General features: G+C 67.1%; 50 protein-coding genes and 1 tRNA gene (2 of these 51 cut by a window edge). 19 read left to right on the plus strand and 32 right to left on the minus strand.

Going from position 1 to position 57671, the window contains the following annotated elements:
- From AC07YZ_RS04265 to AC07YZ_RS04285, 5 genes are all read right to left on the minus strand, one after another.
- On the minus strand, positions 1–843 hold the beginning of the coding sequence (locus tag AC07YZ_RS04265) for a SurA N-terminal domain-containing protein (RefSeq protein WP_494793827.1). Its footprint begins 1077 nt before the window's first position; only the first 843 of its 1920 coding nucleotides appear in the window; it begins with the start codon at positions 841–843; its stop codon lies off the left edge, out of view.
- Between the two features lie 92 nt (positions 844–935).
- A tRNA-Val gene (locus AC07YZ_RS04270) sits at positions 936–1011 on the minus strand.
- Positions 1012–1032: 21 nt separating this feature from the next.
- The gene (locus tag AC07YZ_RS04275) at positions 1033–1305 is read right to left on the minus strand and encodes an HU family DNA-binding protein (RefSeq protein ID WP_066158910.1); all 273 of its coding nucleotides are present in this window, start codon (positions 1303–1305) and stop codon (positions 1033–1035) included.
- 292 nt (positions 1306–1597) lie between these two features.
- Entirely contained in the window at positions 1598–2689 is a 1092-nt protein-coding gene (locus tag AC07YZ_RS04280; protein ID WP_494793828.1) for a tartrate dehydrogenase, read from the minus strand.
- Positions 2686–3582 (minus strand): alpha/beta fold hydrolase, encoded by an 897-nt coding sequence (locus AC07YZ_RS04285; protein WP_494793829.1) that lies wholly within the window; start codon positions 3580–3582, stop codon positions 2686–2688. The genes AC07YZ_RS04280 and AC07YZ_RS04285 overlap by 4 nt, the downstream gene beginning before the upstream one ends.
- Before the next feature lie 65 nt (positions 3583–3647).
- Between AC07YZ_RS04285 and AC07YZ_RS04290 the strand changes: the two genes are divergently transcribed.
- A complete protein-coding gene (locus AC07YZ_RS04290) occupies positions 3648–4619 on the plus strand; it encodes a LysR family transcriptional regulator (RefSeq protein WP_494793830.1) in 972 nt (323 codons plus the stop codon).
- On the opposite strand, the gene AC07YZ_RS04295 is transcribed toward AC07YZ_RS04290, so the two are convergent.
- From AC07YZ_RS04295 to uvrC, 3 genes are all read right to left on the minus strand, one after another.
- Positions 4570–5475, minus strand: a complete 906-nt coding sequence (locus AC07YZ_RS04295) for a DMT family transporter (protein ID WP_494793831.1) — start codon at positions 5473–5475, stop codon at positions 4570–4572. The two genes, AC07YZ_RS04290 and AC07YZ_RS04295, sit on opposite strands and share 50 nt — an antisense overlap.
- A 23-nt stretch (positions 5476–5498) precedes the next feature.
- Positions 5499–6068: a CDP-diacylglycerol--glycerol-3-phosphate 3-phosphatidyltransferase gene (pgsA, locus tag AC07YZ_RS04300; protein ID WP_226492628.1), complete on the minus strand. Its 570-nt coding sequence runs from the start codon at positions 6066–6068 to the stop codon at positions 5499–5501.
- 80 nt (positions 6069–6148) lie between these two features.
- Positions 6149–8269 (minus strand): excinuclease ABC subunit UvrC, encoded by a 2121-nt coding sequence (uvrC, locus tag AC07YZ_RS04305; protein ID WP_494793832.1) that lies wholly within the window; start codon positions 8267–8269, stop codon positions 6149–6151.
- Positions 8270–8331: 62 nt separating this feature from the next.
- Between uvrC and earP the strand changes: the two genes are divergently transcribed.
- From earP to AC07YZ_RS04325, 4 genes are all read left to right on the plus strand, one after another.
- Complete coding sequence (earP, locus tag AC07YZ_RS04310; RefSeq protein WP_494793833.1) at positions 8332–9471, plus strand: elongation factor P maturation arginine rhamnosyltransferase EarP; 1140 nt, start codon at positions 8332–8334, stop codon at positions 9469–9471.
- A 149-nt stretch (positions 9472–9620) separates the two neighbouring features.
- On the plus strand, positions 9621–10175 hold the full coding sequence (efp, locus tag AC07YZ_RS04315; RefSeq protein ID WP_226492625.1) for an elongation factor P: 555 nt from the start codon (positions 9621–9623) through the stop codon (positions 10173–10175).
- A gap of 113 nt (positions 10176–10288) precedes the next feature.
- A complete protein-coding gene (locus AC07YZ_RS04320) occupies positions 10289–11167 on the plus strand; it encodes an AEC family transporter (RefSeq protein WP_494793834.1) in 879 nt (292 codons plus the stop codon).
- A 60-nt stretch (positions 11168–11227) separates the two neighbouring features.
- Positions 11228–12100, plus strand: coding sequence for an LOG family protein (locus AC07YZ_RS04325; RefSeq protein ID WP_494793835.1), 873 nt, complete (start codon positions 11228–11230; stop codon positions 12098–12100).
- 108 nt (positions 12101–12208) lie between these two features.
- Here AC07YZ_RS04325 and AC07YZ_RS04330 read toward each other — a convergent pair whose 3' ends face one another.
- From AC07YZ_RS04330 to AC07YZ_RS04340, 3 genes are all read right to left on the minus strand, one after another.
- On the minus strand, positions 12209–13603 hold the full coding sequence (locus AC07YZ_RS04330) for an efflux transporter outer membrane subunit (protein WP_494793836.1): 1395 nt from the start codon (positions 13601–13603) through the stop codon (positions 12209–12211).
- 144 nt (positions 13604–13747) lie between these two features.
- Positions 13748–16894, minus strand: coding sequence for an efflux RND transporter permease subunit (locus AC07YZ_RS04335; RefSeq protein ID WP_494793837.1), 3147 nt, complete (start codon positions 16892–16894; stop codon positions 13748–13750).
- Between the two features lie 11 nt (positions 16895–16905).
- Positions 16906–18183, minus strand: a complete 1278-nt coding sequence (locus tag AC07YZ_RS04340) for an efflux RND transporter periplasmic adaptor subunit (RefSeq protein ID WP_494793838.1) — start codon at positions 18181–18183, stop codon at positions 16906–16908.
- A gap of 178 nt (positions 18184–18361) precedes the next feature.
- Here AC07YZ_RS04340 and AC07YZ_RS04345 point away from each other — a divergent pair, with 178 nt between their 5' ends.
- The gene (locus AC07YZ_RS04345; RefSeq protein ID WP_494793839.1) at positions 18362–19063 is read left to right on the plus strand and encodes a TetR family transcriptional regulator; all 702 of its coding nucleotides are present in this window, start codon (positions 18362–18364) and stop codon (positions 19061–19063) included.
- Positions 19064–19076: 13 nt separating this feature from the next.
- Here the strand turns inward: AC07YZ_RS04345 and nhaA are convergent, their stop codons facing one another.
- The 4 genes from nhaA to AC07YZ_RS04365 all read right to left on the minus strand — a co-directional run bounded on the left by nhaA (position 19077) and on the right by AC07YZ_RS04365 (position 24423).
- Entirely contained in the window at positions 19077–20222 is a 1146-nt protein-coding gene (nhaA, locus tag AC07YZ_RS04350) for a Na+/H+ antiporter NhaA (RefSeq protein ID WP_494793840.1), read from the minus strand.
- Between the two features lie 85 nt (positions 20223–20307).
- Positions 20308–21480: an MFS transporter gene (locus AC07YZ_RS04355; protein ID WP_494793841.1), complete on the minus strand. Its 1173-nt coding sequence runs from the start codon at positions 21478–21480 to the stop codon at positions 20308–20310.
- 30 nt (positions 21481–21510) lie between these two features.
- Positions 21511–22797 carry a sodium:proton antiporter NhaD gene (gene nhaD / locus AC07YZ_RS04360; protein ID WP_494793842.1) on the minus strand — a complete coding sequence of 429 codons (1287 nt, stop codon included), beginning with the start codon at positions 22795–22797 and terminating at the stop codon, positions 21511–21513.
- 99 nt (positions 22798–22896) lie between these two features.
- On the minus strand, positions 22897–24423 hold the full coding sequence (locus AC07YZ_RS04365) for a DNA recombination protein RmuC (protein WP_494793843.1): 1527 nt from the start codon (positions 24421–24423) through the stop codon (positions 22897–22899).
- 80 nt (positions 24424–24503) lie between these two features.
- Between AC07YZ_RS04365 and AC07YZ_RS04370 the strand changes: the two genes are divergently transcribed.
- Both AC07YZ_RS04370 and AC07YZ_RS04375 read left to right on the plus strand, forming a co-directional pair.
- A complete protein-coding gene (locus AC07YZ_RS04370; RefSeq protein ID WP_494793844.1) occupies positions 24504–24974 on the plus strand; it encodes a RidA family protein in 471 nt (156 codons plus the stop codon).
- Between the two features lie 130 nt (positions 24975–25104).
- Positions 25105–25689, plus strand: coding sequence for a hypothetical protein (locus AC07YZ_RS04375; RefSeq protein WP_494793845.1), 585 nt, complete (start codon positions 25105–25107; stop codon positions 25687–25689).
- A 183-nt stretch (positions 25690–25872) separates the two neighbouring features.
- Here AC07YZ_RS04375 and AC07YZ_RS04380 read toward each other — a convergent pair whose 3' ends face one another.
- From AC07YZ_RS04380 to AC07YZ_RS04405, 6 genes are all read right to left on the minus strand, one after another.
- Positions 25873–27153, minus strand: a complete 1281-nt coding sequence (locus AC07YZ_RS04380) for an amino acid deaminase (protein WP_494793846.1) — start codon at positions 27151–27153, stop codon at positions 25873–25875.
- Between the two features lie 67 nt (positions 27154–27220).
- Positions 27221–28372: an MBL fold metallo-hydrolase gene (locus tag AC07YZ_RS04385; protein WP_494793847.1), complete on the minus strand. Its 1152-nt coding sequence runs from the start codon at positions 28370–28372 to the stop codon at positions 27221–27223.
- 152 nt (positions 28373–28524) lie between these two features.
- A complete protein-coding gene (locus AC07YZ_RS04390) occupies positions 28525–28698 on the minus strand; it encodes a hypothetical protein (RefSeq protein ID WP_226492610.1) in 174 nt (57 codons plus the stop codon).
- A gap of 5 nt (positions 28699–28703) precedes the next feature.
- Entirely contained in the window at positions 28704–31043 is a 2340-nt protein-coding gene (parC, locus tag AC07YZ_RS04395; protein WP_226492609.1) for a DNA topoisomerase IV subunit A, read from the minus strand.
- Between the two features lie 23 nt (positions 31044–31066).
- Positions 31067–31828, minus strand: a complete 762-nt coding sequence (locus tag AC07YZ_RS04400) for a lytic transglycosylase domain-containing protein (protein WP_226492608.1) — start codon at positions 31826–31828, stop codon at positions 31067–31069.
- Positions 31825–33795: a DNA topoisomerase IV subunit B gene (locus AC07YZ_RS04405; protein ID WP_226492607.1), complete on the minus strand. Its 1971-nt coding sequence runs from the start codon at positions 33793–33795 to the stop codon at positions 31825–31827. Before AC07YZ_RS04405 ends, AC07YZ_RS04400 begins: the two co-directional genes overlap by 4 nt.
- 167 nt (positions 33796–33962) lie before the next feature.
- Between AC07YZ_RS04405 and AC07YZ_RS04410 the strand changes: the two genes are divergently transcribed.
- The 5 genes from AC07YZ_RS04410 to bamC all read left to right on the plus strand — a co-directional run bounded on the left by AC07YZ_RS04410 (position 33963) and on the right by bamC (position 38025).
- Positions 33963–35207, plus strand: a complete 1245-nt coding sequence (locus AC07YZ_RS04410; protein WP_494793848.1) for an MFS transporter — start codon at positions 33963–33965, stop codon at positions 35205–35207.
- Positions 35204–35332: a hypothetical protein gene (locus AC07YZ_RS04415; protein WP_494793849.1), complete on the plus strand. Its 129-nt coding sequence runs from the start codon at positions 35204–35206 to the stop codon at positions 35330–35332. The genes AC07YZ_RS04410 and AC07YZ_RS04415 overlap by 4 nt, the downstream gene beginning before the upstream one ends.
- Complete coding sequence (locus AC07YZ_RS04420; protein ID WP_494793850.1) at positions 35333–35887, plus strand: class I SAM-dependent methyltransferase; 555 nt, start codon at positions 35333–35335, stop codon at positions 35885–35887.
- 79 nt (positions 35888–35966) lie between these two features.
- Positions 35967–36854 (plus strand): 4-hydroxy-tetrahydrodipicolinate synthase, encoded by an 888-nt coding sequence (gene dapA, locus AC07YZ_RS04425; RefSeq protein WP_494793851.1) that lies wholly within the window; start codon positions 35967–35969, stop codon positions 36852–36854.
- A 73-nt stretch (positions 36855–36927) separates the two neighbouring features.
- On the plus strand, positions 36928–38025 hold the full coding sequence (bamC, locus tag AC07YZ_RS04430) for an NlpB/DapX family lipoprotein (RefSeq protein WP_494793852.1): 1098 nt from the start codon (positions 36928–36930) through the stop codon (positions 38023–38025).
- A gap of 104 nt (positions 38026–38129) precedes the next feature.
- Here the strand turns inward: bamC and AC07YZ_RS04435 are convergent, their stop codons facing one another.
- From AC07YZ_RS04435 to AC07YZ_RS04445, 3 genes are read right to left on the minus strand one after another with little or no spacing between them, the layout of a single operon-like run.
- Positions 38130–38624, minus strand: a complete 495-nt coding sequence (locus AC07YZ_RS04435; RefSeq protein ID WP_494793853.1) for a hypothetical protein — start codon at positions 38622–38624, stop codon at positions 38130–38132.
- Positions 38625–38651: 27 nt separating this feature from the next.
- Positions 38652–39170, minus strand: coding sequence for a hypothetical protein (locus AC07YZ_RS04440; RefSeq protein WP_494793854.1), 519 nt, complete (start codon positions 39168–39170; stop codon positions 38652–38654).
- 27 nt (positions 39171–39197) lie between these two features.
- Positions 39198–40349 (minus strand): cupin domain-containing protein, encoded by a 1152-nt coding sequence (locus AC07YZ_RS04445; protein WP_226492601.1) that lies wholly within the window; start codon positions 40347–40349, stop codon positions 39198–39200.
- Positions 40350–40363: 14 nt separating this feature from the next.
- Between AC07YZ_RS04445 and AC07YZ_RS04450 the strand changes: the two genes are divergently transcribed.
- The gene (locus AC07YZ_RS04450) at positions 40364–40918 is read left to right on the plus strand and encodes an FKBP-type peptidyl-prolyl cis-trans isomerase (protein WP_494793855.1); all 555 of its coding nucleotides are present in this window, start codon (positions 40364–40366) and stop codon (positions 40916–40918) included.
- Positions 40919–40997: 79 nt separating this feature from the next.
- On the opposite strand, the gene dut is transcribed toward AC07YZ_RS04450, so the two are convergent.
- The 7 genes from dut to xseB all read right to left on the minus strand — a co-directional run bounded on the left by dut (position 40998) and on the right by xseB (position 48514).
- Positions 40998–41447, minus strand: a complete 450-nt coding sequence (gene dut, locus AC07YZ_RS04455) for a dUTP diphosphatase (RefSeq protein ID WP_226492599.1) — start codon at positions 41445–41447, stop codon at positions 40998–41000.
- Between the two features lie 25 nt (positions 41448–41472).
- Entirely contained in the window at positions 41473–43281 is a 1809-nt protein-coding gene (locus AC07YZ_RS04460) for a TRAP transporter large permease (RefSeq protein ID WP_494793856.1), read from the minus strand.
- A 2-nt stretch (positions 43282–43283) separates the two neighbouring features.
- Positions 43284–43904: a TRAP transporter small permease subunit gene (locus AC07YZ_RS04465; protein WP_494793857.1), complete on the minus strand. Its 621-nt coding sequence runs from the start codon at positions 43902–43904 to the stop codon at positions 43284–43286.
- Positions 43905–44080: 176 nt separating this feature from the next.
- Complete coding sequence (locus AC07YZ_RS04470; RefSeq protein WP_494793858.1) at positions 44081–45160, minus strand: TRAP transporter substrate-binding protein; 1080 nt, start codon at positions 45158–45160, stop codon at positions 44081–44083.
- Between the two features lie 249 nt (positions 45161–45409).
- The gene (gene dxs / locus AC07YZ_RS04475; RefSeq protein WP_226492595.1) at positions 45410–47305 is read right to left on the minus strand and encodes a 1-deoxy-D-xylulose-5-phosphate synthase; all 1896 of its coding nucleotides are present in this window, start codon (positions 47303–47305) and stop codon (positions 45410–45412) included.
- 37 nt (positions 47306–47342) lie between these two features.
- Positions 47343–48239 carry a polyprenyl synthetase family protein gene (locus AC07YZ_RS04480; protein ID WP_494794032.1) on the minus strand — a complete coding sequence of 299 codons (897 nt, stop codon included), beginning with the start codon at positions 48237–48239 and terminating at the stop codon, positions 47343–47345.
- A 5-nt stretch (positions 48240–48244) separates the two neighbouring features.
- Positions 48245–48514: an exodeoxyribonuclease VII small subunit gene (gene xseB / locus AC07YZ_RS04485; protein ID WP_494793859.1), complete on the minus strand. Its 270-nt coding sequence runs from the start codon at positions 48512–48514 to the stop codon at positions 48245–48247.
- A 324-nt stretch (positions 48515–48838) separates the two neighbouring features.
- On the opposite strand from xseB, the gene AC07YZ_RS04490 reads away from it, so the two are divergent.
- The 5 genes from AC07YZ_RS04490 (at position 48839) to AC07YZ_RS04510 (ending at position 57198) form a co-directional block, all read left to right on the plus strand.
- On the plus strand, positions 48839–49978 hold the full coding sequence (locus tag AC07YZ_RS04490) for an aromatic ring-hydroxylating oxygenase subunit alpha (protein ID WP_494793860.1): 1140 nt from the start codon (positions 48839–48841) through the stop codon (positions 49976–49978).
- Positions 49979–50087: 109 nt separating this feature from the next.
- Positions 50088–50978 carry a DMT family transporter gene (locus AC07YZ_RS04495; protein ID WP_494793861.1) on the plus strand — a complete coding sequence of 297 codons (891 nt, stop codon included), beginning with the start codon at positions 50088–50090 and terminating at the stop codon, positions 50976–50978.
- Positions 50979–51062: 84 nt separating this feature from the next.
- Positions 51063–51938, plus strand: coding sequence for a sulfurtransferase (locus tag AC07YZ_RS04500; RefSeq protein ID WP_494794033.1), 876 nt, complete (start codon positions 51063–51065; stop codon positions 51936–51938).
- Between the two features lie 84 nt (positions 51939–52022).
- Entirely contained in the window at positions 52023–54611 is a 2589-nt protein-coding gene (locus tag AC07YZ_RS04505; protein ID WP_494793862.1) for a PAS domain S-box protein, read from the plus strand.
- Positions 54612–54624: 13 nt separating this feature from the next.
- A complete protein-coding gene (locus AC07YZ_RS04510) occupies positions 54625–57198 on the plus strand; it encodes a PAS domain-containing sensor histidine kinase (RefSeq protein WP_494793863.1) in 2574 nt (857 codons plus the stop codon).
- Between the two features lie 13 nt (positions 57199–57211).
- On the opposite strand, the gene AC07YZ_RS04515 is transcribed toward AC07YZ_RS04510, so the two are convergent.
- Positions 57212–57671: the 3' portion of a ZIP family metal transporter gene (locus AC07YZ_RS04515; protein ID WP_226492589.1), read on the minus strand. 416 nt of this gene lie beyond the right edge of the window; 460 of the gene's 876 nt are visible here — the last part of the coding sequence; its start codon lies off the right edge, out of view — the gene reads right to left on this strand; it ends in the stop codon at positions 57212–57214.

Raw genomic sequence — 57671 nt, forward strand, 5'->3', positions numbered from 1 at the left:
CGGCACGCTCAGCAGGATGTGGCTGGCGCGGCGCTCTTCGTCACCCGAGAGGCGGCTGGCGTTCTGGTCGTAATAGGCGCGCACGTCGGCCTCGGCCAACACGATCGATTGCTGCAATGTCGAGGCGTCAAGCACCAGGTACTCCACATCGGCCTGCTCGGGGGCCTGGAACAACGCCGGGTTCGCGTTGTAGAAGGTTTCGATCTCGGCGTCGCTGGGCGAAACGCGGGCCGCGAAGTCGCTGGCGGCGAAACGCGCCACGCGCACTTCCCGGCGCTCGAAGAATGCGTTGAGCGACACCTCGGCCAGCGCGCCGGGCGCGAAACCCGAGCCCTGAATGCCTTGCACGACCTGTTGCTGCGAGAGGTCGGTGCGCACCCGGGCTTCGAACATCTCGGGCGTCATGCCCTGGCGCCCCACGAGTTGGCGATAGGCTTCCACGTCGAGCGTGCCGTCGGGCTTGCGCAACGTGGCGATCATCTGATTGCCCTGCAGTTCGTTGGCCAGCCGTTGATCGCTGGTGTACAGGTTGAACTTCTGCGCCGCCGTCGCCAGCACGCGTTCGCGCACCATGCGCTCCAGCGTGGCGTAGCGCGCCTGATCGCTGTCCAGCAGCTTGGCATCGATCGTGGGCATGGCCTCGCGCAGGCGCTGCGACTCGGCCTGGTGCGCCTGGTCCCATTCGGTCTTGGTGATGTCCTGCCCATCCACCGAGGCCACCGGTTCACCCCGCGCATTGAAGTCGGTGAAGCCCTGGATGCCGAACAGCACAAAGGAAGGGATGATCAAAATCATCAAGAAACCCATCAGGTACTTCTTGTGATTGCGGATGGAATCGAACATGCCTTGAAACCCTGAAACAGGAAGTCGGCTCCGGCGGACAAGTGCCTGAGCCGACAACAAAAAAGGCGAACCCGGGTTCGCCTTTTCGATGGTGGTGGGTGCTGACGGGGTCGAACCGCCGACCTACGCCTTGTAAGGGCGCCGCTCTACCGACTGAGCTAAGCACCCCACCGGAAAACCGGAGGCGCTTCAGTTCAGCGCATCCTTCAGTGCCTTGCCCGGACGGAACTTCGGCACCTTGGCGGCCTTGATTTTAATCTCAGCGCCGGTGCGGGGGTTGCGTCCCTTGCGGGCGGGACGTTTGGTCACAGCAAAAGAACCAAAACCCACCAAGGAAACCGTGCCACCCTTTTTCAGCGTGGTGCGGATCGCGGTGATGGTGGAGTCCAGCGCACGGGTTGCGGCCGCCTTGGAAATATCGGCATGCTTTGCAATGTGCTCGACGAGTTCTGTTTTGTTCACAAATAGCCCCTCATGAAGTGATTGGAAGAATCTGTATGGACAAGTTGCTTGCCAGAAACGGTGCAGCGTCCGCGGGCAAAAAACCTTGATCGCTCTAGATCGTATTTGTCAGGCGGCGGGACCGGAAGCAATGCCAGGTGATTAGACCCACGGGGCTGGCCCGCTGTCAATACGCACTGGCACCGCGGCACGGGCCGCCTGAACGGAACGCGAGATTCTAGACGCTTTGATCACCTGCGAAACCGGTGGCGTGAAATATGGCACATCCGGGTCGCAGCACACATGATCTTCGTCAGGCACCGAGCGCCTGCGCTATGGCAAGGCCCACATCGGCGGTGCCCGCCGTGCCCCCCAGATCGGGCGTGCGCGGCGCACCACTGCCCGGCTGCAGCACCGACTCGATGGCGCGCATCACCGCGTCGTGCGCGTCGCGATGGCCCAGGTGGTCGAGCATCATGGCGCCGCACCAGATCTGGCCGATCGGGTTGGCGATCCCTTTGCCAGCGATGTCGGGCGCCGAGCCGTGCACCGGTTCGAACAGCGAAGGGTGCTGGCGCGTCGGGTTGAGGTTGGCGCTGGGCGCGATGCCGATGGTGCCGGTGCAGGCGGGGCCGAGGTCGGACAGGATGTCGCCAAACAGGTTGCTGCCCACGACCACATCGAAGAAGTCGGGGCGCTGCACGAAGTGCGCGGTGAGGATGTCGATGTGGAACTTGTCCACGGTCACGTCCGGGTACTGTTTTGCCATCTCGGCCACGCGCTCGTCCCAGTAAGGCATGGTGATCGCGATGCCGTTGCTCTTGGTGGCGCTGGTCAGGTGCTTCTTGGGCCGTGAGCGCGCCACTTCAAAGGCGTAGCGCAGCACACGGTCCACGCCGATGCGCGACATCACCGTTTCCTGCACCACGATCTCGCGCTCGGTCCCGGCGTACATGCGCCCACCGATGCTGCTGTATTCGCCTTCGGTGTTCTCGCGCACGATGACCATGTCGATCTCGCCCGGCTGGCGCGGGCTGCCATCGCGGCGCACCACCGGCGCGGTCACGCCCGGCATGAGCCGGGCGGGACGCACGTTGACGTATTGGTCGAACTCGCGGCGAAACAACAACAGCGAGCCCCAGAGCGAGACGTGATCAGGCACCCTGTCGGGCCAGCCCACGGCGCCAAAGTAGATCGCGTCGTGGCCGCCGATCTGCGCCTTCCAGTCGTCGGGCAGCATCTTCCCGTGTTTTTCGAAATAGTCGCAGCTCGAAAAGTCGAAGTGGTCGAACTGCAGCGGGATCTTGAACTTGGAGGCCGCGGCCTCCAGCACACGAATGCCTTCGGGCATGACTTCCTGGCCGATGCCGTCGCCGGCGATGACCGCGATGCGGTGTTTGCTCATGGGTTCTCCTGGGTATCCACTGAAAAGAATGAAAAGGCTTCGGCGGTCAGAAGCGCTGGGGCCTCTTCCGCCAGGTAGTGGCCACAGGGCAGGCTGCGGCCCGATACCTCGATGGCGCGCTCGCGCCACAGCGCCAGCACATCGAAACAGCGCGCCACCGTGCCGTGCTCGCCCCACAACACGCGCAGAGGCTGCGTGAGCCGATGGCCGGCCGCGACGTCGGCGCGGTCGTGTTCGAGATCGATGCTGGCGCTGGCGCGGTAGTCCTCGCAGATCGAAGTTGCCGTGCCGGGCAGCGCGGCGCAGCGTTCGTACTCGGCCAGTGCCGCAGCGTCGAACGGGGCAAGTCCCGCGTACCGGCTGCCCATCACGTTGCGCACGTAACGCGCGGGGTCGGACGCGATCAGCGCCTCCGGCAGGGTTGGCGGCTGGATCAGGAAGAACCAGTGCCAGTACGCCCGCGCGAACGCCTCGGAGGTCTGCGCATACATGGCCAAGGTGGGCGCGATGTCGAGCAGCATCAGCCGGCGCACCGCCTGCGGCTGGTCGGCCGCGAGCCGGTGGGCCACGCGGGCGCCGCGGTCGTGCGCCAGCACATCGAAGCGCCGAAAGCCGTGGTGCGCCATCACCGCCAGCGCATCGCGCGCCATCTCGCGTTTGCTGTGGGCCTGGTGCGCATCGTCGGGCGCGGGGCGGGCGGAATCACCGTAGCCGCGCAGGTCCATCAGCACCACGGTGAAGCGTTCGGTCAGCGCGGGCGCCACGCGGTGCCACATGGCCATGGTCTGCGGATGGCCGTGCAACAACAACAGCGGAGGCCCCTCGCCGGCCACGCGCGTGTGCAGCTGCACGCCATCGCGGTCCACGGTGTGGGGCAGAAAACCGTTCAACATGGGCGCAAGCATAGCCCCCGTTGCAGCAATAATTTAGCAATCAATTCATTCTCCTAAGGAAACAATTGGACCGCTCCGATCTTGAACTCGTGCTCGCCGTGCGCCAGCACGGCAGCCTGGTGATGGCGGCCAAGGCGCTGCAGCTGGCGCCCTCGGCGGTCACCAAACGCCTGGCCGCGCTGGAGGCCCGCCTGGGCCTGCGCCTGTTCCAGCGCACCACCCGGCGCGTGAGCCCCACGGCCGAGGGCGACACCCTGTGCGAACGCGCCGTCCACCTGCTGCGGGCCTTTGACGAGGTCGAGTCCGAACTGCGGGAACGTCAGGCCGAGCCGGCCGGCCCCATCCGCCTGGCGGCCACCTTCGGTTTCGGCCGGCTCTGGGTAGGGCCCGCCCTCGCGGACTTCCAGGCCCGCCACCCAGGCACCCAGGTCCAGCTGCAGCTCACCGAACAACTGCCCGATCTGGCGGTGGACGGTTTTGACGGCGCCATCTGGCTCTGGAACGCGCCCGGCGAGCGGGCCACCGAATGGGTCTCGCGCCGGCTCGCGGGCAACCAGCGTGTGCTGGTGGCCGCGCCGCGCTACCTCCAGCAGCACGGCACACCCCGCCAGTTGCAGGACCTCGCCGACCACGCCTGCCTCGTGGTGCGGGAAAACGGGGGCGGGCCGGGCCAGCGCTTTGACCACTGGCGCCTGCAACGCGAAGGGGAATCGACGGTGCGGCACACGCCGGTGCGTGGGCCGTTGTCCAGCAACTCGGGTGAGATGGTGCGCGACTGGTGTCTGGCGGGGCACGGCATCATGCTGCGCAGCCTGTGGGACATCGCGCCGCAACTGGCCAGCGGCGAACTGGTGCGCGTATTGCCAGCCTACGCCATGCCCGATGCACACATTCATTGGCTGGCGCCCTACCGGCCCCAGGTGCCGCGGCGCATCCGGCTGCTGGTCGACTTTCTGGCGCAGCGCTTTGCCGACGAACCCTGGAGGTTCAGACCGGCTTGGGTGGCCGCACCACCAGGCTCACCCCGAAAGCGGTGAGCGCGATGCCGGCCACGGTCACCACCGTGATCGGCTCACCGAACAGGCCCCAGGCGATCAGCGCCGTACAGGGCGGCACCAGGTACATCAGACTGGTGACCGAGGCCGCCGCGCCACGCTGGATCAGCATGTAGAGCAGCGAACTGCCGCCCAGTGTGAGCCCCAGCACCGACCAGGCCATGGCGCCGGCCAGCTCGGCGTTCCAGCGCATGGCCTCGGTCTCCAGCAACGCCAGCGGCAGCGTCACCACCAGCGCCGCGATCAGCTGTACGGTGTTGGCGCTGCGCACGTCGCAGGGCTGCACGAAACGCTTCTGGTACAGCGTGCCGGTGGTGATGGCGAACAGCGCCATCACGGCAAAACAGAGGTTGAGCCAATTGGCCTGGTCGCCCGGCCCGCCCGCGCCGAACTTGCGCAAGACCACCAGCACCAGGCCGGCAAAGCCCAGCAGCAGACCGACCCACTGGCGGCGCGACACGTGGGAACCGGGGCCTCCCATGGAACTGAGCCAGACCGCGGTGAGCACCGGCTGGATGCCGACGATCAACGCAGACAGACCCGAACCCATGCCGGCCTTGACCGCGGCCCAGACACCACCGAGGTAGCCCGCGTGCATCAGCACCCCGGTGACCAACAGGTGCAGCCACTGGGCGCGGCTCTTCGGCCACCGGACCCCGGCGAACCAGATCCAGGGCAGGAAGCACAGGATGGAGAGTGCATAACGCACCGCCAGGAACTTCATGGGCGGCGCGTGTGGCATGCCGTAGCGCGCCACGATGAAGCCGGTGCTCCAGATCAGCACGAACACCCAGGGCATGGCGCGCAGCCACGCGTTGTCTTGCACGGGAGATGTCATGGGGGAGAAGCGCGCGGGCGCGCTCAGTGCGAACGGGCGCGGATTTCCGGCAGGGCTTTTTGCAGGTAATACACCATGGACCAGACGGTCAGCACCGCCGAGATCCAGATCAGCCAGGTGCCCCACAGATGTGTGTCGATCACCCCGAACAGCTTGCCGTTGAACAGCAGGAAGGGGATCGCTGTCATCTGCACCGTGGTCTTGAGCTTGCCGATCATGTGCACCGCCACGCTCTTGGTCGCGCCGATGATGGCCATCCACTCGCGCAGGGAAGAAATGGCGATTTCGCGGCCGATGATGATGAGCGCCACGAACACGTCGGCCCGCTCCAGATGCACCAGCACCAGCAGGCTGGCACAGACCAGGAACTTGTCGGCCACGGGGTCCAGGAAAGCGCCGAAGGCCGAGGTCTGGTTGAGCTTGCGCGCCAGAAAGCCGTCGGCCCAGTCGGTGGCAGCGAACACCACAAACATCACCGTGGCGATCAGGTTCTGCCGTGCCGGGTTCATGCCTTCCAGATAGAACACCCCGATGATCAGCGGGATGGCGACGATGCGCGCCCAGGTCAGCAGGGTGGGAAGGTTGAAGAACATGCCGCGATTATGGCGGAGCGCCACCCGCGCGAATCGTCACGGGGGTTTTGCCGCCTGGCAGGCCATCTCCGAAACCCGGTTCAGTGCAGCGCCCGGTAGATGGCATCGGCCAGTTCGGTGGAGATGCCTTCCACCGTGCAGAGGTCGTCCACGCTGGCGGAGGCCACGCCGCGCACGCCACCAAAACGCTGCAGCAGACGGGCCCGTTTTTTCGGCCCCACGCCGGGAATGTCTTCGAGCCGGCTGCCACCGGTGCGCACCTTGGCGCGCTGGGCGCGCATGCCCGTGATGGCAAAGCGGTGCGCTTCGTCGCGGATCTGGGCCACCAGCATCAGCGCGGCCGAGTCGTGGCCCAGGTACACCTTCTCGCGGCCGTCGGCAAACACCAGCTCTTCAAGCCCCACCTTGCGACCCTCGCCTTTTTCCACGCCCACGATGAGCGAGAGGTCCAGGCCGAGCTGCTGGAACACCTCGCGCGCCATGCTCACCTGACCCTTGCCGCCATCCACCAGCACCAGGTCGGGCATGCGCGGGCCGGCGACGGACTCGACCGAGGGTTCGGTGGCGGCGACATCGTCCGGCGCACTGGTCGCTGCGGTGGCCCCGTCCACAGGCGCTGGGGCAACGGCCGGGACCGGGTCGGCCGCGGCGGGATCGACCGCCGCCGGCTGGGGGGCGGCTGGCGCAGCGTCTTCCGCCCGCAGCGCCTCGGCGATCTTGCCGTAGCGCCGCAGCAGCACCTGGCGCATGGCGGCGTAGTCGTCGCCGGGCGTGATGCCTTCGATCTTGTAACGGCGGTACTGGCTGTTCTGCATCTTGTGGGCCTCGAACACCACGCACGAGGCCTGGGTCGATTCGCCCGCGGTGTGCGAGATGTCGAAGCACTCGATGCGCAGCGCATCGAGCTGGTCGTCGGGCAGGTTCAATGCATCGGCCAGGGCGCGGGTGCGGGCCTGTTGCGAGCCCTCTTCGGCCAACAGCCGCGCCAGCGCGATGTCGGCGTTTTTCTGCGCCATCTCCAGCCAGATGCGGCGGTGCTCACGCGGGTGATGCACGGCATTGACCTTGGCGCCGATCTGCTCGGTGAGCGCGTCCAGCAACGGCCGGCCCACGGGGTGGCTGGTCACCAGGGTGTGCGGCATGGCCACGCCCAGATAGTGCTGGGCGATGAAGGCTTCCAGAACCTGGATCGCCACGCGCTCGGCGGGGTCGACGGGCGGCGCCTCGGCGGTCTCGTCGTCGCTCATCAGGCTGTCGATGGCGGTGGCGTCTTCCACGTGGGTGGGAAAGTACGGCCGGTCGCCCAGGTGGCGCCCGCCGCGGATCATGGCCAGGTTCACGCAGGCGCGACCGCCCTGCACCTTCACCGCCAGCACGTCCACGTCCTGGTCCGACACGTTGTCCACCGCCTGCTGGTGCAACACGCGCGAGAGCGCCGTGATCTGGTTGCGCAGTTCGGCGGCCTGCTCGAATTCGAGCTTCTCGGCGTGCGCCATCATGCGCTGCTCCAGCGTGTCGAGCACAGCCTGCGTTTCGCCGCGCAGGAAGCGCTCGGCATCGGCCACGTCGCGCGCGTAGGCCTCGCTGTCGATCAGGTCCACGCAGGGGCCGCTGCAGCGCTTGATCTGGTACAGCAGGCAGGGCCGGGTGCGGTTGGCGAACACCGTGTCTTCGCAGGTGCGCAGCCGGAACACCTTCTGCAGCAGCGTGATCGACTCCTTCACCGCCCAGGCGCTGGGGTATGGGCCGTAGTAGCTGTGGCGCCGGTCCACCACGCCGCGGTAGTAGGCCATGCGCGGAAACGCGAGCGAGGGCGGCGGCTGGCGGCCCGCGGTGCGGAAGGTCTCACGCGTGCCGGTGATCTTCAGATAGGGGTAGCTCTTGTCGTCGCGAAACAGGATGTTGAACTTCGGCGCCAGCGTCTTGATGAGGTTGTTTTCCAGCAGCAGCGCCTCGGCCTCGGAGCGCACCACCGTGGTCTCCATGCGCACGATCTTGCTCACCATGTGGCCGATGCGCGTGCCGTCGTGGTTCTTCTGGAAATAGCTCGCCACCCGCTTTTTCAGATTGCGCGCCTTGCCCACGTAGAGCAACTGGCCCTGCGCATCGAAATAGCGGTAGACGCCCGGCAGGCCCGGCAGGGCCGCCACTTCGCTCAGCAGTTGTTCGGAATGCGGTGCATCGGATTCGGGTCGGGACATGGGCGGTATTGTGAACGGCGCACCCGCCGCCCGCAGCGCCGGCCGGTGGCAAGATCACGCCCATGTCAACAAACGACCCGTCCACCCACCGCCCGCTCCCCTCCCTGCACTGGGACGTTTTCTGCCAGGTCATCGACAACCTGGGCGACGCGGGCGTGTGCTGGCGCTTCTGCGCGGACTTGGCCTCACGTGGCCACCAGGTGCGGCTGTGGATCGACCAGCCCGAACACCTGACGTGGATGGTGCCCGGCGCACTGCAGGGCCAGGTGCCGGGCATCCAGGTGCTGCACTGGACGCAGCCGCTGCCACCGGCGCTGCCCGCCAGCCTGCCCGTGGCCGACGTCTGGGTCGAGACCTTCGGCTGCCATCTGCCACCGGAAATCAAGGACCACCTTGCCGCCGCCCTGCTTCTGGGGCAGCGGCCGCCGGTCTGGCTCAACCTGGAGTACATGAGCGCCGAGTCCTATGTGGAGCGTTCGCACCGACTGCCATCGCCCATCATGAGCGGGCCGCTCAAGGGCCTGACCACGTGGTTTTTCTACCCAGGCTTCACGCCCGCCACCGGCGGTCTGCTGCGCGAGGCCGATCTGACCGCCCGACAGGCGGCCTTTGACGCACCCACCTGGCTGCGCTCGCGGGCGTTGCCGCTGGCCGCCGCGCGCCGCGTGAGCCTGTTTTGCTACGAACCCAGCGCCCTGCCCGTGGTCCTGAGGCAGGCGAGCCAGGACGCGCAGGCCAGCGACTGGCTGGTCACGTCGGGTCGGGCCTCACTGGCGGTGGCCGCTGCGGTGTCCGAGTGCGGGGAGCCAGAGCCCGGCTGCAGGCTGCACACCCTCCCCGCCCTGACCCAGCGCGACTACGACCACCTGCTCTGGAGCTGCGACCTCAATCTCGTACGCGGCGAAGACTCACTGGTGCGCGCGCTCTGGGCCGGCCGCCCCTTCGTCTGGCACATCTACCCGCAACACGACGACGCCCACCACGCCAAGCTCGAAGCCTTTCTCGACTGGCTGCAGGCACCGCCCTCGTTGCGGACGTTTCACCGCGTCTGGAACGGCATCGAAACCGCGACGGGCGCTGTCTGGCCCGGCTGGTCCGTGGTGGATAGTTGGCGTGCCTGCGCCGAAGCGGCCCGCCAGCGTCTGCTGGACCAGACCGACCTGACAACCCAGCTGCTCGGATTCGTCGCCGAAAAGCGATAAAATTCAAGGCTTTGCGGAAAACTGGTCCGGGTTACCGAAACGGCCTTTTCCTCCCGCCATCTGCCTCGCCGCACAGATCGCAGCCATCAGCACCGTTCCCGGGTCCTTCGGTCCCGACAGGAACAAGCGGCCCAACCGTTGGAATCCTTATGAAAATCGCTCAAGAACTCCGCGCCGGCAATGTGATCATGCACGGCAAGGACCCGATGATCGTCCTGAAAACCGAATACGCCCGCGGTGGCCGTGGTGCGGCCACGGTGCGCCTGAAGCTCAAGGCCCTGCTCAACAACATGGCCACCGAAGTGGTCTGCCGGGCCGACGACAAGATGGACCAGATCATTCTGGACAAGAAGGATTGCACCTACTCCTACTTCGCCGACCCGATGTACGTCTGCATGGACGCCGACTACAACCAGTACGAAGTCGAAGCCGAAAACATGGGCGACGCCCTGAACTACCTGGAAGACGGCATGGCCGTTGAAGTGGTGTTCTACGACGGCAAGGCCATCTCGGTCGAACTGCCCACCAGCGTCGAGCGCGAAATCACCTGGACCGAGCCCGCCGTCAAGGGCGACACGTCCGGCAAGGTGCTCAAGCCCGCCAAGATCGCCACCGGTTTCGAAATCTCCGTACCGCTGTTCGTGGCCCAGGGCGACCGCATCGAAATCGACACCCGCACCGGCGAATACCGCAAGCGCGTCTGAAGCGAAACACCCCCCGCGCCGCGGGTGGCGCTCCGGTGCCGCGGAAAACGGATATCGAACCGGTTCGTTGAAAAGGCTCCTGCGGGAGCCTTTTCGCTTTCATCAAGGCCCACATGGACCTCATCACCCGTATCGCCGACGTCATCATCCCGGTGTTCCTGATCGTGGCCATCGGCTACGGTTATGCGCGCCGCCAGCGGCCCGACCTCACGGCATTCAACCGCATCGCGCTCGATGTGCTGGCCCCCATGCTGGTGTATTCGGCGCTGGCCTCGCGCGACTTCCACCTCGCCGAACACGTGCCGCTGCTGATCGGGGGCACGGTGCTGATCCTCGGCAGCGGGCTGCTGGCCTGGCCGCTGGCCCGCGCCTGTGGCGCGCAGCCACGCACCCTGGTGCCGGTGGTGATGTTCAACAACTGCGGCAACATGGGCCTGCCCCTGGCCCTGCTGGCCTTTGGGCCGGCGCACTTCGGCGCCGCCGTGGCGCTGTTCTCGGTCAGCAACCTGTTCCACTTCTCGCTCGGCGCGCGCATCACCAGCAGCCACGCCCGCACCCGCGACCTGCTCACCAGCCCGCTGATGATCGCCACCGCGCTCGGCTTCGTCAGCGCCCTGGCCGACCTGCGCCCGCCCGAGGTGGTGTTGTCCGGCCTGAAGCTGCTGGGCGACGCGATGCTGCCCATGATGCTGTTCGCGCTCGGCGTGCGGCTCACGGCCCTGACCCGCAACGGCCTGGCTCTTGGTCTGCTGGGCGCGCTGGCGCGGCCGCTGATCGGGCTGGCCATCGGCATTCCGCTGGCCTGGGCGCTGGGGCTGGAGGGCGCCGCGCGTGGCCAGTTGCTGCTGTTCGCGGCCTTGCCGCCGGCGGTGATGCAGTTCATGCTGGCGGACCGTTACCACCAGGAACCCGACAAGGTGGGGGCGATGATCATGCTCGGCAACGCACTGGCCGTGGCCTTCGTGCCACTGGCGCTGGCCATCGGCCTTTGAGCCGCCCCGGGGTGCCGGGCGACAGGACAGACAATCCAACACATGCAACAAGGAGCCCCCATGGAAGCCACCCAAGACCTGAAAGAACGCCGCCTGGCCGATGCCTGGGCCGAACTGCAGTCGCACGCCAGCGAAGGCCATCCGCTGCAGGCCGACGCCTACCGTTTGGCCTTTGCCGACCCCGAATTCCTGCTGCGCCGCGAGACCCGCGGCATCCGCTTCCAGCTGGAAATGCTCAAGCCCGACCTGGCCCAGCGCGATCTGGGCATTGAAAACACCATCGTGGTGTTTGGCAGCGCGCGCGTGCACGAGCCCGAGATCGCCCGGGCACGCATGATCGACGCCGAGTCCAGCGGCGACCCCCAGGCCGTGGCACGCGCCCGCGCCATGGTGCGCAACGCCCGCCACTACGAACATGCGCGCGAGTTCGGTCGCATCGTGGCGCGCTACAGCGCCCGCTGCCCGAAGGAAGACCAGTTGTTCATCTGCACCGGCGGCGGCCCCGGCATCATGGAAGCGGCCAGCCGCGGCGCCCACGACGAGGGCGCACTCAACGTGGGGCTGAACATCGCCCTGCCCCACGAACAGTCGGCAAACCCCTACATCTCACCCGAGCTCAGCTTCAAGTTCCACTACTTCGCGCTGCGCAAGATGCATTTCATGATGCGCGCCAAGGCGCTGGTGGCCTTCCCCGGCGGCTTCGGCACGCTGGACGAGCTGTTCGAGGTGATCACCCTGGTGCAGTGCAAGAAGGCCAAGCCGGTGCCCATCGTGCTGTTCGGCAGCGAACACTGGAAGCGCCTGATCAACCTGGACGTGCTGGTCGAGGAAGGCATGATCGCACCCGAGGACCTGCAGCTGTTTCAGTACGTGGACGACCCGCAGGCGGCTTGGGACTACATCATGCGTTTTTACGATTTGCCCAGCGTTTGACCTCCCTGCGCCGCTGCGCGACTTCCCCCAGGGGACCACACCAGCGGCCCGGCAAAGCCGGTTCCGCGGTGTGTGCTGCGTCGGGCACTTCGCTTCGGAGAGGCCCGATCAATAGCCTCCGCCGAGCGCCTTGTAGAGCGCGACCTGGTTCTGCTGTTGCACCAGGCGGGTCTGTGTCAGGGCCTGCTGGGTGGCGAACAGGGAGCGCTGCGCATCGAGCACGTCGAGGAAACTGGCCACGCCGTTGCGGTAGCGCAGCTCGGCCAGGCGGAAGCGCTCGGCCTCGGCCGTGGCCTGGGCCTGCTGGGCGCGCAGCTGTTCGCCCAGCGTGGCGCGCCCGGCCAGCGCATCGGCGACCTCGCGAAACGCCGTCTGGATCGCCTTCTCGTACTGCGCCACCGCGATCTCGCGGCCCGCTTTGGCCGACGCCAGGCCGGCCTGGTTGCGGCCCGCATCGAAGATGGGCAGCAGCGCCTGCGGCGCCAGCGTGAAGCCCCAGGAGCCGTCCTTGAACAGACCCGAGAGTTCGCTGCTGGCCGAGCCCACGCTGGCGGTGAGCGAGATGCGCGGGAAGAAGGCCGCGCGCGCCGCGCCGATGTTGGCGTTGGCGCCGATCAGCTGCTGTTCGGCCTGGCGGATGTCGGCACGGCGGGTGAGCAGGTCCGAGGGCAGACCGGCGGGCACATCGCGGAACAGCGACTGCGTGGTGACCGCTTCTCTCGCGGGATCGGCGAGCGGCGCCGGCAGCGGCTGCCCCACGAGCAGGGTGAGCGCGTTGAGGTCCAGCGCGCGCTGGCGCTGCTGCTGGGCCAGCGCGGACTCGGCCGCCGCGGTCAGCGACTCGGCCTGGCGCAGGTCGAGCGCCGAGGCCGCACCGTTGTCAAAGCGCAGCTTGGTCAGGCGCAGCGAATCCTGGCGCGTGGCCAGGGTGCGCTGCGTGAGCGCGAGCAGCTCGTCGCTGGCCTGCAGGCTCAGCCAGGTGCTGGCGACCGACGCCACCAGACTGGTCTGCGCCGCCTTGCGCGCCTCTTCGCTGGCCAGGTACTGCGCCAGCGCCACCTCTTTGAGGCTGGCCACGCGGCCAAAGAAGTCGAGCTCCCAGCTGCTCATGGCGAGCCCGGCGGTGTAGACGCTGGTGATGCTGTCGTCGGTGCTGGTCTGGCGGTTGCCGGTGGCGGCCAGGTTCAGCGTGGGGAAGCGGTCGGCACGGCGGATCTGGTACTGCGCCCGCACCTGCTCGATGTTGAGCACCGCCACCCGCAGGTCGCGGTTGTTCTGGATCGCCAGGCCGATGATTTCGCGCAGCCGCGCATCGGTGACGAAGTCGGACCAGGCGATCTCGGCCGCCGCGGGCGAGCCCGCCGCACCGCCGGGCACGGCGCCGGGCCAGTCGGCGGCCACCGGAGCGGCCGGCCGTTCGTAGGTGGGAATGAAAGAGCAGCCAGACAGCGCCAGAGCCGCCAGGGCCAGGGCGCTGCTGCGCAAATTGAGAGAAGAAATCATGTCAGTGGCTCCAACGCATATCGAGAAAGACACGACGCAACGAAAGAAGAAGCGCCATCCAGGGCACCGCCGGGCCGGCTTTGCCGGACGGACAGTGCCGCCCCCTTGAGGGGGTCGCGCGAAGCGCGGCGGGGGTGTTCCATATCAATGCACACCATGGTGTTCGGCCTCTTCAGCTTCCCGCCGGTGCTGGCGATCGCTGCCCTTGAACAGGGAGCGCACCACCACAAAGAAGATCGGTACGAACACCACCGCCAGCACCGTGCCCGTGAGCATGCCGCCGATCACGCCGGTGCCGATGGCCCGCTGGCTGGCCGAGCCCGCGCCGCCCGACAGGGCCAGGGGCAACACGCCCAGCGTGAACGCCAGCGAGGTCATGATGATGGGACGGAACCGCAGGTGCGCCGCCGCGAGCGCCGCCTCGATCACGCCCTTGCCCTGGGCCTGCAGGTCCTTGGCGAACTCGATGATCAGGATCGCGTTCTTCGCCGACAGGCCGATGATGGTGATCAGGCCGACCTGGAAGTACACGTCGTTCGAGTAGCCCCGCAGCAGCGTGGCCAGCAGCACGCCCAGCACACCCAGCGGCACCACCAGCACCACCGACAGCGGAATGCTCCAGCTCTCGTACAGCGCGGCCAGACAGAGGAACACCGCCAGGACCGCGAAGCCGTAGAGGATCAGCGCCTGCGAGCCCGCGAGCTTTTCCTCGCGCGACTGACCGGTCCACTCAAAACCGAAGCCTTGCGGCAACTTCGCCGCCAGCGCCTCCATCTCGGCCATGGCCTGGCCGGTGCTCACGCCCGGCGCGGCGCTGCCGCTGATGCGCATGGACGGGTAGCCGTTGTAGCGCACGGTCTGCATCGGGCCGGTGACCCAGCGTGTGGTGGCGAAGGCCGACAGCGGCACCGCCTGCGCCTTGCTGTTGAGCACGTTGATGCGCAACAGGTCCTCGGGCTGCATGCGCGCCAGGGCATCGGCCTGCACCACCACCCGCTGCAGACGACCCGCGTTGGGGAAGTCGTTGACGTAGCTGGAGCCCAGCGCGGTGCCGATGGCGCTGTTGATCGCGTCGAACCCGACGCCCTGGGCGTTGGCCTTGTCGCGGTCGATGTCGATCTGCAGCTGCGGTGCATCTTCCAGGCCGTCCGGGCGCACTTGGGTGAGCAGCTTGCTCTGCGAGGCCATGCCCAGCATCTGGTTGCGCGCGGCCAGCAGCGCGTTGTGGCCCCGACCCGCACGGTCCTGCAGCCGGAAGCTGAAGCCCGACGAGGCGCCGAGCTCGGGAATGGGCGGCGGGCTCAGCGGGAAGATGAACGCGTCACGGATGCCCGAGAGCGCTCCGAATGCGCGGCCGGCCACGGCCTGGGCCGAGCTGCCTTCGCCGGAGCGTTCGGACCAGTCCTTGAGCGTGACGAAAGCAAGTGCGGCGTTCTGACCCTGCCCTGAAAAGCTGAAGCCCAACACACCGACCATGCTCTGCACCTCGGGCTGCTGGAGCATGAAGCCTTCCACCTGCTTCATCACTTCCAGCGTGCGCGCCTGCGTGGCGCCCGGCGGCAGTTGCACGTTCACCAGCAGGTTGCCCTGGTCTTCGTTGGGCAGGAACGAGGTCGGCAGACGCAGGTAGACCACCGCGGCGGCGGCGACGATGGCCACATAGATCACCAGCGTGCGGCCGGCGCGCGGCAGCAGCTTGGCCACGCCACCTTCGTAGCCTTTGGCGGTGCGCGAGAAGCCGCGGTTGAACCAACCGAAGAAGCCGGTCTTGGCGTGCGCATGGCCCGCCTCTACCTGCTTGAGCAGCGTGGCGCAGAGCGCGGGCGTGAGCGACAAGGCCATGAAGGCCGAGAAGCCGATGGACATGCCCATCACCGCCGCGAACTGGCGGTAGATGTTGCCCACGGAGCCGCTGAAGAAGGCCAGTGGCACGAACACGGAGATCAGCACCACGGTCACGCCGATGATGGCGCCCGAGATCTGGCCCATGGCCTTGCGCGTGGCTTCCAGCGGCGGCAGACCCTCTTCGCTCATGATGCGCTCGACGTTCTCCACCACCACGATGGCGTCGTCCACCACGATACCGATCACCAGCACCATGCCGAACATGGTCAGCACGTTGATGGAGAAGCCCATCGCCAGCAGGCCGGCGAAGGTGCCCAGCAGCGCCACCGGAACGACCAGCGTCGGGATCAGCGTGTAGCGCCAGTTCTGCAGGAACAGGAACATCACCAGGAACACCAGCGCGACCGCCTCGGCCAGGGTCTTGGCCACTTCCTGGATGGAGATCTTCACGAACTTGGAGCTGTCGTAGGGAATGGCCCAGGACATGCCCTTGGGGAAAAAGCGCTCCAGCTCGGTCATCTTCGCGCGCACCGCCTCGGCCGTGGCCAGCGCATTGCCGCTGGGCGAGAGCTGCACGCCGATGCCGGTGGACGGCTTGCCGTTCAGGCGCGCCGAGGTGGCATAGGCCTGGGCGCCGAGCTCGATGCGGGCCACGTCTTTCAGGCGCACACTGGCGCCGTCGGCGCTGGCGCGCAGCACGATGTTGCCGAACTGCTCCACGCTGGCGAGCTGGCCGTTGACCACCACGGTGGCGGCGATGCTCTGGCCCGCCACGTTTGGCAGCGCGCCGATTTCACCGGCCGACACCTGCGCGTTCTGGGCGCGGATGGCGTTGGTCACGTCGGCCGCGCTCAGGTTGAAGCCCAGCAGCTTGGCCGGATCGATCCAGACCCGCATGGCGCGCTCGGTGCCGAACAGCTGGGCCTGGCCCACGCCAGGCAGGCGCTGCAGCTCGGGCACGATGCTGCGCGAGGCGTAGTCGCCCAGGGCCACCGGGTCCCAGGCCGGGTCGTCGCTGGAGAGGATCGTGAACAGCAGGAAGTTGTTGCGCGACTTGTCCACGCGCACACCCTGCTGCGTCACCGCCGAGGGCAGGCGCGGCGTGGCCCGCGAGAGGCGGTTCTGCACGTCCACCTGCGCCAGGTCGGCGTTGGTGCCGGGCTCGAAGCTCAGCGTGATGCTGCCGGTGCCGTTGGCCTGGGCCACGGCTTCCATGTAGATCAGGCCGGGCGAGCCGTTCATTTCCTGCTCGATGACCGACAACACGCTGTCTTCCAGCGTCTGGGCCGAAGCACCGGGGTAGGTGGCGTTGATGACGATGGACGGGGGCGCCACCGGTGGGTACTGCGCGATCGGCAGCTGGGTGATGGACACCGCGCCCATCACCATGATGAAGAGCGCGATCACCCACGCAAAGATGGGCCGGTCGATGAAAAATCTTGCCATGCCGGCGCTCCTTACTTCGACGCAGCCGGAGCTTTGGCCGGAGCTTCTGCAGGGGCTGCGGCGGGTGCGGTGCCCGGCGCCTGCCAGGGAACGGCCTTGACCGGTGTGCCCGGCGGCATCATCTGCAACTTCTGGAAGCCGTCCACCATCACCTGCTCACCGGCCTTCAGCCCGTCCAGCACCACCCACTGCCCCGCCTGCTGACCACCGATCTTCACCGTGCGTTGCTCGATCTTGCCGTCAGCGGCCACCACCGACACCGAGTCGCCCTGGGCCGAGCGCGTCACCGCCTGCTGCGGCAGCGCGATGGCATCGCGCGCGGTCGCCTGCTCCAGGCGCACCCGCACGTACAGGCCCGGCAGCAGCGCGCCGCCGGGGTTGGGCACTTCGGCACGCAGCGTGACCTGGCCGGTGGTGGGGTCCACCGACAGATCAGAGAACAGCAGGCGTCCCGCCTTGGGGTATTCGCTGCCATCTTCCAGCACCACACGCACGCTGGCCGCGCCGACACCCGCGCCCTTGAGCTGGCCACTCTCCAGCGCGCGCTGCAGCTTCATGGTCTCCGCCGCCGACTGGGTGAAGTTCACATACATCGGGTCCACCTGCTGGATCACGGCCAGCTGGGTCACCTCGCCCTGCCCCACCAGCGCGCCCTCGGTCACCAGCGCGCGGCCGATGCGGCCCGAGATCGGCGCCGTCACGTTCGCGTAGTTCAGGTTGATGCTGGCGGTCTGCACCGCCGCCTTGGCCACCGCCACGTCGGCCTCGGCGGCTTTCTGGGCCGCCACTGCGTTGGCGTATTCCTGCTGGCTGATCGCGTTTTCCGCCACCAACGGCTTGTAGCGTTCGGCCAGCGCCGTGGCCTGGGCCTGGTTGGCCTGGGCCCGGGCCAGACTGGCCTGCGCACTCTGCTGGGCGGCGGCGTACGGTGCCGGGTCGATGCGGAACAGCGCCTGACCGGCCTTCACATCGCTGCCTTCGCGGAACAGCCGCTGCTGCAGAATGCCCGCCGCCCGTGCCCGCACCTGGGCCACGCGCGAGGCCTCCAGCCGGCCCGGCAACTCGGTCAACAGGCCCACGTCGCCCGGTGCGACCTTGACCACGCCCACCTCGGGCGCGGGCATGCCGCCGCCTGGCGCTGCGGCGGCCGGCGCCTCCCCTTTGCCGCAGGCCACCAGCAACACAGCGGCGGAGATCACCGACAGGCGGCGGGCCCACTGCACGGCGCGACCGGATGTCGCCAGCGGGGGGTTGAACGAAACGGAAGACTGGGGACTCTGAGCAGGCATGGGAATCCTTAGGGCAATGAAATCGGGGAAGCCGCCTGAGAAGCGGCTGACATGACCGTCGCGAGCGATGACCAACGAGGGCAAGGGGTCGAACTATACATACATTCGTGAATGTATGTATAGTCCCAACCCAACAAGCCCCCACATTTCCATAAGGTCAATCGACTGGAGACATCACATGGTTCGACGCACCAAGGCCGACGCCGAGGCCACCCGCCACAGCCTGCTCGACGCGGCCGAGCACCTGTTTCAGAAGCGCGGGGTCTCGCGCACCTCGCTCAACGACATTGCCGTGGCCGCCGGCACCACCCGCGGCGCCATCTACTGGCACTTCAGGGACAAGGCCGATCTATTCAACGCGATGATGGAACGCGTGGTTTTGCCACTGGAAGAAACCCTGAATGGGACAGGGAAAAACCCCTCGGACCTGGAGGACCCACTGCAAGCCCTGCGCGATGCCATCGCGCACGCTCTGCACAAGACCGCCACCGACGAGCGCACGCGCCGCGTTTTCGAAATCGCCACCCTGCAGGTGGAATACAACGACGAAATGCACGCGGTGCGCGCACGCCACCTGCAGGGCCGCAACGACTGCATGCGGCAGACCGCCGAGGTGTTGCAGTCGGCGGCGAACCAGCAGGGGCTGACCCTCGCCATCCCCGTGCAGAGCGCGGCGCTCGGTCTGCACGTGATGATCGACGGCCTGATCCAGAACTGGCTGCTCGACCCCAAGGCCTTTGACCTGCGGCGCAGTGGCCGGCAGGTGGTCGACACCTTCCTGAGCGGACTCGGTTTTCCGATCAAAGCGGGTGAAAGAACCTCGGCCCGACGCGCCGCGAATACCCGGGCCAAGACACCCGTACCCGAGCCAATCGGGTGAATGAATGCCCCGGTCAGGCGCTTGCAGGCGAGCGGCCTGACCCGTCCCAGCGGGCCACCAGAGCCCCCAACGCAAAGGCGCAAACGGTTCCCAGCAAAACGCCGAGCTTGGCCGCATCGCCTGGATCGCTGCCCGGCGGGTAGGCCAGCGTGGAAATGAACAACGCCATGGTGAATCCAATGCCGCAGAAGCACGCCACCGGCACATAGTCGCGCAGGCGCAGCCCATCGGGCAAGCCACCGCCAAGCCGGCTCGCGACCCAGGTACCCGCCAGAATGCCGAAAGGTTTACCCAGCAGCAGCCCCCCCGCCACGCCCAGGGTCACCGGCTGGGCCAGGGCGGCCCATGAAAAGCCCGCCAGCGACACCCCCGCGTTCACCACCCCGAACAGCGGCAGGATCAGCCAGCTCACCCAGGGTTTGAGGGCATGGTCCAGTTTCTCCGCCGGGCTGTTGCCAGCCTGCGCCGCCGGCAGGAACAGGCCCACCACCACGCCCGCGAGTGTGGCGTGCACACCCGACTTGAGCACGCAAACCCAAAGAAACAGGGCCACCGCCACATAAGGCCAGATGCGCTGCACCCGCAGGCTGGAGAGGATGAACAACGCACCCACCCCCACGGCGGCAAAACCCAGCATGGTCTTGCTCAACTGATCGGTGTAGAACAGCGCGATCACGATGATCGCGCCCAGATCGTCCAGCACCGCCACGGCCGTCAGGAACGCCAGCAGCGCACCACGAATGTTCGGGGCTGCGAGCGCCATGAGACCGATGGCAAACGCAATATCCGTGGCCGCAGGAATGGCCCAGCCCGCGAGGTTGGGTGGCTGGTTCCAGTTGAACAGCACAAAAATCAGAGCGGGGACCGCCATGCCCCCCACGGCCGCACCAAACGGCAGGATGCGCGCCTGCGGCGTGGCCAGAGCGCCGTGAAGCCACTCGTGCTTGATCTCCACCCCCACCAGCAGAAAAAAGATGGCCATCAGAAAGTCGTTGATCCACAACTCCAATGGCTTGGCAAGCACGTACTCGCCCACCCCCACCTGGAAGGGCAACGCCAGCAGTTGCTGCATGCCGTCGGACATCGGGCTGTTCATCAGGGCCATGCCGACCACCGCGCTGCCCGCCAACAAAAGGCCATCTCGTTGTGCTGTGTTCATGGAGCGATCTTAGGGGGAGGTTCGGGCGAAGTGTCCACAGATCGCCCAAGTCCCCACAGGCGGCCCGAGCGCACCGCAGGCCGGCTCACTCGCCCAGGCGCGAACCGAAGGAATGGGGCAAGCGCCAGGCGAGGCGCGAGCCCGCGCCCACCACCGCGCCCACCACCCAGAACACCCAGGCCACGCCCACCAGCGCTCCGACCGAACCAAAGAGCAGCGGCATCACCACGCTCGATCCGTTGATGGCCATGGCCCGCATGCCCAGCGCTTCACCGTGCCGGTGCCGGGGCGTGAGCTGGTGCAACGTGCTCATGACCATCGGCTGCACCGACCCCAGCGCCAACCCCAGCAGGATGGACAACAGCCCCATCGCCCAGGTCGCCTGCACCAGGGGGTACAGCGCAAACAGCAGCGCGGTCGACACCATGGCCGTGCCGATCACCACCGACTCGCGCAGGTGCGCGGCCAGCCAGGGCATGACCAACCGAATGGCGGTGGCGGCCAGCGCAAAGGCCCCCAGGACGGCGCCGATCGCGGTCGCGCTCAGGCCCCGCTCGTGTCCAATCACAGGCACGATGAAGGTGTGCACGTCCCAACACGAGGCCAGCATCCAGTTGATCAGCATGAGGCGGCGGAACGCAGCATCGCGCAACAGGTTCCATGGCGATCCGCTGGCGTTTCGCTGCTCCGGGGCCACCGGCTCGTGATCCACCGTGCCCCGCATCCAGAACCAGGCCAACGAGGGCAGCAGCGCGAGCAACAGGAACGCGGCGCGAAAGCCGAAGCTGTCGATCATCACGCCCGCGGCGAGCGGGCCCAGGAAGTTGGAAATGGACGGCCCGATGGCCATCCAGCTGAACACCTGCTTGAGCGCGGTGGCATCTGTCGCGAGCCGCCCCACATGGCGCTGCAGCGCAATCACGGCCATCCCGGTGGCGCCCCCGCAGGTCAAGGCGGTGAAACACAACACGCCATACATCGGGAACAACACCGCGAGCAACGCGCCCCCGGTGGCCACGCCCACGGCCAGCAGCACCGGCTTCCTGAGGCCCCGGCGGTCGGCGTAGCGGCCGGCCGGCAAGGCCAGAAACACCTGGGCCAACGCGAACAGCGCCAGCAGCGTGCCCACCGCGACCGGGCTGCGGCCCTCGCGCAGCGCCATCAGTGGCGCGGCCATGCGAAAGCCGGTCATGCAGGCGTGCAGGCACACCTGGGCGGTGATCAACCGGGCGAGTTCGGTTCGTTGCGTAGGCTTCAAACGATGTTCATCAACCGGCAATCCCGGGTGTCAGTGCAACAGGCCGTATTGAACGATGTACACGGCCGCACCGGCCAGATAGCCCACCAGGGCCAGGCCACTGATCTTTTTGACGTACCAGAAGAAGTGGATCTTTTCCAGTCCCATGGCCGCCACACCCGCGGCCGAACCGATGATCAGGATGGAGCCGCCGGTACCGGCGCAGTACGCCATGAACTCCCACAGGAAGCTGTCAGGGGGGTATTGATCCAGGCTGTACATGCCCATGGATGCAGCCACCAGCGGCACGTTGTCCACGATGGCGCTGACCAGGCCAATGAGGATCACGATGATGTCCTGGCGCCCCACGGTCTGGTCCAGCCAGCCGGCCAGCGAGGTCAGGATGTGGGTGTGTTCCAGCGTGGCCACCGACAACAGAATGCCGATGAAGAACACGATGGAGCCCATGTCGATGCGCGAGAGCGCGTGCGCCAGGGTCAAGGAATACTTGTCGTCCTCGTTCTTGTTCTTGTGGATCAGGTCACCCGCCAGCCACAGGATGCCCAACCCGAACAGCACCCCCATGAAGGGCGGCAGGTGGGTGATGGTCTTGAAGGCCGGCACGGCCACCAAAATACCCAGGCCCAAGAAGAACATCATGTTCTTTTCAAACGAGGTGGTGTGGTGGTGTCCTTCGCGGACTTCGACCTTCTGGGGCGCTTCAACCAGGCGGCCCCGCAGCACATAGGCCGTGATGGCCAAGGGCACCAGCAGATTGACCATGGAAGGAAGGAATACGCCCTTGATGATTTCCATGGCGGTGATCTGGCCACCGATCCACAACATGGTCGTGGTCACGTCGCCGATGGGACTCCAGGCGCCGCCCGCGTTGGCGGCGATGACGATGATACCGGCGAAGAACAGCCGATCACCCTGTTTGTCCAGCAGCTTCTTCATGAGCGAAATCATGACGATGGTCGTGGTCAGGTTGTCCAGAATGGAACTCAAGAAAAACGTGACGAAGCCCACCAGCCACATCAGCGTGGAAAGTTTGGTGGTCTTGATGCGGGTGGTGATGACTTCGAAACCATCATGGGCGTCGACCACCTCGACAATGGTCATGGCACCGATCAGGAAGAACACGATCTGGGCGGTGCCCATCAGCGATTCGTTCAGCTGTTCGCCCACCAGATGGGCGTCGCCGTTGGACATCGCGTACACCGTCCACAGCAGGCCGGCGCCAATCAGCGCCGAAGCCGCCTTGTTGATCTTGATGGGGTGTTCCAGTGCGATGGCGGCATAGGCCAAAACAAAAATCACGACCACGGCAGTAAGCATTTTGTCTCCTCAATGTTGTTGGGGGCTCCACGGCCGCCGGTTTTCTTGCAGCCAGGTATTGTATGAAGCGACAGCTGAGAAAGGGCTGACGGATGGCGCCTACACCCCGTCGTCGCCCAACGGGTCCAGTGGCAGCAAGGCGCTGGCCTGCTCCTGCGGCAACGCCTCCACGGTCTTGAGCGCGCGGCCCATGGCGCGGCTGCGGGTCTCGGCGCTGTCCAGGGTGTTGAGCACGGTCTGGGTCTGGGCCTTGACCTTGGCCAGCACATCACCGAACTTGCCGAACTCGGTCTTGACCGCGCCCAGCACCTGCCAGACCTCGCTGCTGCGTTTCTCCAGCGCCAGGGTGCGAAAGCCCATCTGCAGCGAGTTGAGCATGGCCATCAGCGTGGTCGGACCGGCGAGCGTGACGCGGTACTCACGCTGCAGCACCTCCATCAGCCCCGGGCGGCGCAGCACCTCGGCGTACAGGCCTTCGGTGGGCAGGAACAGGATCGCGAAGTCGGTCGTGTGCGGCGGCTCCAGGTACTTGTCGGCCATGCTTTTGGCTTCGAGCCGGATGCGCTGCTCCAGCCCGCGCGCGGCCAGCTCGGCGCCTTCCACGTCGGCATGCTGCTGGGCGTCGAGCAGGCGCTCGTAGTCCTCGTTCGGGAACTTGGCGTCGATCGGCAGCCAGCACGGCGCGCCTTCGTCGCCCCGGCCCGGCAGCTTGATGGCGAAATCGACCACGTTGCGGCTGCCCGGGCGCGTGGCCACCTGGGTGGCGTACTGGTCGGGCGCGAACACCTGCTCCAGCAAGGCGCCGAGCTGGGCTTCGCCGAACATGCCGCGGGTCTTCACATTGGTCAGCAGGTGCTTCAGATCGCCCACGCCCTGCGCCAGCGTCTGCATCTCGCCCAGGCCCTTGTGCACCTGCTCCAGCCGGTCGGCCACCTGCTTGAAGCTCTCACCCAGGCGGGCCTGCAGCGTGCTCTGCAGTTTTTCGTCCACCGTGGCGCGCATCTCGTCGAGCTTGGCGGCGTTGTTCTGCTGCAGTTGCGTGAGCTGGCCTTCGAGGGTGGCGCGCATCTCGCCCAGCCGGCGCTCGTTGCTCTCCATCATCGCCTTGAGCTGGCTGGTCAGCGTGTCGCCCAGGGTGCCGCGCAACTGCACCAGTTGCTGAGCAAAAGCGTCGATCTGCGCGTTCTGCGTGCGCGTGGCTTCCGCGGCCTGCTGCCCCATGCCCAGGCTGATCGCCTGCAGCTGTTGCGTCAGCGTGTCGCCCAGGGTGCCGCGCAGCTGCAGCAGTTGCTGGGCGAAGGCATCGAGCTGGGTGTTCTGCGTGCGCGTGGCCTCGGCGTCCTGGCGCGTGAGGGTTTCCTGAAAGGTGGCCAGGGTCTGCTGGATTTCCTGCCGGCCACCGCGCGCGTTGTCACCGATCTCGCGGCGCAGCTCACTTTCCACGCGCTCGATGCGCTGGGTGGTCTGCTGCCCCTGGTTTTGCAGTGTGGCCAGCAGCGCCTGGCGATGCGCCTGTTCCTCGACGTCCACGGGCCGGCGCCGCAACAGCAGCCACAACAACGCCAGCAGGATCAACACCTGCAGCAGCACACCCAACACCATCCAGAACGACACAGCTTCAAACATGCGAACGATTATCGGTGAGTGCCAGCAGGCCCCTCAGGTGGCTCTATAGAATGACCCGCTTCCCTTTTCTGGAGCACCTCATGAGCGTCTACGACAAGCTTTCCCAACTCGGCATCGAACTGCCGCCCGTGGCCATTCCCGCCGCCGCCTACGTGCCCTTCGTGCAGACCGGCAAGCTCGTCTTTCTGAGCGGCCATATCGCCAAGAAAGACGGCAAACCCTGGGTCGGTCAGCTCGGCCTGACCATGACCACCGAAGAGGGCAAGCTCGCCGCCCGCGCCATCGCCATCGACCTCATGGGCACACTCGCCGCCGCCTGCCTGGCCGCCGGCAAGACGCTGGACGACGTGACGCGCGTCGTCAAGGTCATGAGCCTGGTCAACAGCACCGGCACGTTCACCGAACAGCACTTGGTGACCAACGGCTGCAGCGAACTGCTGGGCGAAGTCTTCGGCCCGAAAGCCGGCGCCCACGCCCGCAGCGCGTTTGGCGTGGCGCAGATCCCGTTGGGCGCTTGTGTGGAGATCGAGCTGATCGCCGAGCTGGGTTAATCCAACCAGCAATCAGGGAGCGGGCGAGGACATGCCCATGCGGCCTGTCCCGCTCAGGAAAGCCGGCCGACTGCTCAATCTGCTCGCAGCGCCTGGGGCTTGTGCCGAATGGCGCGCGCAGCGCTCAAGCATGAACAACGCCAAACGTCCCGCCGTCCAGCGCCTCGCGCTTTTGCTGTTCGTCGTCGTCCCGCTGGCGGCGTGGGTGCTGGTAAAGCCGGTCCGCGTGCTGGCGCCAGGGCTGGTGAGGATTGCTTGTGGCGCTGAGGCTCCCGTGTGCGTGGACGACCCGCAGCGGCTGCAAGCGGCGAACGCGCTCCACGCCGAGGCCGTCGCGTTCGTGTCGAACACCATCGCGCCGCTGCAGCGCCCTCCCCGCGTCATCTTTTGCTCCACCAATGCCTGTGCCGACAGCTTCGGGCTGGGCGCGCGGTCGGCGGTCACCATCGCCAACTGGGGCATCGTCATCGGCCCTCGCGCCTGGAAACCCTACTACGTCCGCCACGAACTGATCCACGTGCTGCAGGGCCAGCGCCTGGGCGTGATGCGCCGCCTGTTCATGCCCACCTGGTTTGTCGAAGGCATGGCCTATGGCCTGAGCCTGGACCCACGTGCGCCACTGGCCGAACCGTGGGAGGCGCACCGCGCGCGTTTCAACGCGTGGGCCGCACGCATCCCCAGGGATCAGTGGTGGCAAGAGGCTGGCAAGCTGTGACGTCAGAGCCTCCACCCATGCCCGCAACCCACACAACCGCCTCCACCCAAAACATGCAGGCGGCAAGGTCCGAATGGACCTGACCACGGCCAGGACCAACCTCAAGGCGCGGTCGCTGCATGAGTCGCTGAGGTGGGTACGCGACGAGGTGTTCCCCGCGTACAACCGGCACGTTGCCGGTGTTCAGAACCAGGTCGTCACCGCGTCCACCACGCGGTAGCCGTCGTCCACCACCGGCAGCCAGCGCCATTTGTCGAACGTGGTGCAGGGGTGTGAAATGCCCGAAGCCACGGTTTCGCCGAGCGCCGGCCGTTCGTCCTTCGGGGCTGATGGGTCGTAGCGCAGGTAGGCGTGCTGGTCGTTCAGGGCATCAATGCGCCAGTGCGCGGGCACCGCCTTTGGTGCACCGCCCTGCCCGTCCGAGCGCCAGATGGGCAGCGGCAGGTCGAGGTCGTGCGACACGTCGCGCCGGCCCATGCTGAGCAACGCCAGGCCGGGCTCGGGGCTGCTCTGCACGCAGGCCAGCACCTCCAGCGCGGGCCTGAGGGTTTCGCGCAGGTTCAGGCGCTCGGCCACGCAGCAGAGGTACCGCGTGTAGCGCTGGTGGTCGTGCGTGACATAACAACCCGAGCGCAGCACGCCGCGCACGGGGCGGCCGAGGTTCGGCGTGAGGCGTTCGGCCACGAGGTCGAAGATGGCGGAGCCACCGGCGCTGAGGATGATCTCGTCTTGCGCAAACCAGCCTTGCGCGATGGCTTCGCGGGCTGTTGCCTCCACGCGGTCCATCAGGCCCTGCACGGTGGCGCGGTCTTTGGCGTGGTCGCAGGTGGCGGTGGTGCCTTCGTAGCACTCGATGCCGGCCAGCCGCAGCACCGGGCTGGCGTGGATGCGCTGCGCGGTCTGCCGCGCCTCGTCGGCGGTGCGGCAGCCGGTGCGCTGGCCGGCGATGCCCAGTTCCAGCAACACCTCGAACCGGCCTGCGAAACCGCGTGCCGTGGCCCAGGCTTCGATGGCGTCCACCTGCCCCACCGAATCGACGAGGAACATGGAACGCAGCGCGGGGCGTTCGGTGTGCAACACCGCCAGCGCGTCCAGCTCGGTGCGCTGGATCACCTGGTTGGCGATCAGCAGCACCGGCACACCGTGGCGCGCACCCACCGCCGCCTGGAACACGGTGGCGAAGCTGATACCCCAGGCCCCGGCGTCCAGCTGCATCTGCCAGAGCTCGGGCGACATGCTGGTCTTGCCGTGCGGCGCAAGGTACAGGCCGCGCTGCGCGCAGAAGTCGCGCATCCAGTGCAGGTTGTGCTGCAGGGCGGACTGCCTGATCACCGCCAGTGGCAGGGCCAGATCGCCCCGCAGCAGTTGCCAGCCCTGCCTGGCGATCTGCTCGCGCATGAGCGGCGTTTGCCCGGTGGGAAAGCCTTTGAGGTGGGGGCCGAAGAGAGGCTCGGTCGGGTTCATGGCGGTGTGTTTCTGGGGTGTGATCGAAGTCCAGGTGCCTCGTGGCTCCCTGGCGGAAGCACGGCGCTCAATCGAGCGGCCAGCTCATGCCCTTGGGCAGCGCTGCGTCGGGCTCCGGTGCGGGCCCGCTGGCCGTGCCCGCGCGCGGGGGTGCCGCGGCGGGCGCGGCCTGGGTTTCCACGCTGCGCCACCAGGGCCGGCTCTTCTCCGCATGCGCGGGCTCGACAGCCTGACCCAGGATGGGCATCAGCAGGGGGGTGTTCTGCCGCTCGGCCTGTGCGAGCAAGACTTCGGCGGGTTGGTCCCAGGCGTGCATGGCCAGGGCGAAGGTGCCCCAATGCACCGGCAACAACACACCACCACCCAGCAGCTGGTGGGCCTTGAGCGCGTTGTCCGGCCCGAGGTGGATGTCGCCCCACGCGGGATGGAAGGCGCCCACTTCGAGCATGACCAGATCGAACGGACCGAGGCGTTCCCGGATCTCGCTGTATTCGCCGGTGAGGCCGGTGTCACCACTGAAGAACACACTGTGGCGCGGCGAGCGGACCACCAGTGAAGACCACAGCGTGGCGTTGCGGTCTTTGAGGTTGCGGCCGGAAAAGTGCTGCGAGGGCGCGGCGGTGATGGTGACCTCGCTGCCGGGCAGGCGATGACTCTCCCACCAGTCCAGCTCGGTGATGCGCTCGGGTGGCACACCCCAGGCCTGCAGATGCGCACCCACGCCGAGCGATGTGACGAAGGGCACCTCGCGCCGGTTCAGCTCGCGCACGGTGGGGTAGTCCAGGTGGTCGTAGTGGTCGTGCGAGACCAGGGCCACGTCCACCGGTGGCAGTTGCTTCAACGCAACCGGCACGGGCTGAAAACGCTTGGGGCCCACCAGGCTCGACGGCGAGGCGCGCAGGCCCCAGACCGGATCGGTCAGCACGCGTTTGCCTTCGATCTCGATCATCACGGTGGAGTGGCCAAGCCAGGTGGCGCGCAAACCGCTCTGCGGCGGCCTGGCCCAGGCCTCGCGCGGATCGACCGAAGGCAGCGGCGCGCTGGGCACGCGGCGCTCGCCGCCGCACAGGAAATCGCGCACGCCCGGGAACGGCGCATGGGGGTCGCGCAGGCCGGGCGCGACGGGAAACACATTGCGGAAACCCTCGCCCAGCCATTGCACCGAGGCCTTCATGCGCTCCAGGCGAAGGCCTTCGGCCCGTTTGCCCAACGACTTCATGGCGATCCTTTGCTTTCAGCAGGGTTGCAAGACCACCGCACAGGGCAGCGATGGGCCGGAACTCAACCCGGCGCGCGCCATTGTCGCGCGCGTTGGCGCCCCCGCCTCAACCAAGGTCAAACGGCACCAAGCCGCGCCCCAACCGGGGCGGGTCAGCGCCGGTTCTTGCGTGCCTGTGCGCGCCGCACCTGGCGGCTTTGCCCGGCCAGCTCGCGCTGCGCCTGCTGCGCGGCGCGGCGGGCACGGTAACGCCTGCCGACGAAGCGACCCACCAGGAAGGTCACTGCACCGCTGGCCAGCAACACGAGAAGGCCGGTGCCGTCCATGCCCGTCACTCCACGCGCGTCACGCGGTTCGGTTTGAAACCCAAGTCCGCGGCCTTGCCCTTGCGGGCGCGCGCGGCGCGGGCATTGTTCAGGCTGCGGATTTCCAGCGTCTCGTCGCGCTCCTTGCCGCCGCGGCCGATGCCTTCGATCTTCACACTGCGGGTGTAGGCCGCGGCGCCGGCCAAGGTGTCCTTGGCATCGAGGTCGATCAGCATCAGGCCGCGCCCGCCCTTGTCCATGGCCTTGAGTTCGCCGATCTCGAAAGTGAGGATGCGCCCGCCGGTGGAGGCGCAGGCCACGTGCGTGGCGGGCGGCAAGGCTTGGCTGGCCGTGGTGTGGGCCACGTGCGAAGGTGCGCAGATGGTCTCGCCCTCGCCCACGCTGATGAAGGCCTTGCCGGCTCTCTGGCGCGACACCAGGTTGTCCACCGTGGCGAGGAAGCCGTAGCCGCCGGTGCCGCTGAGCAGCAGCGTGGCGTTGGCCGGGCCGGCGAAGTAGTGCAGCGGTTGCGTGCCGCTTTCGAGCTCGATCAGCGTGGTGATGGGCTGGCCGTCGCCGCGCGCGCCGGGCAGGCTGGCCACGGGCACGCTGTAGACGCGGCCATTGCTGCCGAAGACGATGAGCGTGTCCACCGTGCGGCATTCGAAGGTGCCGTACAGGCCATCGCCCGCCTTGAAGGCAAAGCTGCCGGCCTCGTGGCCATGGCCGGTGCGCGCGCGCACCCAGCCCTTGCTGGAGATGACGACCGTGACCGGCTCGTCCACCACCTTGATTTCGGCCACGGCCTTTTTCTCGGTCTGGATCAGCGTGCGGCGCGGGTCGGCGAAGGTCTTGGCGTCGGCCTCGATCTCTTTGACCATCAGGCGCTTCAGGCTGGCCGGGTTGCCCAGGATGTCTTCGAGCTTGCCCTGCTCTTCGCGCAGATCCTTCAGCTCCTGCTCGATCTTGATGGCTTCGAGACGCGCCAGTTGGCGCAGGCGGATTTCAAGAATGTCTTCGGCCTGCCGATCGCTGAGCTTGAAGCGCTCGATCAATGCAGCCTTGGGCTCGTCGCTGTGACGAATGATCGCAATCACTTCGTCGATGTTCAGCAACACGAGCTGCCGGCCTTCGTAGATGTGGATGCGGTCGAGCACCTTGTTCAGGCGGTGCTGCGTGCGGCGCACGATGGTGCCCTGGCGGAATTCGATCCACTCATTGAGCATGAGCCGCAGGCTCTTCTGCGTCGGCCGCCCGTCCAGACCGATCATGGTCAGGTTGATCGGCGACGAACTTTCCAGGCTGGTGTGGGCCAGCAGCGCGGTGATGAGTTCGCTCTGCTCGATGCGGCTGCTCTTGGGCTCGAACACCAGACGCACCGGCGCGTCCTTGCTCGACTCGTCGCGCACCACGTCCAGCACCATCAGCATGCTCGCTTTGAGCTGCGTCTGCTCCTGGCTCAACGCCTTCTTGCCGGCCTTGACCTTGGGGTTGGTGATCTCTTCGATTTCTTCCAGCACGCGCTGGGTGCTCACGCCGGGCGGCAGTTCATTGACCACCAGTTGCCACTGGCCGCGCGCGAGGTCCTCGATCTTCCAGCGCGCCCGCACCTTGAGGCTGCCACGGCCGGTGCGGTAGGCATCGGCAATGTCGCCGGCCGGGCTGATGATCTGGCCACCGCCCGGGTAGTCCGGGCCGGGGATGATGGCGAACAGCTCGTCGTCGCTGAGCTTGGGCGTCTTGATCAGCGCCACGCAGGCGTCGGCCACTTCGCGCAGGTTGTGGCTGGGGATTTCGGTGGCCAGGCCCACGGCAATGCCACTGGCGCCGTTGAGCAGGTTGAACGGCAGGCGCGCGGGCAGCTGTTTGGGTTCTTCAAACGAGCCGTCGTAGGTGGGGATGAAGTCCACCGTGCCCTGGTCGATCTCGTCGAGCAGCAGGCCAGTGATCTTGGCCAGGCGCGCTTCGGTGTAGCGCATGGCGGCGGCGCCGTCGCCGTCGCGGCTGCCGAAGTTGCCCTGGCCGTCGATCAGCGGGTAACGCTGGCTGAAATCCTGCGCCATGCGCACCAGCGCGTCGTAGGCTGCGCTGTCGCCGTGAGGGTGGTACTTGCCCAGCACGTCGCCGACCACGCGCGCGCTCTTGACCGGCTTGGCAGCGGTGTTGCCGCTGTAGCCCAGGCCCATGCGGTCCATGGCGTAGAGGATGCGGCGCTGCACCGGCTTCTGGCCGTCGCACACATCGGGCAGGGCCCGGCCCTTGACGACGGAGAGGGCGTATTCGAGGTAGGCGCGTTGGGCGTAAGCCGCGAGGTTGTCGTTGTCTTCTGGGGTGTCCAGCGGGAGTTCGGGGTTGATGGTGTCCATGAAGTCTGTTGCGTGAATCCGGTTCAGAGCGGCGCGGGTGTCTGGGCCCTGGCCTGCATGTCTGCGGGCTCCGGCACATAGCGCTGGCTCAGGGCGCGCGGCGGCTGCAGCGATTGCCGCAGTTGTGTCACCTTGCGCACATAGTTCTGGGTTTCCCGGTAGTTCGGGATCTGGCGCCCGGCGCGCAGCACCGCGCCCTCGCCGGCGTTGTAGGCCGCCAGCGCCAGCTCGGTCTGGCCGTCGAAATACTTCAGCAGCCAGGCCAGGTAACGCGCGCCCGCCTGCAGATTGGTGCGCGGATCGGTCAGGCGCTCCTGCAGCGATTCATTGGCTCTGGCTTTCACGCCAAAGCGCTGCGCGGTGTCGGGCATGAGTTGCATCAGGCCGATGGCGCCCTTGGGGCTGACCGCATGGGCATTGAACCCCGATTCGGTGGCGATCACCGCCTTGAGCAGCTCGTATTCCAGCCCGTACGCCGTGGCCGCCTCGCGGATCAGGTGGCGCACCGCCTTGTACGAGGTGGAAACCTGAAAAACCGCCTGCACGCTGGGTGAGGCATGGGCGTCCCCACGCGGCAGTTCCCGTGACACGCCCGCGGACCGGGCACCGCCGCCGTAGAACAGCTCGTAACGCCGGTCCACCTGGTGGTCGGCGAAGTGCGACACGCCGCGCTTGTCCACATAGCCCCAGATTTCCGCTGCGGCGGGCGCGGACCATCCCAGCGCCCACACCAGCAGCCACCCCAACGCCAGGGCCCGGGGCCAACGGAGTGTGTTGCGGCTCAAACGTCCACCTCCACCGAATCGCCGTGCAGCTCCATCAGCTCGCGGCGCGACGCGGCCTCGCCCTTGCCCATGAGCTTGGTGATCAGGGCTTCGGTGCCGGCGAAATCCAGCGTGCCCAGGTTGACCTGCATCAGGCGGCGGGTATCGGGGTTGAGCGTGGTGTCCCAGAGCTGCTCGGCGTTCATCTCACCCAGGCCCTTGAAACGGCTGATCTGGCACTTGTCGCGCACCACGCCGTCTTTCTCGGCCTTGTCCAGGATGGCGTGCAGCTCGCCCTCGTCCAGCGCGTACTGCTTGCTCGCGGGCTTCTTGCCACGCGCGGGCACGTCCACGCGGAACAGCGGCGGGCGCGCCACGTACACATGGCCGGCCTCGATCAGTTTGGGGAAATGGCGGAAGAACAGCGTGAGCAGCAGCACCTGGATGTGCGAGCCGTCCACGTCGGCGTCACTCAGGATGCAGACCTTGCCGTAACGCAGGCCGCTCATGTCGGGCGTGTCCAGCGGGCCGTGCGGGTCCACGCCGATGGCGACCGCGATGTCGTGGATCTCGTTGTTGGCGAACAGGCGGTCGCGCTCGACCTCCCAGGTGTTGAGCACCTTGCCGCGCAGCGGCAGGATGGCCTGGCTTTCCTTGTCGCGGCCCATCTTGGCGCTGCCGCCGGCCGAGTCGCCCTCGACCAGGAACACCTCGTTGTGCGCCAGGTCCTTGCTTTCGCAGTCGGTCAGCTTGCCGGGCAACACGGCCACGCCCGAGCCCTTGCGCTTTTCGACCTTCTGGCCGGCCTTCTGGCGGAACTGCGCGGCCTTGATGGCGAGTTCGGCGAGCTTCTTGCCGTAGTCCACGTGCTGGTTGAGCCAGAGTTCGAGCGCCGGGCGCACGAAGCTGCCAACCAGTCGCACCGCATCGCGCGAGTTCAGGCGCTCCTTGATCTGGCCCTGGAACTGCGGGTCCAGGACCTTGGCACTCAACACATACGAGGCGCGGGCAAACACGTCTTCGGGCAGCAGCTTCACGCCCTTGGGCAGCAGCGCGTGCAGCTCGATGAAGCCCTTGACCGCCTGGAACAGGCCATCGCGCAGCCCGCTTTCGTGCGTGCCGCCGGCGCTGGTGGGGATCAGGTTGACGTAGCTCTCGCGCACCGGCTGGCCGTCTTCGGTGAAGGCCACGCACCAGGCAGCGCCCTCGCCGTCGGCGAAGGTGTCGTCCTTGGCGTCGGCAAAGCCTTCGCCCTCAAACAGCGGAATCACCGGTTCGCCGTTGAGCGTCTGCTGCAGGTAGTCGCGCAGGCCGCCCTTGTAGAGCCAGGTCTGGGTGTCTTTGGTCTTCTCGTTGACCAGGGTCACCGTCACGCCCGGCATCAGCACCGCCTTGCTGCGCAGCAGGTGGGTGAGCTCGGTCATGGGCAGGGCGGCGGACTCGAAGTACTTGCCATCGGGCCAGGCGCGCACCGTGGTGCCCTGTTTGCGGTCGCCCTCGCCTTTGGGCGTGATCACCAGTTGCTCGATCACGTCACCCGCGGAAAACGCGAGTTTGGCCACCTGGCCTTCGCGGAAGCTGGTGACTTCGAGCCGGGTCGAGAGCGCGTTGGTGACCGACACGCCCACGCCGTGCAGGCCACCCGAAAAGCTGTAGGCACCGCCCTTGCCCTTGTCGAACTTGCCACCGGCGTGCAGCCGGGTGAACACGAGTTCGACCACCGGAGCCTTTTCTTCAGGGTGCAGGCCGAAGGGAATGCCGCGGCCGTCGTCTTCCACGCTCACCGAGTGGTCGGTGTGCAGCGTGACCTTGATCTTTTTGCCGAATCCGGCCAGCGCTTCGTCGGCCGCGTTGTCCAGCACTTCCTGGATGATGTGCAGCGGGTTGTCGGTGCGGGTGTACATGCCCGGCCGCTGTTTGACCGGCTCCAGTCCCTTGAGGACGCGGATCGAGCCTTCGGAATATTCGTTGGGAGATTGGGTCGCCATGGGGGCGGATTGTATGCGCCCCGATCAAAAACCACTGGATGCAAATACAGAGGAAACACCCGCCATCTCCGGCGATTCGTTCCGCGCATCAATCGGGGCCGCCGATTTCATGACCCCACGCGCCGGGGTGACACCCGCGAAATGGGCGGATTCGCTACAGTCTCGGGATGACATCGCCATTGGCCACCACCCCCGCGCCCCGACTCTCGACCCTCCAGGTGCTCGCCTGCGGTGCCTTCATCGTCACCCTCTCCATGGGCATCCGCCACGGCTTCGGCCTGTGGCTGCAGCCCGTCACCACGGCCCAGGGCTGGACGCGCGAGACCTTCGCCTTTGCGCTGGCGATCCAGAACCTGTCCTGGGGGGTGTTCGGCATCTTCGCCGGCATGGCGGCCGACCGTTTTGGCGCCATGCGCGTGCTGCTGGGAGGCGCGGTGCTCTACGCGCTGGGGCTGGCCGGCATGGCCTGGTCCACCAGCCCGGTCGGCTTTGCGCTGACCGCCGGCATCCTGATCGGTGCGGCCCAGGCGGGTACCACCTACGCCGTGATCTACGGCGTGATCGGGCGCCAGATCCCGGCCGACAAGCGCTCCTGGGCCATGGGCGTGGCGGCCGCGGCCGGCTCGTTCGGCCAGTTCCTGATGGTGCCGATCGAGGGCTGGCTCATCAGCCGCTTCGGCTGGCAGGAAGCGCTGCTGTTCCTGGGCGCCGCGGTCCTGCTCATCATGCCGCTGGCCATGGGCCTGCGCGAACCGGGCTTTGCGGGAGGTTCGCCGCCCCGGCGCGAACAGACCATTCTTCATGCGCTGCGCGAGGCGTTTCGCTACCGCAGCTTCCAGCTCTTGATGGCCGGCTATTTCGTCTGTGGCTTCCAGGTGGTGTTCATCGGCGTGCACATGCCGAGCTACCTGAAAGACAACGGCCTGTCGCCCCAGGTGGCGAGCTACGCGCTGGCGCTGATCGGCCTGTTCAACGTGATCGGCACCTACGCCGCGGGCGCGCTGGGCCAGCGCATGGCCAAGCGCCACATCCTGGCCTTCATCTACCTGGCACGGGCCGTGGCCATCAGCATCTTCCTGATCGTGCCACTCTCGCCCGCCAGCGTGTATGTGTTTTCCGCCGTCATGGGCGTGCTGTGGCTGTCCACCGTGCCGCCGACCAACGCCGTGGTGGCGCAGATCTTTGGCGTGGCGCATTTGTCCATGCTGGGCGGCTTCGTGTTCTTCAGCCACCAGATCGGCAGTTTCCTGGGCGTGTGGCTGGGTGGCTATCTGTACGACCGCACTGGCAGCTACGACGTCGTCTGGTATATCTCGATCGCGCTGGGGGTGTTCGCCGCGCTGATCAATCTGCCGGTGCGCGAGTCGCCCATCGTCCGCGGCGGCCCGCAGCGCGCGGGAGTGGCCGCATGAGACCGCTGGCGCTCAGGGCCCTGGTCTGGGCCGGCGTGCTGTTGGTCCTGCTGGGCACCCTTGCGCTCTACCAGCGGCCCGACTTTCTCGTGAACCTGGCCGACCAGCTCTGGAGCTGTTTCTAGATGCACGGCACCGAAGCGCCCTCGGCCTGGGTACAGCGCTGGTCGCATCTGGTTCCCGTCGCGGGGTCGGTGCTCGACGTGGCCTGCGGCCATGGCCGCCATCTGCGTTGGTTCGCTGGGCGCGGCCATCCGGTGACGGGCGTGGACCGCTCGGCCGAAGCCATCGAAGCCGTGTCCGGGCTGGGGCGCGCGGTGCAGGCCGACATCGAGAACGGCCCCTGGCCCTTCGCGGACGAAACGTTCGACGCGGTGGTGGTGACGAACTACCTCTGGCGCCCCCTGCTGGCGCGGATCGTGGCCAGCGTGGCGCCGGGCGGCGTGCTGATCTGCGAAACCTTTGCCCAGGGAAACGAAACCGTGGGCAAGCCGTCACGGCCCGATTTCCTGCTCCAACCCGGCGAGCTGTTGCAGGCCACAGCCGGTCTGCACGTGGTGGCCTTTGAAGACGGTTTCGTCGACCGGCCCGAACGCTTCGTGCAGCGCATCGCGGCGGTGCGAAAACGTCCACATCTCCCGGGTCTGCCCGAGCGGTATCCGCTGGATGCCACTGGGTAGAATGTCAGATTCGTGCGCCCGCTGACGCCGCCCCTTTGGTCGGCCGTTGCGCAGGTGCCCACCACTTGAGCCTTTAGCTATGAACCCCATCACCGGCAGCATCGTGGCCCTGGTCACGCCCATGCAAGAAGACGGCAGCGTGGACTACCCCACCCTGCGCAAACTCATCGACTGGCACATCGACGAAGGCACCGACTGCATCGGCGTGGTCGGCACCACGGGCGAATCGCCCACCGTCACGGTCGAAGAACACTGCGAGATCATCCGCGTGGCGGTCGAACAGGCCGCCAAACGCGTGCCCATCATGGCCGGCTGCGGCGCCAACTCCACCGCCGAAGCCATCGAGCTGGCGAAGTTCGCGCGCAGCGTCGGTGCCGACTGCCAGCTGCAGGTCGTGCCCTACTACAACAAGCCGACCCAGGAAGGCCAGTACCAGCACTTCAAGGCCATCGCCGAAGCCACGGGCGACCTGCCCGTCGTGCTTTACAACGTGCCGGGCCGCAGCGTGGCCGACATGTCGGTCGACACGGCGCTGCGCCTGGCGCAGGTGCCCGGCATCGTCGGCATCAAGGAAGCCACCGGCAACATCGAACGCGCGCAATGGCTGATCCGCGAAGCGCCGGAAGGCTTTGCCATCTACTCGGGTGACGACCCCACCGCCGTGGCGCTCATGCTCTGCGGCGGCCAGGGCAACATCAGCGTGACGGCCAACATCGCCCCGCGCCTGATGCACGAGCTGTGCATGGCCGCCATTTCGGGCGACATTCGCAAGGCCATGGACATCCAGTTCCGGCTGATGCCGGTGCACAAGAACCTGTTCGTCGAAGCCAACCCGATCCCGCTGAAATGGGCCATGGCCCGTATGGGCCTGTGCGCGGAAACCATGCGCCTGCCGCTGACCCCCATGTCCCGCGCCTTTGAACCTGTGGTTGAATCCGCGCTCAAAGACAGCGGCCTGATCGATTGAGCGGGCCGACGCCTTTTCTCCTGCTTTTCCTTTTCCGCAAAGCCAGACCATGCACCTTCACAAACCCAGCCCCATGCCTTCATTTGCCCGCCTTGGCCTGATCACGCTGGCGGCGACGCTGGCCACGGGTTGCTCCGTGCTGCAGGAAGACAAGATCGACTACAAGACCGCGCAACGCGGCAGCACGCTGGAGGTGCCGCCCGACCTGACCCAGCTCAGCCGGGACTCGCGCTACAACGTGCCGGGCTCGGTGGTCACCGCCAGCGGCTACCAGTCGGCCCAGCCGGTCCAGGCATCGGACAGCACCACCGCGGTCAACAGCGTGGGCGACGTGCGCATCGAGCGCGCGGGCAACCAGCGCTGGCTGGTGATCGATCGACCGGCCGACAAGCTCTGGAGCCCGGTGCGCGATTTCTGGCAGGAAAACGGTTTCCTGCTCGAACTCGACCAGGAAAAACTGGGGGTGATGGAAACGGACTGGGCCGAAAACCGCGCCAAACTGCCCCAGGATTTCATCCGCTCCACCATCGGCAAGGTGTTCGACAACCTGTATTCCACCGGCGAACGCGACAAATTCCGCACCCGGCTGGAGCGCAATCCCGCTGGCGGCACCGAGATCTACATCAGCCATCGGGGCATGATCGAGGTCTACACCAGCACCCAGAAAGACCAGACCATCTGGCAACCGCGCCCGTCCGACGTTGAACTGGAAACCGAATTCCTGCGGCGCCTGATGGTCAAGCTCGGCGTGAGCGAAGTCCAGTCCAAAGCCATCGCGGCCTCCGCACCGCCTCAGGCCGCCGCCCGCGTGGCCACGGTGAACAACCAGCCGGTGGTGCAGCTCGAAGACGGTTTCGATCGCGCCTGGCGCCGCGTGGGCCTCTCGCTGGACCGCACCGGCTTCACCGTGGAAGACCGAGATCGCACCCAGGGCGTCTACTTTGTGCGCTACGTGCCGGCCACCGCCACCACCGACACCAAGAAGCCGGGCTTCTTCGGGCGCCTGTTCGGCGGTTCCGCGGCCGAACCCACGCCGGCGAAATACCGCGTGGTGGTGCGCAGCGGCAACGACACCAGCAGCACCGTCTCGGTGCTCAATGCCCAGGGCCAGCCCGACACCACGGCCAACGCCCAGCGCATCATTCAATTGCTGGCCGACGACCTGAAATAACCCCCTGCCTGCGCCACAGTCCGGCGCAGCGCGGACGTGAAAAAGCCGCCCGAGGGCGGCTTTTCCACGTCCAGGGCACCGACGACGAGGTGCCTCGGAACGGATCACTGCGCCGGCTTGACGGCTTCCTTGGCGGCGTCCGTAGCGGCCTTGGCAGCTTCGGCGGCCTTGTCTGCGGCTTCCTTCGCGGCATCGACAGTGGCTCCGGCGGCGTCCTTGGCAGCGTCAGCGGCAGCACCTGCGGCTTCAGCAGGCGTCGGAGCGGGTGCCGGGGCCGGTGCCGCGTCAGCGGGGGCCGGTGCTGCGGCAGGCGCCGGAGCTTCCACAGCAGCTTCTTCTTTTTTACCGCAAGCGGTCAGGGCCATCGCGGCAAGCAGACTGGCGAGCAGGAGGGTTTTTTTCATGGCATCAATTCCTATGGATGAGACAGACAAACATTCATTTCGATTTTTGTGAATCAACCAAAAAAAAACCGAATGCGGCATCCGGGATTGATTGACCCAGTCAGACAACCGTTGTGAGGTCTCCCGACTGGAGATCAATGATAGGTTCAAAAAACCATCCCCATTTACCCCTATCAACTTTTTTCTTTTTCTCACAACCATCTGTTGCCAAAGAGCGATTCGTCACAAACCCAGGGTGGTCGCAGCGAACGAGGGGCTGCCCTTGTGCCAGCAGGCATCAAGCCGCTCGCGCAGCGCCACCCGCCGCTCTGCGTCGTCGCTGGCCACCAGGGTGCAGCGCAGCACATCGAGCCGTTCCAGGGTCCAGCCCGGTGACCAGATCGCACTGGGAAGGTCGGCCCCAGTGGCACCCGTGCAGGCATGGGCCTCCACCAGGTGTGACCAGGTCGTGCGCCATTGCACCAGGCGCGGATGCAGCTGCCGCAAGGGCGCGAAGTCGCGCGCCATGAACTGGATGTGCCGGCCACGGCCGGCCCAGGCCTGCAGCGAGTCCACCACCGCGCGCTCACCCAGGGGCCAGTCGGCGAAGTCGGGGTCGCTCAGCACGAGCTGCGGCCAGCCTTCGCGCGCCGCGCAGGCCAGCGCCTGCCGGATCAGCCCGGCAAAGGCCTCCCGGCCCTCGATGCGCCCCACGGGCAGGGCCTGCGGAACCGGTTCGCTGTTGCCATCGCTGTGGGTCATGTGGAGACCTCCTGAAGAAGGATGAACTCAGGCTGTCGGTGCGCAGTGCAGCCAGCCGGCCTCAAACCAGTCCTGCAGCAGCGCCAGCGCGGCGGGGCTGGCCAGCGCCACCTGCCGCGCGCCCAGGCAGCGCGTGTCGGCCAGGCTGCGCATCAGCCGGGCGTCGGCCCCAGCGGCACGAAAGCCCTCGCCGTTGATGAACACATGGCGCGCGTCGTACATCATGCGGGTGCGCCGGTCCAGCGTCAGCGCACCAGGCACCCAGTCGTGCTGCGGCTCTTCGAACCAGACCTTGGGTTTGGGCTCGGTCATGACCTCGCCCAGCGCGCAGGCCAGCGACTGGCGCTCGGCCAGCAGCCGCTGCAGCGCGTCGGCGGCAAAGGCCTCCAGGGCCGGAGGCATGGCGGCCGGTGTGTCGGTCGCGGCCTGGTCCGGGTCCCGGTAGAGCGTGGTGTCGTCGAACTCGTCGGCCATGCGCTGCAACAGCTCACCCGCGAGACCGCCGCGCTGCGGCACGCGAAAACCGATGGAGTAGGTCATGCAGTCGTCGCCCACGGCCACGCCGTCGTGCGCCCAGCGCGGCGGCAGGTAGAGCATGTCGCCGGGGTTGAGCAGGTGCTCTTCTTCGGGCTCGAAGTGGCTGAGGATCTTCAGTGGCACGTCCGGTTCGAGCGACAGGTCTTTCTGGCGGCCGATGCGCCAGTGGCGCTGGCCGCTGGCCTGGAGCAGGAACACGTCGTAGCTGTCGAAATGGGGCCCGACACCGCCACCGTCGCTGGCCCAGGAGATCATCAGGTCGTCCAGCCGGGCGTCGGGCACAAAGCGGAAACGCTCCAGCAGCTCGCGCCCGGTGTCCAGGTGCAGGTCCACCCCCTGCACCAACAGCGTCCAGCGCGGCTGCTTGAGCGGCGGGAAGACCGTGCGGGCGAACGGACCGTGCCGCAGCGTCCAGCCCGAGGCCTTGTGCACGATCATCCGCGACTCCACGACCTCGTCGGCCGCCATGGCAAACAGCGCCTGCCGGTTCACGAACGGGGTGAAACCGGGGAAGGCGTTGCGAATCAGCAGGGGCTTTTTCTGCCAGTAGCGGCGCATGAACTGCGCGGGGGAAAGACCACCGAGCATGGTGCGGGGGGTGTCGGGCGTCTCTGCAGCGCTGGAGTGTGGGGCTTGTGTCATGGGACAATTGTCCGATGAAAATCACCGAACAATGCGTCGTGGCGCTGACCTGGACGCTCAAAGACACGCTGGGTGAAGAGCTGGACGTGCTCGACGAACCCGTTGAATTCCTGGTGGGCGGGCGCGACCTGCTCGCAAAAATCGAAGAAGCCCTGCTCGGCCATGCGGCCGGTGACACGGTGGAACTGCACCTGGAACCCCAGAACGCTTTCGGCGACTACGACGACCGCCTGTTGTTCCTCGAACCGCGCCACCTGTTCCCCGAGGAACTCGAAGAAGGCATGGGCTTCGAGGGTCTGCCCCCGGGTTGCAACCCGGCCGCGCCCCAAGACCGCTTGTATTTCGTGAGCGACATCTACCCCGAACACGTGGTGCTGGACGGCAACCACCCGCTGGCGGGCATCGCGCTGCGCATCACGCTCAAGGTGCACACCGTGCGCGAGGCACAGATCAGCGAAGTCGGCCGCGGCACGCTGGGCACCGGCTTCTTCCGCATGCAGGTGGACACCGAGGGTCCGGCCGACGGCGCCATGGACGACACGCCACCGGGCCCTCGCACGCTGCACTGACCGCCCGTCGAGCCCCCCTCCATGCAAAAGGGCGCCCGAAGGCGCCCTTTTTTCTTTGCGGCCGGCGAAGGCCGGTGGCTCAACCCCGACCGGTGGAGCCGTAGCCCCCGGCGCCCCGCTCACTGGCCTGTGCGAAGTCTTCCACGAGGTTGAAGCGCGCCTGCACCACCGGCACGATGACCATCTGCGCGATGCGCTCCATGGGCTCGATGGTGAAGGCCACGTCGCTGCGGTTCCAGGCGCTCACCATGAGCTGGCCCTGGTAATCGCTGTCGATCAGGCCCACCAGATTGCCCAAGACGATGCCGTGCTTGTGGCCAAGCCCGGAGCGCGGCAGGATCATGGCTGCGAACCCCGGGTCGGCCAGGTGGATGGCCAGCCCGGTGGGCACCAGTTGCCAGGCGTTGGGCGCCAAGGTCAGCGGGGCGTCCAGGCAGGCACGCAGGTCCAGGCCGGCGCTGCCGGGAGTGGCGTAGGCGGGCAACTGGTCCGCCATGCGCGGGTCCAGCACCTTCACGTCGATCTGCATGTCGTCAAGCTCCTCACGGTAAACGTCATTCGGCCTTCTTGATGGCCTCTTCCAGCGCCTTGGCCGGGTCGTCTTCGGCGGCCGGCGCTTCACCCGCAGCGGGTTCGGCGGGCTGGGAGTCCGCGCCCTCCATGCCTTTGGTGGGATCGCTTTCTTCGGCCCCCTCGGCTGGCGTGTCTTCCTCCATACCTGGCATGTTGTTGAGCATGTCGGTCACGGTGGCGTCGTCAACCACGGCGGCTTTCTGCAGATTGCCGGTAACGAGCCCCGGGTTGAACACGACCACCGCCACCATGATGAGCTGCAGCACGATGAAGGCGATCGAGCCCTTGTAGATCTGTGCCGTGGTCACCGCCGGAATGCGCTTCTTGGTGATGTGGTCGGTGTAGTCGCTGCGAGCGGCCACACTGCGCAGATAGAACAGCGCGAAACCGAAGGGCGGCGTGAGGAACGAGGTCTGCAGGTTCATTGCCAGGATGATGCCGAACCAGATCAGGTCGATGCCCAGTTTGTCGGCCACCGGCGCGAGCAGGGGGATCACGATGAAGGCGATTTCAAAGAAGTCGATGAACATGCCCAGCACGAACACCAGCACGTTGACCACCAGCAGGAAGCCCATCTGGCCACCCGGCAACTTGGCGAACAGGTGTTCCACCCAGATGTGGCCGTCGGCGGCGTTGAAGGTGAAGCTGAACACCGTGGAGCCGATCAGGATGAACAGCACGAAGATCGCGAGCTTGGTGGTGTTCTCCAGCGCCTGGGTCATCAGGCTCCACGACAGGCGCTTGCGCGAACCGGCCATGATCAGCGCGCCCAGGGCACCCATGGCACCACCTTCGGTGGGCGTGGCAATGCCCAGGAAAATCGTGCCCAGCACCAGGAAGATGAGCACCAGCGGCGGAATCAGCACAAAGGTCACTTGACCGGCCAGGCGCGACAACAGACCCAGTTTGAACAGGCTGTTGACCAGGGCCATGAACAGCGCCAGGAACGAGGCCACCGTGAGCGACATGATGACGATTTCGTCACCCGGCGCATCCATCTCGCGCCCGATCAGGGGGTTGATGACGGACTGATGCACCTGCGACCACGCATAGCCCGCAACGCCGCAAATCGCCAACAGGATCAACAAGGACCGGTGACCACTGCTGCCATTGGGTTCGTTGAAGACCCGCGCTTCGGCTGGCAGAGCCGGCACCCAATCGGGTTTGACGATGGCCACGACCGCAATGAACAGCAGGTACAGGCCCACCAGCATCAGGCCGGGGATCAGACCACCGGAGTACATGTCACCGACCGAACGGCCCAACTGGTCGGCCAGCACGATCAACACCAGCGACGGCGGAATGGCTTGCGCCAGGGTGCCCGAAGCGGTGATGGTGCCGGTTGCAATCGTGCGGTTGTAACCATAGCGCAGCATGATGGGCAGCGAGATCAGCCCCATCGAGATCACCGCAGCGGCCACGACGCCGGTGGTGGCCGCCAGCAAGGCGCCCACCAGGATCACCGCCACGGCGAGACCGCCGCGCACGGGACCGAACACCTGCGCCACCGTGGCCAGCAGGTCTTCGGCCATGCGGCTGCGCTCCAGGATGATGCCCATGAGCGTGAAGAACGGGATCGCCAGCAGGGTGTCGTTCTGCATGATGCCAAACACCCGCAACGGCAAGGCCTGGAACAGGTTGGACGGAAACAGCCCGACTTCCATGCCGATGAAGCCGAAGAACATGCCCGTGGCAGCCAGCGCGAACGCCACCGGGAACCCCGAGAGCAGGAACACCAACAGGCCACCGAACATCAGCGGCACGAAGTTTGCAGTCAGAAATTCAACCATGATCACTGCACTCCCTTGAGTTGTTGTTCTTGTTTCAGCCGCTCCTGCTCTTCTTCTTCGAGCAGTTGCTGGGCCAGCAGCTCTTCGTCGCTGGGGCCTTCGTGGGCCAGCGCATCGGGGCCGTTGCCGGTCAGGAAGGCAATGCGCTTGATCAATTCGCTCACGCCCTGCGCGGACAAAAGTGTGAAACCCAGGGGAATCAGGAGAAACACCGGCCAACGAATCAAGCCACCCGAGTTGGACGACATCTCACCCGTGGTCCAGGCGCGCTCGAACAGCGGCCAGCCCAGCGTGGCCATCATGTAACACAGGGGGAACAGGAACACCAGAATGCCGAAGATGTCGACCCAGTTGCGCCCGCGCGCACTGAATTTGGAAGAGATGAAATCGATGCGCACATGGGCGTTGCGCAGGAAGGCGTAGCCCGCGCCCAGCATGAACACCGCCGCGAACAGATACCACTGGATTTCCAGCAGTCCGTTGGAACTGGTGTTGAATATCTTGCGCACGATGGCATTGCCAGCGCTGATGAGGGTGGCCGCCAGAATGAGCCACATGGCCAGCTTGCCGATGAGTTGGCTGATGGCGTCGATCAGACGCGAGAGCGTTAATAAAAGCTTCATGGAATTCCCCGCGGGGTTTGGGTGTTCAAAGACAACCGGTCAGTCTATGCATAGTGATCACGCCCTGGCTGAACAAGCCCTGACGGACGACACCGGCAGACACCCCGTCGGGCGCCGGCCGAGGCCCGAGCAAAAAACCCCGCCGGGGCGGGGCTTTTTGCCGGACGCTGCACCGATCAGAGCTTGGCCGACTGCATGTAGCGGTCGAACTGGGCTTCGGTGAAACGGAACCAGAGGTTCTGGTCTTTGCGGAAAGCCGCGTAGTCCGTGTAGATCTTTTTCCACTTCGGATTCTTGGAGCTGATGTCGTCGTACAGCGCCATCGAGTTCTTGAACGCGGCGTCCATCACGACCTTGGGGAACGGCAGCACCTTGGTACCGGCGGCCACCAGTTGCTTGAGCGCGGCCGGGTTCAGGGCGTCGTACTTGGCCTGCATGGTGGTGTGGGCAATGGCAGACGCGCACTCCACGATGGCCTTGTTTTCTGCCGACAGGGCGTTGAAGGCCTTGTTGTTGACGTACAGCGAGAGCTGCGGGCCGCCTTCCCACCAGCCGGGGTAGTAGTAGTTCTTGGCGACCTTGTTGAAGCCCAGCTTCTGGTCGTCGTACGGACCCACCCACTCGGTGGCGTCGATGGTGCCTTTTTCCAGCGCCTGGTAGATCTCGCCGCCGGGGATGTTCTGCGGCACGCCACCCATGGTGGTGAGCACCTTGCCGGCGAAACCGCCGATGCGCATCTTCAGACCCTTGATGTCTTCCAGCGTCTTGATTTCCTTGCGGTACCAGCCGCCCATCTGGGCGCCGGTGTTGCCCATGGGGAAGTTGACGATGTTGTAGCCTTCGTAGAACTCACGGAACAGCTTCATGCCGTTGCCTTCGTACATCCAGGCCGTCATCTGGCGGCTGTTGAGACCGAAGGGGATGGCGCAGTCCATGGCGAAGGTGTCGTCCTTGCCGAAGAAGTAATAAGGCGCGGTGTGCGCGCACTCCACGGTGCCTTCCTGCACGCCGTCCACCACACCGAAGGCGGGCATGAGCTCACCACCGGGGTGCACCGTGACGCTGAACTTGCCGCCGGACATTTCGCCGACCTTCTTGGCAAACACGTCGGCGGCGCCGTAGATGGTGTCCAGCGCCTTGGGGAAGCTGGAAGCCAGACGCCAGCGGATGGCGGCCTGCGCATGAACGGCGGGGGCGGCTCCTGCGGCCAGCACACCGGCGATGCCTGCGTGCTTGATGAGGGAACGACGATCCATATTGATTGACTCCGTGGTTGGTTCTGCACAACCCGGCCGGTTCTGATGCGGCCAGGGACTTTCAACAGTCCGGGCCATTGTAGGAACACCCCTCCCCCACCTCTTGCGGGTTTTCCCTCGAAGAACCGCCCTTTTGGCACAGGTGTTCAGTGTTCTGCAAGCTTCGGCCGACCCCCGGTCCGGCCCATGAAAGCAGGTTCAACAGGGACGTGAAATTTCTTCCGCCCGCGGCAGCGGACGCAGCGCCGATCAGGCCGCGACTTTCAGACCCGGAGCGGCGTCGAGCAGGTCCGCGAAGCGTGCACGCACCGAGCGCTCAATGCCGGCGGCGTCCAGCCCCAGCATGGCCAGCAGCCTGGCCGGGTCACCGTGCTCGATGAACTCGTCGGGCAGCCCCAGTTGCAGCACCGGCAGCGTCAGGCCCTCGGCCTGCAGGGCTTCGAGCACGGCGCTGCCGGCCCCGCCCTGGAGGCAGCCTTCCTCGACCGTCACCAGCGCCTGGTGTGAGGCCGCGAGTTCGCGCAACAGCGCCAGGTCCAGCGGTTTGGCCCAGCGCATGTTGGCCACGCTCGCCCCCAGGCGTTGCGCCGCCGCCAGCGCCGGGTGCAGCAGGGTGCCGAACGCCAGGATCGCCACGCCGCGGCCTTTGTGGGTCCATTCGCCGCGGCCGTAGGGCAGCGCCTCCAGCCCGCTGGGCTGCACCGCGCCGACACCGGCACCGCGCGGGTAGCGCACAGCCACCGGGTGGTCCTGTTCGAAGGCCGTGCTCAGCAACTGGCGGCATTCGGCCTCGTCGGACGGGCAGGCCACGGCCATGTTGGGGATGCAGCGCAGGAACGCGATGTCGTACGCCCCCGCGTGGGTGGCACCATCGGCGCCCACCAGGCCCGCGCGGTCCAGCGCGAACACCACCGGCAGGTTCTGCAGCGCCACGTCGTGGATCAGTTGGTCGTAGGCGCGCTGCAGGAAGGTGGAGTAGATCGCCACCACCGGCTTCATGCCCTCGCAGGCCAGGCCCGCGGCGAAGGTGACCGCGTGCTGTTCGGCAATGCCGACGTCGAAATAGCGGGCCGGGAAACGGCGCTCGAATTCGACCATGCCCGAACCCTCGCGCATGGCCGGCGTGATGCCGACCAGGCGCGGATCGGCCTCGGCCATGTCGCACAACCACTGGCCAAACACCTGGGTGAAGGTGGTCTTGGGCGGCGTGGCGGGTTTCGTCAGCCCCACGGCGGGGTCGAACTTGCCCGGGCCGTGGTAGGCCACCGGGTCGGCCTCGGCCAGCTTGTAGCCCTGGCCTTTCTTGGTGACCACGTGCAGGAACTGCGGGCCGCTGTCGGTCTCCAGCAGGTGGCGGATGTTTTCCAGCGTGGGGATGAGCGAGTCGAGGTCGTGGCCGTCGATCGGGCCGATGTAGTTGAAACCGAATTTTTCGAACAGCGTGGCCGGCACCACCATGCCTTTGGCGTGTTCTTCGAGGCGCTTGGCCAGCTCGAACAGCGGCGGCGCGCCGCGCAACACCTGCTTGCCCACGTTTTTCGCCGCGGCGTAGAACTGGCCGCTCATGAGCTGGGCCAGGTAGCGGTTGAGCGCGCCCACCGGCGGACTGATCGACATGTCGTTGTCGTTGAGCACCACCAGCAGCCGGCCTTCGGCCACACCCGCGTTGTTCAGCGCTTCGAAGGCCATGCCCGCCGTCATGGCGCCGTCGCCGATGATGGCCACGGAATGGCGTTTCTCGCCCTTGATCCGGGAGGCCAGCGCCATGCCCAGCGCGGCCGAGATGCTGGTGGACGAATGCGCCGTGCCGAAGGTGTCGTATTCGCTTTCCTCGCGGCGCGGAAAACCGCTGATGCCGCCCTGCTGGCGCAGGCTGTGCATGCGGTCGCGGCGGCCGGTGAGGATCTTGTGCGGGTAGGTCTGGTGGCCCACGTCCCAGACCAGCCGGTCCTCGGGGGTGTTGAACACGTAGTGCAGCGCCACGGTGAGCTCCACCGTGCCCAGGTTGGAGCTGAGGTGGCCGCCGGTGCGCGCCACGCTCTCCAGCACGAACGTCCGCAACTCATTGGCCAGGGGTTGCAACTGGGTGCGCGCGAGGCGCCGCAGATCCGCGGGCGACTCGATGGTGGGCAGCAATGGGTTCATGGGGTTGTCGCTTGGGTCTCTTGAGGGACGGGGCTCATCAGTGGGCACGGCGGCCCACCCAGTCGGCCAGGGCGTGCAGGGTGTCGGCGTGGGTCAGGCCGCTGTGGCGCAGCGCATCGTGCGCCTGGTCCAGCACGCGGTCCGCGTAGGCCTGCGCCTGGTCCAGCCCCATCAGGGAAACAAAGGTGGGTTTGTCGCAGGCGGCGTCCTTGCCCGCGGTCTTGCCCAGGGTGGCCGAATCGGCGGTGACGTCGAGGATGTCGTCCACCACCTGGAACGCCAGGCCCAGGCTGGCGCCGTAACGCGCCAGCTGCGTGCGGGTGGTTTCGGAGGCCTGCCCCGTGGCCGCGCCCATCATGACGCTGGCCTGCAGCAGGGCACCGGTCTTCTGGCGGTGCATGGCTTCCAGCGCGGCCTGGTCCAGCGCCAAGCCGACGCTGGCCAAGTCCACGGCCTGCCCGCCGGCCATGCCCTCGGCACCGGCCGAGAGCGCCAGCAGCCGGCACAGGGTGGCGGACATGCCCGCCTCCAGGCTGCCGTCGCCCGGCACCAGCAGCTCAAAAGCCAGGGCCTGCAGGGCGTCGCCCGCGAGCAGGGCCTGGGCCTCGCCAAACCGCACATGCACCGTGGGCTTGCCCCGGCGCAGCACATCGTTGTCCATGCAGGGCATGTCGTCGTGCACCAGCGAGTAGGCGTGGATCAGCTCCACCGAGCAGGCCGCGCGCATCGCGGCACCCGGCGCGCCGTTCACGGCACCGCTGGTGGCCAGCACCAGCAAGGGGCGCAGGCGTTTGCCCCCGTCAAGCACGGCGTAGCGCATGGCCTCGCCCAGGCCGGCGGGCGCGTCCAGCGGCACCCACCCGGACAAAGCGTGTTCCACCGCCGCCTGCTGCGCTTCGCGCCAGGCAACGAAGGCGCGGGTGTCTGAAAGCAATGTGTTCACGCGGCGTCCCAGGGTTTGAGTTCGCCGCCTTCCAGAACCTTGATCTGGTTTTCCACCGCTTCGAGCCGGCCGCGGCAGAAAGCGAGCAGTTCGGCCCCGCGCTGGTAGCGCGTGAGCAGTTGGTCCAGGGGCAGTTGGCCGGCGTCGAGCTGGGCCACCAGTTGCTCCAGCTCTTCCAGAGCGGCTTCGTAGCTGGTGGCCACGTCACTGGCCGCACCGGCGCGGGCCGATGATGGGGTTTTCTTGGGAGTGGAGGGTGAGGTCATGGAGCAGTTGCAAAGCAATCGGAGAGCCCGCGGGGGCGGGCCACGGCCGGCCCCAACGGGGTGCGCGCCGCGCATCTGGCCGGCCAGCCCACCGAATCGCGGATTTTAGCCCTGTGGCCCAAGAAACCGCGTGCCGCGCCCGACCACCCGGCGCCAGCGGGGGCCTCGCCGACACCCCCGGGGTACAATCCGCCTCCTTTTTCATCACTGACGGACAGCCCCTGTCCGGAGGGACGCACCACTCCACCCATCCCGCGCGAATTCGATTTTCGACCAGCGCTTACCCTGCCCCTTCATAGGGGGAGTCTCTAGGTCAAGACCTCCATGTCTGATTTAAGTCTTCAACTCCAGCAGGCCAGAAGCCAACTCCCGGTTTCCAGCTATTTCGACCAGGCGCTGTACCAGCGCGAACTGGAAACCCTCTTCCAGCGAGGTCCCCGCTATGTGGGACACGAACTCGCGGTTCCCAACCGAGGCGACTACCACGCCCTGCCCCAGGAAGCGGGTGGCCGGGCACTGGTGCGCACCGACGCCGGCGTGGAACTGGTGTCCAACATCTGCCGCCACCGCCAGGCCATCATGCTCAAGGGCCGCGGCAATCTGGGTGACAACCGCAGCGGCAGCGCCGGGGGCAACATCGTCTGCCCGCTGCACCGCTGGACCTACAGCGGCGGCCAGGGCGGCAAGGCCGGCGGCCTGCTGGGGGCGCCGCATTTCGAGCACGACCCCTGCCTGGACCTGAACAACTACCCGCTGCGCTCCTGGAACGGCCTGCTGTTCGAGGACAACGGGCGCGACATCGAGGCCGACCTGGCGAACATGGGCCCGCGCGCGGCGCTCAATTTCGAGGGCATGGTGCTGGACCACGTCGAGCTGCACGAATGCAACTACAACTGGAAGACCTTCATCGAGGTCTATCTGGAGGACTACCACGTCGTCCCGTTCCACCCCGGCCTGGGCGGCTTCGTCACCTGTGACGACCTGCGCTGGGAATTCAAGCCCGAGTACTCGGTGCAGACCGTGGGCGCGGCCAACCTGCTGGGCAAGGCCGGCAGCCCGGTGTACCAGCGCTGGCAGCAACAGCTCATGCGGTACCGCAACGGCGCGGCGCCCGAACACGGCGCGATCTGGCTGACCTACTACCCCCACATCATGGTGGAGTGGTACCCGCATGTGCTGACCGTCTCCACCCTGCACCCGGTCAGCGTGGACAAGACGCTCAACATGGTGGAGTTCTATTACCCCGAGGAAATCGCCGCCTTCGAGCGCGAATTCGTCGAGGCCCAGCAGGCGGCCTACATGGAAACCTGCATCGAGGACGACGAGATCGGCGAGCGCATGGACGCAGGCCGCAAGGCGCTGCTGCTGCGCGGCGACAACGAGGTCGGCCCCTACCAAAGCCCGATGGAAGACGGCATGCAGCATTTCCACGAGTGGTACAGGTCGCGGATGCGAACGGAGTGAGCATCCGCGCGCGTTCGTCCCAGGCCACCGCGGAGCGGGCTTTGCCCGGCCGCCAGTGGCGCCCCCCTGGGGGGGTGACGCCGCAGGCGGCGCAGGGGGGAGCCTCCTGATGCAAGCCCTGTGGATGCTGCTGGCCTCGCTGCTGTTCGCCTCCATGGGGGTCTGCATCAAATTCGCGTCGGTGCACTTCAACAGCTTCGAGATCGTCTGCTACCGGGGCATGGTGGGGGTGGTCTTCCTGATCGGCCTGACCCGCCTGCGCGGCGTCTCGCTGCGCACCCAGGTGCCCATGATGCACGTCTGGCGCAGCGTGGTGGGGGTGATCTCGCTCACCGCCTGGTTCTACGCCATCGCCGCGCTGCCCCTGGCCACGGCCATGACGCTGAACTACATGAGCAGCGTCTGGATCGCCACCTTCCTGCTCGGCGGCGCGCTGCTGACGCAGGGCCGCAACGCACCCATCAAACAACAGGGTCCGCTGTTCCTGGCGGTGCTCGCCGGCTTCGGCGGAGTGGCCATGATGCTGCGCCCCACGCTGGCCCCGGACCAGGTGCTCGGCGCCCTGGTCGGGCTGCTCTCGGGTCTCTTCGCGGCCTTCGCCTACCTGCAGGTGACGGCGCTCTCGCGCCTGGGCGAGCCCGAGAGCCGCACGGTGTTCTATTTCTCCATCGGCGCGGTGCTCGCGGGCGCGCTGGGCATGGTGTTCACCGGGGTGAGCGCCTGGCACTGGCCCAGCGCGCTGTGGCTGCTGCCGATTGGCCTGCTCGCGGTGCTCGGGCAGCTGTGCATGACGCGCGCCTACGCCAGCGGCGCCACCCTGGTGGTGGCCAACCTGCAGTACTCGGGCATCGTCTTCGCGGGCCTGTACAGCCTGACCGTGTTCGGCGACCGGCTGCCGCTGATCGGCTGGCTGGGCATGGGGCTGATCATCGTCAGCGGCATCACCGCCACCGTGCTGCGTACGCGCGCGGTGCCCAACGCCCCCGCAGAAGAACACTGAGGCCGTGAAACCCTGCACGCCGCGGCAGGGATGCAGCGCCCTGGTGGCATCGTCAAGACCGTGCGGCTGCCGCACAATGGCCCGATGCATTCCACCCTGATCTCCGCCCCCGAACTTCAACACCTGATGGACAGCGGCGCGCCGCTGCGCATCTACGACTGCAGCTTCGACCTGATGGACCCGCAGGCCGGCCGCGCGCAATACGAAACCCGCCACATCGCGGGCGCCATCCACGCCGACCTGGACATCCACCTGAGCGACAAGGCCAGTCCCGACCGCGCCAGCGGCGGGCGCCACCCCCTGCCCTCGCGCGAGCGCCTGGCCGGCTGGCTGGGCCGCACCGGCCTCGCGCCTGGCGCGCAGGTGGTGGTCTACGACCGCCAGGGCGCCAACTACTGTGGCCGCCTGTGGTGGATGCTCAAGTGGTGCGGCCACGAGGCGGTGGCCGTGCTCGACGGCGGCCTGCAGGCCTGGCTGGAAGCCGGCGGCGCCACAGACAGCGGCCCCGGCCCGGCGCTGCTCGACGAGGCCACGCCCTACCCGCTGGGCCCGGCCCGGGTGGGCACCGCCACCACCGGCGAGATCGCCGCGCGCATCGGCGACGCCGACCTGACCCTGATCGACGCGCGGGCCAGCGCCCGTTTCCGGGGCGAGGTCGAACCCCTCGACCCCGTCGCCGGCCACATCCCGGGCGCCCTGAACCGGCCGTTCAGCGAAAACCTGGGGCCCGATGGCCGGTTCAAACCCGCGGAGCAACTGCGCGCCGAGTTCCGCGCACTGCTCGGCCAGCGCGACCCCGCCACGGTGGTGCACCACTGCGGCAGCGGCGTCAGCGCCATTCCCAACCTGCTGGCCATGGAGGTGGCGGGCCTGGGCACGGCCCGGCTCTACCCGGGCAGCTGGAGCGAGTGGTGCAACACGCCCGGCGTGCCCTGCGCCCGCAGTCAAGTCCCGGCCTGATCGGCCGATACAACAGGGGTCCGACGGCGCCCGCTTGGAACCTGAACCCAGGCCCCACTGCGGCGCCCCCACCCGAGCCGACCCGTGCCCCACCCCAGCCCATCGCACCCCACCGACGCCGACAGCGCGTCCCGACCGGTCACCCTGCAGAGAATCTCGCTGCTGATCGGCGCGGTCGCCACCCTGGTCACGCCGCTGGTCTACCTGAACACGTCCTATCCGCAGCAAGTCATCGCACCGGCCCTGATCGCCCTCACCGGGTGGGGCGCCCTGCTCATGCTGCGCCGCGGCTACACGCGCTACGTCGCGCACGTGCTGGTGTTCTCGGTGCTTTTCGCGGCGGTCTTCGCGGTGTTGGCCTACGGCTCCGTGCGCACGGCCGGGGTGGTGTTGTTCGTGGCCGCGGTGGCGGGCGCGGGCATCTTCCTCGGGCGCGCCGCCCTGGTGGGTTCGGTGGCCTTCAGCGTGGCGGCGCTCGGGCTGCTGAGCTACGCGGAAACGCAGGGCTGGCTGCACCCGGCCGGCTTCGACGTGGGCATCAGCGTCTGGCTCACCCACTCGGCCACGCTGGTGCTGGTGGGCATCATGGTGTTCTACAGCCGCATGCGCGCGCGCCAGGCCTTCGACCGGCAGATGCAGGAGCTGGAACTGCGCAGGCGCACCGAGCAGGAACGCGACCGCAGCCTGGAGCGCTTCGCCCTCATCTTCAGCACCAACCCCAGCCCCATGATCGCCCAGTCAGCCCGCACCGGCATGATTCTGGACGTGAACCCCGCGTTCGAGCGCTGCTACGGCTACACCCGCGAACAGGTCCTGGGTCGCACCGATCACTTCCTCTGGGGCGCCCCGGCCGAGCGTGAAGTCCATGCGCAGCGCCTGTTCGCGCTGCGCCGCGTGACGGAACAGCCCGTCACCGGGTTGCGGGCCGACGGCAGCACCTTCGATGCACTGATTTCCTCGGAGCTGGGCAACGATGCCGAGGACCGGCTGATCATCACCACGGTGGCCGACATCAGCCGGCAGGCCCAGGCGACCGAGCGCCTGCGCCGCTCCGAGGAGCGCTTCGCCAAGGCCTTCAACTTCAGCCCCCTGAACATGGCCATCACCCGCCTCTCGGACGGCACCTACCTGGAAGTCAACGTGTCCCGCGAAAGCCTGCAGGGCTACCGCGGCGACGAACTCAAGGGCCGGACATCGCTGGAAACCGGCGCCTGGTCCAGCGCCGCAGAGCGCGCCGCGTTCGTGGAGCGGCTGCGCCGCGAAGAGCACGTGCATGGGCACGATATCCGCGTGCGGCGCAAGGACGGCAGCATGGCCGATGCCCGGCTCTGGGCCGAGCTCATCGAGATCGACGGCGAGGAATGCATGCTGTCTTGCACGGTGGACACCAGCGCGGAAAAACAGCGCGAGGCGCAGTTGCTCTACATCGCGCGGGGCGTGTCGGGCCACACCGGAGAAGCCTTCTTCAGCGAGCTCACCCGCTACATGGCCCAGGCGCTGGGGGCCGACATGGTCATCGTGGGCGAACTGGCCCCGCAGCGGCGGGTGCGCACGCTCGCGGTCTCGCGCGATGGCATCGAAGGCGCCGGTTTCAGCTTCGACATTGACCACGTGCCCTGCGGCCAGGCGATCGACCAGCCCGGCCTGGTGGTCTACCCCAGCGACCTCGCCCGGCATTTCCCCCACTACGTCCCGCTGGTGCGGGCCGGCTTTCAGGCCTATGTGGGCCAGTCGCTGCGCGACGCCGACGACACGCCCATCGGCGTCATCAACGCGCTGTGGACCCGCCCCATCGAGATGAAACCCGAGATCGAAGCGCTGTTTTCCATCTTTGCCAGCCGCGCCGGGGCCGAACTGGTGCGCCTGCGCCGCGAGCGCGAGATCCAGCGCCTGAACGAAACGCTGGAGCAGCGGGTGAGCGAACGCACCGCCGAGCTGAAAAAGCTCAACGCCGAGCTCGACTCGTTCGCCTACTCCGTGTCGCACGACCTGAAGTCCCCCCTGCGGGCCATCGACGGCTTCACGCAGTTGCTCACGGAGCAGCTGCACGACCGCCTGAAACCCGACGAACAACAGCTGCTCCAGCGCGTGCTCGCCTCCACCCGGCGCATGGGTCAGTTGATCGCCGACCTGCTGGCCCTGGCGCGCATCAGCCAGAGCACGCTCAAACGCGAGCTGGTGGACCTGAGCGACATGGCGCACTGCATCCTGGAGTTCGAGCGCAGCCGGCAGCCCCAACGCAGCATCCACTGGCACATCGAACCCGAGCTCCACTGCCAGTGCGACGCCCGGCTGGTGCGCATCGCGCTGGAGAACCTGCTGGGCAACGCCGTCAAATATTCGCGCGACCAGGCCGACGCCCGGATCACCTTCGGCCGCCTGCCCGGCTACGGGCCGTCGGCGCCAGCCTTCTTCGTGAGCGACAACGGCACGGGCTTCAACATGGCCTACGCGGACAAGCTGTTCAAACCCTTCCAGCGCCTGCACATGCCCAGCGAGTTCGAGGGCGCCGGCATCGGCCTGGCCACGGTGCGCCGCATCGTGGAACGCCACGGCGGCAACATCAGCGGCTCGGCCGCGCCGGGCCAGGGCGCGGTGTTCCACTTCACGCTGGCGGCCGGCACCGGGCCGGTGGGCGCGCCCCCACCGCCAGTCCCCTCCCCCACCGCGTAACCACTGCCCCCTCATGGAAGACTCCACCTTGACCGACGATCCGCTGGCCCCGGGACAGACGGGCGTGATCGAACGCCACCAGGAGCAGGCGGTGCGCGCGCTGCTGCTGACCCTGTGTCTGGCCGCGCCGGCGATCGCGGCCGCCGTGTTCCTGCGCGACGGTGCCTCCCGCGTGGTCGTGGTGATCGCGCTGCTGTCCGTCGTTCTCTGGACGCTGTGGCTGCCGTTTCGCCAAGGCCGGATACGGCTGGTGGCCCATGCGCTGATCGGTTTCATGCTGCTGGGCACCACGCTGGCCACGGCGCTCGATGGCAGCGTTCGCAGCAGCGCCGTGACCGCCATGGTGGCGACCGTGGTGCTGGCCGGCAGCTTCCTGCCGCGCCGCGGCATGATCGCCGTGGGCCTCTACTGCACCATTGTGCTGGGCCTGTTCAACTGGCTGGAGCAGCGCGGCGTGTTCGTGCCCAGCGCCATGCGGATGGGCTGGGCGGTCTGGCTGGTGCAAACGTCCGTGATCGCCACCATTCTGGTGAGCGTGTTCTTCGGGCGCCACCGCCTGATGAAAGCCTACCGCCGCCTGGCACACAGCCTGAACCAGACCCTGGAGGCCGAAGCCGATCTGCGCGCCAGCGAAGAGCGTTTCAGGGCCCTGTTCCGGGGCAACCCCGCCGCCTGCCTGGTGCAGTCCCTCAGCGACCGCCTGGTGGTCGACGTCAACGATGCCTATGCCGACATGAGCGGCTTCAGCCGGCAGGAAATGATCGGACAGCACCCCCCTCTGCTCTGGGCCGACCCCGCCGAGAGCGAGGTCTTCCGCGCGCAGCTCAAGGCCCATGGCCGTGTGCGCGGCATGCGGGCCCTCGGGCGGCGGCGCGACGCCAGCCTGTTCGAAGCCCTGCTGTACGCCGAGGTGCTGCACAACGGCTCCGAGCGCCTGCTCATCGTGATGGTGATCGACGTGAGCATGGAAGAGCGGGCGCGCCAGGCCCTGAAAAAATCGGAAGAGCGTTTCTCCAAGGCGTTCAACTTCAGCCCGCTGGGCATGACCATCACGCGGCTGTCCGACGGCCGCTACATCGAGGTCAACCCCGCCAGCGAACGTGTGCTGGGCTACAGCCAGGCCGATTGCGCAGGCAAGACCGCGCTGGAAGTCGGCATCTGGCTCTGCCCGGCCGACCGCGACGACTACACCCGGCGGCTGCGCCAGGACGGCCATCTGCTGGGCTACGAAACCCGCATGCGCAACAAGCAGGGCGAGGTGGTGGAGGTGCGGATGTGGGCCGAGTCCATCGAACTCGAAGGCGAACCCTGCGCGCTGACCTTCACGATCAACGTGGCCGAAGAAAAGCGCCAGCGGGCCCTGCTCATGAACGTGGCCCAGGGCGTCTCCTCGGCCACCGGCGAAGCCTTCTTCCTCTCGCTGGCCGAGCGCCTGGCCCAGGCCGTCGGGGCCCATGGGGTGGTGATCGGCGAACTCAGCGCCGACCACAAGCGGCTCGATACCCTCGCCCTGCTGAACGACAGCGAGCTGCTGCCCCACCAGACGCTGAGCCTGGAGCAGACCAGCTACGCGCGCATCCTGCCGCACCAGGACCTTCTGGTGGAAGACATCAGCGCCAGCCCCCTGTGCCAGCACACACCGCCCTTCGACCCGGACCGGGTGCAGACGCTGGCCGGCATGGTCCTGCGCGACCCGGACGGCACCGCCATCGGCCTGCTGGTAGCCACCTGGAGCCACCCGCAGGAGCCGGGCGCCGACACGCGGGCCATGCTCACCATCTTCGCCAGCCGCTGCAACGCCGAGCTGGTGCGGCTGCGGCGCGACCGCGAAATCCGCAAACTGCAGGACACGCTGGAGCAGCGCGTGGCGGCCCGCACCGAACAGCTGCAGTACCTCAACCGCGAGCTCGACGCCTTCGCCTACACCGTCTCGCACGACCTGAAGTCCCCGCTGCGCGCCATCGACGGCTTCATGCACATCCTGCAGGAGCGGATGGCCGGCCGACTGACCCCCGAAGACGAAGACCTGCTGCAACACGTGGCGGGCTCGGTGGCGCGCATGAACCGTCTGATCACCGATCTGCTGGCGCTGGCCCGGGTCAGCCAGGGCACCCTGCAACGCACCGCCGTCAACCTGAGCGCATTGGCGCAGGACGTGCTGCGCCAGGAGTGCCACCGCGACCCGGGGCGCGAAGTGGAAGTGGTGATCGCCCCGGGCATGGTGGCCGACTGCGACCCCCGCATGGCGCAGATCGTGCTGGAAAACCTGCTCGGCAACGCCTGGAAATACACCCGCCAGCAGCCCCGGCCGCGCATCGAGCTGTCACAACAGCTCGACACCCCACCCGGCGAAGCCCCCGTGTTTTGCGTGCGCGACAACGGCGCCGGGTTCGAGATGTCACGCTCCGAGCGCCTGTTCCAGCCCTTCACCCGGCTGCACTCGCCCCGCGAGTTCGAAGGCAGCGGCATCGGTCTGGCCACCGTGCGCCGCATCATCGAGCGCCACGGCGGCCACATCCGCGGCGAAGGCACGGTGGGCCGGGGCGCGTGCTTCTGGTTTTCCTTTGGGCGCCAGGCGGTGGACTGAACGGCAGGTGTTTCTAGTGGCCGTGCGCCAGCCCGCTGACCAGCATCACCAGCCCGATGCCTGCGAGCAGCCAGGCCACCTGAGCCGCCGTTTCCCGCAGGCCCAGGCGCTTCTGCAGCTGCGGGATCAGGTCGGCCAGCGCCACGTAGATGAAGCTGCTGGACGCCACCACCAGGAAATACGGCAGGAAGTCTTCCAGCCGCGACAGCAGGAAATACCCCACCAGCCCACCCAGCGCCGTGACCGTGCCCGCCAGCGACACCTTCACCAGCGCCGCGCGCTGCGTGCCCGACGTCAGCCGCAGCACCACCAGATCGCCAATGTGGTGCGGCACCTCGTGGGCCAGCACCGCCAGCGCCGTGACCACGCCCAGCCGCATGTCGGCCATGAAGGCCGACGCGATCAGGATGCCGTCGCCCAGCGCGTGCACGCTGTCGCCCGCGAGCACCGCCCAGCCACCCGCGCGCGGCTCG

It is taken from the genome of Hydrogenophaga sp. GW101-3F08, from assembly GCF_059424585.1.

Coding starts and splice junctions, on each gene's coding strand:
- AC07YZ_RS04280 (WP_494793828.1), bottom strand. CDS start 2,689: ATGAGCAAACACCGCATCGCGGTCATCGCCGGCGACGGCATCGGCCAG.
- AC07YZ_RS04285 (WP_494793829.1), bottom strand. CDS start 3,582: ATGTTGAACGGTTTTCTGCCCCACACCGTGGACCGCGATGGCGTGCAG.
- AC07YZ_RS04295 (WP_494793831.1), bottom strand. CDS start 5,475: ATGACATCTCCCGTGCAAGACAACGCGTGGCTGCGCGCCATGCCCTGG.
- pgsA (WP_226492628.1), bottom strand. CDS start 6,068: ATGTTCTTCAACCTTCCCACCCTGCTGACCTGGGCGCGCATCGTCGCC.
- uvrC (WP_494793832.1), bottom strand. CDS start 8,269: ATGTCCCGACCCGAATCCGATGCACCGCATTCCGAACAACTGCTGAGC.
- earP (WP_494793833.1), top strand. CDS start 8,332: ATGTCAACAAACGACCCGTCCACCCACCGCCCGCTCCCCTCCCTGCAC.
- efp (WP_226492625.1), top strand. CDS start 9,621: ATGAAAATCGCTCAAGAACTCCGCGCCGGCAATGTGATCATGCACGGC.
- AC07YZ_RS04320 (WP_494793834.1), top strand. CDS start 10,289: ATGGACCTCATCACCCGTATCGCCGACGTCATCATCCCGGTGTTCCTG.
- AC07YZ_RS04325 (WP_494793835.1), top strand. CDS start 11,228: ATGGAAGCCACCCAAGACCTGAAAGAACGCCGCCTGGCCGATGCCTGG.
- AC07YZ_RS04330 (WP_494793836.1), bottom strand. CDS start 13,603: ATGATTTCTTCTCTCAATTTGCGCAGCAGCGCCCTGGCCCTGGCGGCT.
- AC07YZ_RS04335 (WP_494793837.1), bottom strand. CDS start 16,894: ATGGCAAGATTTTTCATCGACCGGCCCATCTTTGCGTGGGTGATCGCG.
- AC07YZ_RS04340 (WP_494793838.1), bottom strand. CDS start 18,183: ATGCCTGCTCAGAGTCCCCAGTCTTCCGTTTCGTTCAACCCCCCGCTG.
- AC07YZ_RS04345 (WP_494793839.1), top strand. CDS start 18,362: ATGGTTCGACGCACCAAGGCCGACGCCGAGGCCACCCGCCACAGCCTG.
- nhaA (WP_494793840.1), bottom strand. CDS start 20,222: ATGAACACAGCACAACGAGATGGCCTTTTGTTGGCGGGCAGCGCGGTG.
- nhaD (WP_494793842.1), bottom strand. CDS start 22,797: ATGCTTACTGCCGTGGTCGTGATTTTTGTTTTGGCCTATGCCGCCATC.
- AC07YZ_RS04365 (WP_494793843.1), bottom strand. CDS start 24,423: ATGTTTGAAGCTGTGTCGTTCTGGATGGTGTTGGGTGTGCTGCTGCAG.
- AC07YZ_RS04370 (WP_494793844.1), top strand. CDS start 24,504: ATGAGCGTCTACGACAAGCTTTCCCAACTCGGCATCGAACTGCCGCCC.
- AC07YZ_RS04375 (WP_494793845.1), top strand. CDS start 25,105: ATGAACAACGCCAAACGTCCCGCCGTCCAGCGCCTCGCGCTTTTGCTG.
- AC07YZ_RS04380 (WP_494793846.1), bottom strand. CDS start 27,153: ATGAACCCGACCGAGCCTCTCTTCGGCCCCCACCTCAAAGGCTTTCCC.
- AC07YZ_RS04385 (WP_494793847.1), bottom strand. CDS start 28,372: ATGAAGTCGTTGGGCAAACGGGCCGAAGGCCTTCGCCTGGAGCGCATG.
- AC07YZ_RS04390 (WP_226492610.1), bottom strand. CDS start 28,698: ATGGACGGCACCGGCCTTCTCGTGTTGCTGGCCAGCGGTGCAGTGACC.
- parC (WP_226492609.1), bottom strand. CDS start 31,043: ATGGACACCATCAACCCCGAACTCCCGCTGGACACCCCAGAAGACAAC.
- AC07YZ_RS04405 (WP_226492607.1), bottom strand. CDS start 33,795: ATGGCGACCCAATCTCCCAACGAATATTCCGAAGGCTCGATCCGCGTC.
- AC07YZ_RS04410 (WP_494793848.1), top strand. CDS start 33,963: ATGACATCGCCATTGGCCACCACCCCCGCGCCCCGACTCTCGACCCTC.
- AC07YZ_RS04415 (WP_494793849.1), top strand. CDS start 35,204: ATGAGACCGCTGGCGCTCAGGGCCCTGGTCTGGGCCGGCGTGCTGTTG.
- AC07YZ_RS04420 (WP_494793850.1), top strand. CDS start 35,333: ATGCACGGCACCGAAGCGCCCTCGGCCTGGGTACAGCGCTGGTCGCAT.
- dapA (WP_494793851.1), top strand. CDS start 35,967: ATGAACCCCATCACCGGCAGCATCGTGGCCCTGGTCACGCCCATGCAA.
- bamC (WP_494793852.1), top strand. CDS start 36,928: ATGCCTTCATTTGCCCGCCTTGGCCTGATCACGCTGGCGGCGACGCTG.
- AC07YZ_RS04440 (WP_494793854.1), bottom strand. CDS start 39,170: ATGACCCACAGCGATGGCAACAGCGAACCGGTTCCGCAGGCCCTGCCC.
- AC07YZ_RS04445 (WP_226492601.1), bottom strand. CDS start 40,349: ATGACACAAGCCCCACACTCCAGCGCTGCAGAGACGCCCGACACCCCC.
- AC07YZ_RS04450 (WP_494793855.1), top strand. CDS start 40,364: ATGAAAATCACCGAACAATGCGTCGTGGCGCTGACCTGGACGCTCAAA.
- dut (WP_226492599.1), bottom strand. CDS start 41,447: ATGCAGATCGACGTGAAGGTGCTGGACCCGCGCATGGCGGACCAGTTG.
- AC07YZ_RS04460 (WP_494793856.1), bottom strand. CDS start 43,281: ATGGTTGAATTTCTGACTGCAAACTTCGTGCCGCTGATGTTCGGTGGC.
- AC07YZ_RS04465 (WP_494793857.1), bottom strand. CDS start 43,904: ATGAAGCTTTTATTAACGCTCTCGCGTCTGATCGACGCCATCAGCCAA.
- AC07YZ_RS04470 (WP_494793858.1), bottom strand. CDS start 45,160: ATGGATCGTCGTTCCCTCATCAAGCACGCAGGCATCGCCGGTGTGCTG.
- dxs (WP_226492595.1), bottom strand. CDS start 47,305: ATGAACCCATTGCTGCCCACCATCGAGTCGCCCGCGGATCTGCGGCGC.
- xseB (WP_494793859.1), bottom strand. CDS start 48,514: ATGACCTCACCCTCCACTCCCAAGAAAACCCCATCATCGGCCCGCGCC.
- AC07YZ_RS04490 (WP_494793860.1), top strand. CDS start 48,839: ATGTCTGATTTAAGTCTTCAACTCCAGCAGGCCAGAAGCCAACTCCCG.
- AC07YZ_RS04495 (WP_494793861.1), top strand. CDS start 50,088: ATGCAAGCCCTGTGGATGCTGCTGGCCTCGCTGCTGTTCGCCTCCATG.
- AC07YZ_RS04500 (WP_494794033.1), top strand. CDS start 51,063: ATGCATTCCACCCTGATCTCCGCCCCCGAACTTCAACACCTGATGGAC.
- AC07YZ_RS04510 (WP_494793863.1), top strand. CDS start 54,625: ATGGAAGACTCCACCTTGACCGACGATCCGCTGGCCCCGGGACAGACG.